Consider the following 45,534-nt stretch of genomic DNA (forward strand, 5'->3'; position numbering starts at 1 on the left):
AAGAAGATGGTGAAATCGCGCTTGGAGGTCATCCACAACTGGATGGTGCTCATACACTCGAAGGTTCCGCAGAGCTTGAAGAAGCCTGCGATGTAAGCGAGAATGCACATCACGGGCACAGAGTCGGTCCACATGATGAGGAAATTACAAGCTGCCACTACCAGGGCCGCATTCAGCAGGAGCTGGCGGTTGGTAAAGTGGAACTTCATCTTGAAGAGGAAGGGGAATGGCATCGCCACGCCCACCACGTTGAACATGATGATCATGAGTACGTCTTCTCTCATCAAACTGTATTCGCCCATCACCTGATTCATGGCTCCTCCATAGATTCCGCCCGACATCAGGAAGATGAAGGCGAAGAGGAGATAAATCCATGGCTGTAACCGGCGAGGAATATATCCATTGAACGATGGAACCCTAAAGGGTCCCTGAAGCATTGGAGGTCCTGGCATTTTTTATAATTAATAATTTATAGTTTATAGTTTATAGAACATTCTTGATAGTTTATAATTTATAGTTTATAGAACATTCTATTTAATGTGAACCTTGGTTTCTACGTTTAGTCCGGCACGGAGCAAGGCTATCTGTTTCGGGTCATTGTCCTTAGTGAGGGCGATGCGAACAGGCACACGCTGTTCTACCTTTACAAAGTTGCCGGTGGCATTATCCACGGGAATCATGGAATAGGCATTGCCGGCTGCGGCAGAAAGGGCTTCTACCTTGCCATGGAATACTACACCCGGGATGGCATCTGCCGTGAAATCTACAGTATTTCCGACGGTAATACCGTCCATCTGAGTCTCACGATAGTTGGCTACCACCCATACATCGTTGTCATCCACGATGCGGGCGAGCATCTGACCAGGCTGTACCAGCTGGCCCTCGTGAATATCCTTTCTTCCCATCACGCCATCGCAGGTTGCCACGATTACGGTATAGGAAAGGTTGAGGCGAGCCAGATTGAGCTGTGCCTCAGCCACGCTCTCTCCGGCACGTGAACCACCGAGCTGCTGGGTCTGAACATTACGAACCGATGCTGCGCTAGCCTTTCTGCTGCTTGCCTGCTCATAGCGTGCCTTGGCTCCCAGATAGCGGGCATAAGCGTTGTCATACTGTTGACGGGTAACTGCATCCTTCTTCATCAGAGCAGCAAAGCGGTCGAAGTCCTGCTTGGCATTCATCATATCCACACGAGCCTCCTCAATACCGGCTGCTGCTGTCTGTACATTGGTATTGGTGGTGCCCATGCTGGCGGTAACAACCGAAGAACTTGACTTGGAGCCACGCAAGCCAGCTTCAGCCTGAGCCACATGCAGACGGAACTCAGCATCCTCGATGATGAAGAGAGTATCGCCCTTCTTTACGTGCTGATAGTCGTTGAAACGAATCTCCTTGATGAATCCCGGCACGCGGGTGTTGATAGGAGTGATATGACGGTTCACCTGTGCATCATCGGTATAAGCCACATCGCTGCCATGATAGAAATGGCTGAAGCACCAGCCGATAGCTCCCAGGAAAAGGAGGATAATCACTACATTATATATTCTCTTGATAATCTTTTTGCTCATAATTTTGCTAGTTTATTTTATAGTTTTTGAAGAGCAAATGAATTGGCTTTCCCTTCGGACGCCGAACGTTGTTTCTTCACTCTTCGTTCTTCACTCTTCACTTTCTAAATCTCTCCTGCCACGTACTTCATGCGATAGTAGGCATAGACGATGTTGATGCGGGCATCCACCTCGCTGAGCTCGGCATTGAGCTTGAGGTTGGAGGCATCCACCATATCCGTAACCAGGGCGAGCTGACTGAGATAGCGGGCATTCATCACGTCGTAGTTCTGCTGTGCCAGCTCTACACTCTTCCGCTGCGTTTCCAGTTCCACGTAGGTTTGCTGATACTGCACGTAGGCAGCCTGCACATTATTGTTGAGCTGCTCTGCCTGAACGGCATGTGCCTCTTTAGCCTGTCGGGTTTCCACGGCTGCCTGCTTGATTCGCTTGTTGCTCTTGAAGAGAGAGCTGAGGCTGTATTTCACGCCTACGCCCACATACCAGACGTTGAGGTTCTTATCAACAGGTGGCAATTCGAAGAGGATAGGTCCATCGAAGTTATCTGCGGCAACGAAAGCTACTTTTGGCAGAAGGTCGCTCTTGGCAATCTTTTCTTTCTGTTCGGCGATGCGGATGGCATTGCTGCTCTGCTCCAGGAGTGGTGAGTTTAGAGTACCTGCCGTCTGCCAGTAAGCCTCGCCTTCCTTGCCGTAGGTCTTGTCGGCAATGGTGGCATCGGGGATAATCTGAATCTCCTGATTTCCCTGGTTCATTTGGCTATCCTGGTTCATTCCGAGGGTATTGCAAAGCTGATGGTTCAGGATGCTTCGGTTGTTTCGGAGCGCCGTAAGACCGAGCTTGAGGCTTTCCATCTGGAGTTCGTATCGGGTGATGTCGTTCTTCAGCGCCATGCCGTGCGTCTGTTTCTCCTTGATGTCGTCGATGAGCTGGCGAGTCAGTTCGATGTTCTTCTCATAAACCTTGATACGGTTGTCTATCTTGTAAAGGTCGAGATATTGACCGAAGGCGATGAAGCGAATCTGCTGTCGGGTAAGTTTCACGCCTACTTCTGCCTGCTGCTTACCGAGTTCGGCGAGCTTGATGCCTGCGTTGATGGCTCCACCGGCGTAAACCACCTGCTGTGCCTGGAAGGCGAAGTTGTTGCCGAAATGTGGGGATTTCAAACCATGAACGTTGCTGAAGTCGCGGTCGGTAATCAGCGCATTGCCGATGTAGCTGAAAGAGAGGGAAGCATCAAGGTCGGGCAGTTTCTTGCTTTTAGCCGATTCGATGCCGAGATGTGCAGTTTCTACTCCTGATAATGAAGTGCGAAGGCTTTTGCTGTTATCCTCAACCTTCTGGAAGAGTTGGCTGATGGTCATGTTTTCTTTCTTGCAGACAGGCAAGGATGTTGCCGCCCCTTCTGTGGTTTGTGATTGAGCCGGAGCCCAAAGAGTTCCTCCTGCAAGCAGAAGGCTTACCAATAAGATGTTCTTAATCATTGATTCTTGCTTTTTGAAATTCGGGTGCAAAGGTACGGAGTTTTGGGCGAACAATCACTTTAAATTTTTCGCGGCGGATGGACGATTTGGGAATAATAGTTCTTTTATGTCACATATTTTGTGTAATTTTGCAACCGAAATAGGAATAAAGAGACATAATAACTCTATATATAATAAGCTGGAGATGGAATTATCAGAATTAAGTAGTTATCAGGAAGCAAGCCTTTCCTGCTCTGGTTTGGAGGAATGGCAGGAGGGTCCGCAAGTATTGACTTACGGAGCAATATTGATTTGCCGGAAAGGAAAGGCGAGGCTACAGGTGAATTATAAGGATTGGCAACTTTATGAGGGGGCGGTGATTACGCTGTTCCCGAATGATGTGGTGGAACTGAAGGTTGAAGGGGATTGCAAATCCCCAGAAACTGAAAACGGGGATTGCAAATCCCCTCAAACTGCGAACAGCTTCCAAGTGGAAATGCTGAAATATAATCCTTCCTTGCTTCGTGAAGCAAGTCTGCAGCTGGAGCAGACGGTGTATTCTTCCTTGCGGGAAGACCGCTGCAGGCAGGATACCCCTGTGGTGACAAACATCATCAATGGTATGTTTGCCCTATTAAAAGTTTATTTCGACCAATCGGAGTGTACTTGTATCTCCCAATTGGTATTGTGTCAGTTGAAGGCGTTCTTCATCGGTTTTCATGAGTATCTTCAGCGCAATCCGCAATACCGACCAGATGAAGTAAAGTCGTATCGTGTAAGAGAACTGTTCAATCATTTTATGATGCTGCTGGAGAGGGATTACAAGATTTCAAGGGATGTGAACTATTATGCAGTCCAGATGAATATCTCCTCGAAATATCTGACCAACATCGTGAACCAGGTGACGGGGCACACTCCCAAAACCATCATTGACCAATACGTGATTCTGCAGCTCAAGATGCATCTTAAGCGAACCACGCAAAGTATCAAGGAGATGGCTTGGGAGTTTCATTTTGCCGATGTCAGTTTTTTCTGTCGTTATTTCAAGAAGCATACAGGGCTGACGCCGCAGCAAATCAGGGAATAAAAGGGAAGGCGCGTGCTAGAAACTCTGTTCCAGCACGTGCTGCAAGCAATCTGTAACAACCTTCAATTTCTTCCTAATCTCTTCTTCTCCATTCTCTTGAATATGTTCAGGCGATAGTGCCTTCAGTTCTTCCAGACAACTCATCTGCATCATACTGGCAATCGGCAGAAGTTTGTGAGCAGCTTTTCCTATTTTATCTATAGATAAGGACTCCTCCTCCATGGCTTCTTTCAAATTCTTAAGATGTTCTGCCAGTTCCTGCTTCACGGTGTTGAGTATCTCTTTTGCTGCCTCTTCATCGCCCTCTGCAAAAGCCAGAAGAGCGTCAAAGTGGGATTGAGGTTCAGAATCTATTCCCAGGATAGCTGATAACTTTTCTATACTGAATGGCTTGAAAAGACAGTCGTCGAAGCCAGCTTTTATAAGTTGTTCCCGGATACTCGTATCATGCGCTGTCATTGCAATGACAGTCATATTGGTATGGTTGATGTGGGTAATCATCTCTGTACCATTCATTTCTGGCATTTCTATGTCCATCAGCATGAGGGCTGGCTGCTCATTGTGCAGGATGGTGAGTGCATCAATCACATGATTGCAGGCGAATACTTGCCAGGAATCGCCTGCTATGCGTCGCAGCATTTCCTGGAGAAGTTGAAGCTGAAGCTTGTCGTCATCGAGAATCAGAACCTTATGGTTGGCAAACTCTTGTTGAGCCTTCTTTTTGTTGTCTGAGTCCTTGGCTTCCTGATGATCAGATGTTTGTTTGATATCCTCCTGCGAATCATCTTTTGGGGCAGGTTCTATAGGTAGCGTAACGATGAAATTGGAACCTTTTCCCAAGGTAGAACGAAGTAGAATTTCTCCACCGAGAAGCGATACCAGTTCTTGAGTGATGGACAAGCCCAGGCCTGTTCCCTCGATGCCTTGTGCACTCTTTAATCTGGTGAATGCCTGGAATACTTTCCGCTTTTCCTCATCGTTCATTCCCTTACCCGTATCTTTCACGCTCATGGTGAGTGTCAGCTTACCCATGATTTTTGAAACTCGTGCCTCAATGTTGACACTTCCGTGATCGGTATATTTGATGGCATTGCTCACCAGATTATCCAGAATCTGACGAATACGGAAAGCATCGGCTAGGAATAATTCCTTGTCAGTTTCATTCTCCTGATTTGCTTCCTTTTTCATTCCCATCGTCATCTCATACGAAATGGCTAAGCCTTTCTCTTCGGCTCGCAATCGCATTCCCTCTACTGATTCCTTTACCAGTTGAGTAGGAGAGAAAGAGACAGGCTGAACCTTCATCAGTCCATTTTCCAACTGATGATAATCGAGAAGAGAGGCTACTAGTCGGGAAAGATGAGCAGCAGAGTTCTTGATATTTTGAAGACACTCCATACCTTGTGCTTCGGTGACGTATTCTTTCATCAGGTCGATGAAGCCGGAAATGGAGGCTGCTGGAGCCTTGATATCGTGTGTAATGGTGAGGAGAAGTCGCTCACGTTGGTTCATGATACGTTGGATTTCTTCGTTGGCTGCCTCCAGGTTCTCACGGTAGATGCGTTCTTTTCTTGCATCGCGCCAGATGAACCAAATCATGACGATAATCGCAAGGAAGGTTACTAGTGTAAGCAAACCTATTTGCCACAATAGCTGTTTACGGGCAGCCATCGCTTTGTTGATGGCTTTTTGCATAGAGTCACGTTCCCTTTGGTGCACATCACTCAGTTGCTTGGCAGAACGTAAGGCAAGTTTTGTACTGACTATTTTCAAGTCTTCCATCTCTTTGTTGATACTTTCCTTATGATCTTGCGTAGCAACCTTCTCCTTCTTGTCTATCTGGTCCAGAATGTTGGCTACATTTTCTGCCACATTCACAGGAGTTGTGATAGAATCAATGATGGCTCTGTTGCTGTCTTGCTTGATGCTTAGCGTTTCTGCGTGCTCTTTCTTGAAAGCATCGGCCAGTCGGCGGAAGAATCCTCGGCGGGTCTTCATCACTTCCACCGTAGTTTTCTTTGCCTCATGGGTTTGTGGGGCTTTGGAATGAACAACGATAGAATCCTTGCCGGTATTCAGACTTTTAACCTTATCTTGCAGATAATTGGACGTAGATTTCCCTGCCATTGCATCAGAGAGTTGCTTCAGGTTCTTCTGCTCTTCTTTGAGCAGAGAAGTCATGGTACTGTCGGCTGCATCCTTTTTCTTGATGTACTCACGGGATGCTTCGTTGATGGCGATGATGCTCTTGGTGTTGCTATATACGAGACTGATTGCCAGAATCATGATAATGGCAATAATGCAATAGCCGAGGGCTACCTTGAGTGGAATATTGTTTTTGTGCATGTGAAATCTACTTACTTAATTATCTTTTGCAAAGATAGTGCAAACGAGCGCAATGAAAGCTTGCTTTCAGATTGCCGAGTGCAGCTTATCTTCTGCAAAGATAATGCAAAAAACTGATTTAAAGAAAAGAAAGGGCTAAAAACAAGTCAGGAGACCAATGAATTTTATCATTAGTCTCCTGCCTAATTGAAAGCGAAGCGTAATTACTGATATTTAATGTCTTTCTATTTCTTCTGTTTATTACTGTTTTTTGAAGGTGATATTACTTAGCTACAGTTGTATCTGTTGTTGCTGTTGTAGAATCAGCTGGAGTTTCTGCTGGAGTTGTCTTCTCTACTGTTGTGTCTGCTGGTTCTGCAGGAGCAACTGTGTCTACTGGAGCTACTGATGAAACACTTGCCATCTTGTTGTTGGCGAATACATTACTAACTGATACCATTACCATGGCAGCGATAGCTGCGAATACTAACTTTTTCATAATCTTTTTATTTTTTATTGTGAATATTATTTTTACTTTAATGAACCGTCTTACTTACATTGTTGCTTGTTTGCGAGTTCACAATCTAATATCACAATCTGCGTGCCAAAAGATTCCTTCTTTTAGTAAATGGTTGATAATCAGTTAATATGCATTTTTGTGCCAAATTTTAACTTTGTGGAAGTTGTGGAACAAGTGTGGAATTTTTCCCCAAAATATTGGGGAAAGTTCCTCAGATGCCGTACTTCTTCATCTTGTTATACAGCGTCTTTCTATCCACAGCAAGCAATTGTGCAGCTTTACTCTTGTTACCTCCTGCCGCTTTTAGTGCTGCTTCTATACGCTGCAGTTCTGTTTCCTGATCATGCAGGGTGGTAGGAGCTTGTGGCTGAATATGAGCCATACTCTGTTCCAGTTCTGTTACTCCAATATATCTGCCTGTGGCAAGAAGAGTGGCACGTTTCATCACATTGTTCAATTCGCGTAGGTTTCCTGGCCAGTTATAAGAGGCGATTTTCTCCTTCGCCTTACCATCGAGTCCTTCCACGTTTCTATTGAGTTCTTTGTTGGCATGTTTGATAAAGAGATCAGCAAAGAGGAAGAGATCGGCACCACGGTCTTTCAACTCCGGCATGTAGATGGTAAACTCGTTGATGCGGTGGTATAGGTCTTCGCGGAAGTTTCCCTCTGCTACACGCTGTGCCAGATTTTCGTTGGTGGCGCAAACCAGTCGGATGTCGATGTCGATTTCCTTGTTGCTGCCCAATGGACGAATTTTTCGCTCCTGAAGGGCACGAAGCAGTTGCACTTGCACTTCATAGTTCAGGTTCCCCATTTCGTCCAGGAAGAGTGTACCGCCATTTGCTATTTCAAAGGCTCCCTTCTTGTCTTGGTCTGCTCCCGTAAAGGCTCCCTTGCTGTGACCGAAGAATTCTGATGCTGCCACATCCTTAGGAATGGCTCCACAGTCGAGTGCAAAGAAAGGTTTCCCTGCCCGCTGGCTTAATTCATGAATGCGACGAGCCACATATTCCTTACCTGTTCCGCTTGCACCTAGAATGAGAACCGACATAGGAGTAGGAGCAACCAGAGATACGAAACTATAGAGTTTTCTTGAAGCCTCACTTTCACCTTCAAGATATTTAGGAACATCTACATTTCCTTTAGATTCCGTATTTCCTGATACTTTTTTATTATCTATTGGCTCCTGATTTCCTGTTGCCTCCCTCTGCTCTATATTTTTCTCTGATAGAGAGCTTGTATTGTGATTTTTTATGGCTTCCTTAATCTTTTCCAGGAGAATATCCGGATGAAAAGGTTTGGCTACGTAATCTGTTGCACCCGATTTCATGGCGAGTACTACGTTCTGAATCTCCGCATAGCTGGTCATGACGATGAAAGGTACTTGCACGCCGTGCTTTCTCATCCATTGCAATAAGAAAATACCATCATGGTCTGGAAGACGAAGGTCGGATAGCACCAGATCAAATCCACTTTCCAACTTCTCCCAAGCCTGTATAGCTGCTTTCACCGAAGTCGTTTTTTCAACTTCGAATCCTTTCTTCCTGAGCCATGTCTGAATCATGGTTCCAAATGCGATGTCGTCTTCAACTATTAGTATTTTTTCCATATCATTACAATCTTTCTGTCTCTTTGTCTTCTCAAGATAAAACAATTTCGTGCGCAAAGTTAGCATTATTATTTGGAATCAGCAAAGAAAAAGTCTTTAATTGTCAGTTTTTACAAAAGATTATAATAATAATGAAGGTCTCTACCCAAACATGAAGGATAGAGAACTTATATTATCAATTGATTTTTGATAGCTTTTTACTCTGGGAAATTGATGTTGTGACAATCTGGTAGCCTCTATCTTAACATTTGTTATTGAATTATGGGGCAAAGATATAAAATCTTTGTGAAACAAAAGTAAAGAAAAAGAAAAAGTTTTGTTTATCTCGTTAATTATTATTATCTTTGCATTCGTAATTGTAAAAACTAAACGAAAATGAAGATACATATAGAACAAGCAACCCCAGATAAAGCTTCGCATATAGCATCGCTCATTATGGAAGCGATGAATACGGAATGTTGTCAGAATTTTGCCGGACCTCGTCATACATTGGCTGATTTTCATCAGTTGATGGAACGTCTGGTAAAGATGGAGGATAGCCAGTATAGTTACCGAAATGTGTTGATGGCAATGACTACTGATGGTGTGGTTGCTGGCATCTTGGTAGCTTATGATGGAGCTCAACTTAAGACTTTGCGCAAAAGATTTTTAGATGAGACTCTTGCTACCTTTGGAATTGATTATTCGGGTATGGATGCTGAGACTCAAGAAGGTGAATACTATCTCGACAGTTTGGCTGTTTCCAGTAGCTATAGAGGTAAGGGGATTGCAAAGCTTTTGTTGAATGCTGCCATACAACGTGGTAAGGAACTTGGTATTCCGAAGGTTGGATTATTGGTTGATAAAGGCAATCCAAGAGCTGAAAGCCTTTATACTCGTATGGGATTCCAATTCGTCAATTATACAACGTGGGGTGGACACGGAATGAAGCATTTGCAGATAAATGCTGAATAAGAAGTGAAAATTCTTGTTGATGATTACAGAATATAAGTGAATAGAGCATATAAAACAAAAAGCCCAGGATAGCATCACTGCTGCCTGGGCATTTTTTTAATCAACAAAAACTAATAAAATCTCTTTTAACCTATATTTTCTATAAAGTTACCTTTTCTGCTGCAAAGGTACAAAAGAAAATGGTAGGATGAATCAAAAATATATAGTTTTCTGCTATTTCTTCAGGACAATCGTTTGCACGATTATTTGTCTTCTACTTCCTGTAATTCGCTTTCCTCCATATCCTGATCTAGACGGTCGCGCCAAAGATACTTTCTTGTTTCATGCACAATAATTCCACTAAGACATAGTAAAGAGACGAGATTTGGAATAGCCATAAGAGCATTCATGCAATCAGCTATGTTCCATACCAGACCGAGACTGATGACACTTCCTGCAAATATACTGACAATGTAGAGAATGCGATAGCAAAGCATCCATTTCTTTCCCTTCAGGTATTCTACGCAACGTTCGCCATAATAACTCCAACCTAGTGTAGTACTAAAAGCAAAGGTGGTCAGACCAAATGTTAGTAATGGAGCTCCAATATATGGTATTTTACTAAAAGCTGCTTTGGTAAGTGCTGCCCCATCATGATAGTCTATATCTGGATAGGCTATGATACTGCTGGTGATTACCAGTCCTGTTAGAGCGCAGATGATGACTGTATCCCAGAATGTTCCTGTTGATGAAACTAATGCCTGTCGAACGGGATTGCGGGTTTGAGCAGCTGCGGCAACAATTGGCGCAGAACCAAGTCCACTCTCATTAGAGAAAAGACCACGGGCAATACCATAACGGGCTGCAAGCATCAGTGTACTACCTGCAAAACCACCACCAGCAGCTTTTGTTGTAAAAGCTGATTCGCAGATAATCTGTAGGGCAGGGAGAATGTAGGCATGATTTACAATGAGAATATAAATACAGCCCAATACATAGAATAGGGCCATGAAAGGTACAAGCATTCCACAAACCTTAGAGATTGTCTTTACACCACCAATGATTACGGCTGCTCCTAAAATGGTAACTATCGAACCTGTAATGAAAGGAGAAATGCCATATTGATTTTCCACAAGGGTTGATATGGCATTAGCTTGGACTGTGCTGCCAATACCAAAAGAAGCAAGGGCGGCAAAGGTTGCGAAGAGGATGGCAAGCCATTTCCAGCCCAATCCCTTTTCTAGAGCATACATCGGACCTCCCAGCATCTTTCCTCGTGTTGTCTTAACTCGATATTTTACGGCAAGAAGTCCCTCTGCATACTTGGTAGAAATACCGAAAACACCGGTGAGCCAGCACCAAAGGACTGCACCTGGTCCGCCTAAAGCTATTGCTGTAGCCACACCGATGATGTTACCCGTACCGATGGTGGCTGCCAAGGCAGTGGCTAGTGCTCCGAATTGAGAAACATCCCCCGTTGCCTTCTTGTCTTTCTTGACAGACAATTTGATAGCCTGGAATATCTTGCGCTGTGGAAAGCGCAGGCGGATGGTTAGAAAAATATGAGTTCCCAACAATAAAATAATCATAGGCCATCCCCAAAGGAATGAACTAAAGGCTGTGAAAAAATCATTGATAGCATCCATCTCTCTTATGTTTTAATTTAAAAATGATAATTAATAATTAGGCTTGCGCCCTGATAACTCTCTTGTCTTTTTATGAACGGAATATGTTTAGTTACTTCCGTTTTGGGAGACTGAAGGTAATTCTACCCTCAGTCATCGAATTCTATTCTAACGTTAGTGAATCCCATTGTCTTGAACATGTCTTTGAATTGCTGCTTGGCATTTCTTCTTGCCGTCTGATAATTCACAGGTGTCAAGCAACGCTTTTTCATCATAACGTAAGCTCTGTCGTACATAGCCTGTCGGTCAGCGCCAGTCCATTTTCCTTCTTCAAAGAAACTTTTAGTCTTTGCCTCGTCTATGAAATTGTTGTCGAGGAGTCGGATTGGGGGAAGGGTGCAGACTATGGAATCTTTCTTTTCATCCGTCTGTATCCATCCTTCCTTTACGTCTTTCATGTCAATACCGAGACGGAGAGTGCCATAATAGATACGTACCAATTGATCGTCACCAAAGAAACCATGTCGGGTTGTATCAACGAGTTCCTCATCGTTGATGGCAAGAAATTCCCATTGCCCGATAGCCTCAATACTTTCTACTTGGGTTGGTGAAAGGGTGGTCTTTTCTTCCGTTGCCACGTTCATTGTATTGTCTTTATTAAGCCAATAGAGTGCTCCACCTATTATTATAATAAGGAATAAAATGATTATGATTCCATATTTCTTCATATCTTAGTCCTCTTTATTTGATGCCTGGCTAGAGGCTGTTCTCTTTTCTATTGTTTTATTGTCATTCAATCCATTTGAAATGAATTCCTTCAAGTCTTGGATTGTGAATTTCTTACGGAAGCTAATCTTGATGTTTTCTTCCTTGAATCCCATGTTCTTGAGCATCGGAATCAGAGTATTTGCGGCACTGAGCCGAGCTTGTTCCATGAGGTCAAGATTCGGAATATCATTGATGATGCTTTGTCTGCCTTGCTGCTCTAGTTGGGTGAGTTCTGCATCACTGAAATTGCTGCGGGCAATGGATACATATTGTTTTACCGCATTGTGGTCTATCTTACTGCTCGTGAGTGTCAGCTTTGGGTCTGGCAGAATGATTTCTATCTTGTCACCTTTGCGTAACACATTTTGATTGGAAAACCCTTGGAAGTCTACGGAAGCCTTGATGGTTGCATTCATAGGGATTGCAACTTTCCTGTTTGAACCAGGTACATGAATGTTGAAGTTCTTTCTGAAAAAAGAACCTTTCAGATTCAGTTGATCATCGTGGGTGATAATTTTGTGAACATGGGCTTCTGCCGTATATAGTCGGTTGCATTTTTGTATTTGCATTACCATCATTGGAATAGTGTCGATGACTTGCTCCTTTTCTTGCGTTTGCTCTTTCTGAAAGCAAGAAGAAAAGGTGAAAATGCTGGCAGTTATTATGAATAATAGAATCTTTTTCATGCAAAATGTTTCTTTTTGTCTGCAAAGATACGACAAAATGTTTAATTCTCAAAATAAAAAGGGTAAATTTGCTTTAAAAAGAAGAAAAGAAGCATTTTTAAGAGAGAAAAAACATTTAATGAAGAAAAAATGCATTTTTTTTTAGACTTGCATTAAACCTTTTCTTCGTGATGACGTCAAACTACTGATTAGAATTCATAAACTGAACTTTTATTATATCGTGTAAGATTCAATAGGAAATTTATTAGTTAGTATTTAGGTAGATTCGGAGCATCGGCTTGTGAAAGTCGATGCTTTTTTTGTTTTTTAACGGGTAACCCGTGTTTATTTCATTTTTTTTTACTACTTTTGTAGCATTAAAATAAAAAAGCAATGAAACGAATCAATTACGTATTTTTCATGGCTCTGGCTATAGGCATAATGGTATCGTGTGCTGAGAAAAAGAAAAGCAACATCATTATAGCTCCTAAACCTGTTGTCAAAGTTAAAAAGCAAACACTCAAGATGAGTGAGTATGAGCAGTCTAGAAGCATTGAATGGTTGGGCGCTACATATAAAGTGGTGGTAAAACGAGAAGCCGATGACAGTTTGCCGCTCGTTAAGGTAGATGAAAATACTAAGTATCACGATAATAAGATTACTGTTCGGATTATTAGAAGCGACGGTTCTGAATTCTTCAAACGTAGTTTTACCAAAGCTGCCTTTGAAAAATACTTGGATTCTCATACCAAGGCCTCTGGTGGATTACTGGGTATTGTCTATGTAAAAACTGAAGGTAACAATCTTTGTTTTGCAGCCAGTGTTGGTTCACCTGATGTGATGAGTGATGAATATTTGCCTTTGGTGGTAAAAATCTCTAAGATGGGGGAGGTGAGTATCAGTAAAGATCAATTACTGGATACTGAAGGAAATGACAGTTCTCCATCGGGCAATTCTTCTGTTGATGAAGACGATGATGAGGGTGTATAAATAAAGGAAGAACCTCTTGAAATACTCAGATTTCAAGAGGTTCTTTTTTGTAAATCCTATGATTATTTGAAGAGTTTCTTATAATCTTTTTCGAAACTTTGAGGATGACGACCTATGAAGAGGATATTAAGCAGACAATTGGCTACCATTTCCACATCGTTGAGGTCTGCGCCTTTTCCTTTCTTTATTTCTTTTCCGAGACATACATCCCAAGTTGTTTGAAAACAGCTGTCGTTGGCTCCAACAAACATATCGCTAGAGTTTGGATCCTCCATCAGTTCGAAACGAATTACTTTCTTGGAACTGATAGGTTGAATGTCGCAAAGCATGTTGAATGCTTTTTCAAAGACGTCTCTATGCAACTGTGCGTTGGGAAACATCACGTTGACTGTTGGGAAAATCTCCTCAAATTCGTATGACTGTAATAATTGGTAGAGCTTCATTTTATTTACCTTATTATATAGTAATTGTTTTGAAAGACTCAATGTCTGTGCTTTTAGAATTTAGCCATTTTGATGGCATCAATAGCACATTCATCGCCCTTGTTGCCCAATTTGCCACCGCTACGGTCCTTTGCCTGTTGCAGGTCGTTTGTAGTCAAGAGTCCGTAAATGACAGGAATCTCTTGTGTGGCATTGAGACGGGCAATACCATAGGTTACTCCCTCGCAGATATAATCGAAGTGAGGAGTTTCACCACGAATTACGCTTCCCAAGATAATAACAGCGTCATAGCCGCCATTAAGTACCATCTGATGTGCGCCATAGATGAGTTCGAAACTGCCAGGAACAGTCTTAACATGTATGTTCTCTGTTAAGGCTCCATGTTTTTCGAGCGTCTTGACAGCACCGTCCAGCAGGGCACCTGTTATTTCTGGGTTCCATTCAGCTACAACGATACCAAAGCACATGTTGCTGGCATCAGGTACTTTGCTAAGGTCATATTCTGATAAATTATGAAGAGCTGTTGCCATAATTATCTATTAAACTTGTTCTAAGATGTTACTCGTAAGATGTTATTAATTGGATGCGCGCTCAATGTACTTGTCAATCTCACCGCTCTGAACAAGCATAGAGGTAACATACTTCTTCTTGATATCCTGATAGATATTCAATGCATCCTGCTTCTTGTTCTGGCTCTCGAGAACTTCACCAGCCTTAATCAGGAATGCAGGAGAGAGACTGTTGTTAGCGTCATCTTCTGCTTTGCTGTCAGCCATAGAAGCAGCCTTCTTGAATGCCTCGACAGCCTTGTCCAACTGGTTCAAGTGAGCGTAAACATCACCGAGCGCAGCTTCTGCTGCTGGGCTGATCATCTGGTCATCCTTTGAAGAGAATGCATCCAAACTCTTTTCTGCTTCTGCCCATTTGCCAAGGTTAGCATAGCAAAGACCTGCATAGAGGTTTGCCAAGTTACCAGCGTCAGTGCTGCTATATTCGTCTGCAATTTTCTTGAAGCCAACGTAACCAGCACCGTCTCCGTTAAGTGCTTGTTCGAACATCTCGTTGTTGAAGTAAGTCTGACCCTTGCCAAGCATTGTGCTAGCCTTGTCCTCACGTGGACCAGAGATCTGAGATACATAACCGAATACACCAGCAATGATAACTACAATAGCTACCACAGCGATAATAATAGCCTTCTTGTTCTTCATGAAGAAGGCCTCACGAATGTTGAGGCTCTCTATTTCCTGAGCCTGTACTTTGTTGTTTGCCATTTTGTATTTTTGTTTTTTATTATTCTAATATTGCTAAACTTCTGCAAAAATACGGAATTTTATTCAGATATTGAAATTTCTAGCCTACTTTTTTCGTTTTTTGGGCTTTTTCTGTTAACTTTGCACTCAATAATCAGTAAAGAGTCTATGATTTTAAAGAATATTTCCATTATTAACTATAAAAATATCAAGAGCGCCAATATTGAATTGTCGCCCAAAATTAACTGTCTTATCGGTCATAACGGCATGGGTAAGACCAACTTTTTGGATGCAATTTATTACCTCTCGTTTTGCAGAAGTGCCAATAATCCGATTGATTCCCAAATCATTTTGCACGATGAGGCCTTTTTTATGTTGGAAGGTAATTATGAGAATGATAATGGGGATTTGGAGAACATTTATTGCGGGATGAAGCGTGGAACCAAAAAACATTTTAAGCGAAATAAGAAAGAATATAAGCGCTTGTCTCAACATATTGGACTCATTCCGCTTGTCTTTGTTTCTCCTTCTGATGTTTCCCTCATTGAGGGTGGAAGTGATGAGCGTAGAAAACTGATGGATGTTGTTATCTCTCAGTATGATAATACATATATCGAGGCTCTTTCTAACTACAACAAAGCCTTGCAACAGCGAAATGCTCTCTTGAAGATGGAGGCGGAACCGGATGTAACTCTTATGGAGCTTTGGGAACAGCAGATGGCTATGAATGGAGAACTGCTCTTTGCTAAGCGCCAGGCTTTTGTAAACGAATTAATACCTTTGTTTCAGCAGATTTATCAGCATATTTCCGGTGATAAGGAACGGGTAGGCTTGCATTATATTTCGCACTGTCAAAGAGGACCGTTATTGGAGGTTATCCAGCGTGATAGATTCAAGGATCGTGCCGTTGGTTATTCGCTTCATGGAGTTCATCGTGACGACTTGGAGTTTACGATTGGTGACTATCAGATGAAGCGTGAGGGAAGTCAGGGACAGAACAAGAGTTATGTCATTGCCTTGAAGTTGGCGCAGTTTAGTTTTTTGAAGCGAACCTGCTCTAATACCACTCCTTTGCTCTTGTTGGATGATATTTTTGATAAGCTTGATGCTCAGCGTGTTGAAGCGATAGTTCAGTTAGTCTCAAATGATAATTTTGGACAGATTTTTATAACGGATACCAATCGTGATCATCTTGACCAAATCCTTCATCGTTTACGTGGCGACTATAAGATTTTCTCTGTCGAAAATGGAGAACTGCATGTAAGAGATTAGATACTGAATGTCAGGGGTGGAAAATCAAGTCTGACGATTTGTAGTACATTATTTATTGGGTATAATTATGTTTAGAAAAAAGGTTCGTTCTATAGCAGAACTTTTGCCGGAGTTTTTGAGAAACGAGGGATTGGAGACGCCTTTGCAGCAAAAGCGTCTCTTGGATAGTTGGGACACCGTTGTAGGTGCCTCTATTTCTGTTTATTGTGCTGATAAATTTATCAAGAATCAAACCCTTTATGTTAAGATTCTAAATCCTGCTCTCAGGGCAGATCTTACCATGCATCGTTCAATCTTGGTAAGAAGATTGAACGAGCAGGTAGGGGCATTGGTGATTTCAGATATCCGTTTCTATTGATAGAATTTGCCTCTATTTCCAGAACTCTTTATATGATGCAATCCATTCTGATATCCGTTTCTTCTGTTGGGATGGTATCTGTCTTTTGAAAGTCGAAACAGATGCCTATCTTGAACAGGGTTGGTACTTTTTTCAGAAATCTGTCATAATATCCTTTTCCTCGTCCCAGACGGTTGCCTTTTTCATCAAAACTCATACCAGGAATGACACCGACTTCTATTTCCCTATATCTTTCTGGTGGAAAGAGATTGCCGGTTGGCTCCATAATATGAAAGGAACCTTCTGTGAGATCTTTTCTGCCAGAGTATTCTCTGATTTCCATATTTTCTGAATCCTTTACTACTGGTAAAAGAACAGTTTTCCCTAAAGCTGTCATCTCATCAATAAAGGTATGAGTGTTGACTTCATCAGGGAGAGAATAATACATTAAAATGATTTTAGCCTTGCGGAAAGATTCTTGATCTGCAAGTCGGGATAAGACAGAAAGCGACAGTTCCTCAAGTTGGCTTGAGGAATACTGTCGCTTTCTGTCTTTTATGATTTTTCTAAGTTCTTTCTTATTCATCTTATGCGTTTGCCATCATCATATTTCTGCAATGTAGTGAACTGTAATTGTATGGTATGTCAGCCATTGCTACTTTCTGCTTCTTGCTTTTGAATTTGGCTGTTGGCTCAGGTTTCTTTGGGAACGCCTCGTGCTTTTCGAAGACTTCGAGGGTCTGCTTAATCACTGGGTCGTCCTGGTTGATATACTGAGTCCAGGCTTGTTCATCAAGCATGTTATAGATGATACGGCTGTCGATGACTCTATCCAGCAACTTATGTGACTTCTTGATAAGAAGGTTACGGCGCTTCAATCCATGCTTGTCTGCATAGTTGGCAAACTGTTCCACCATGTTCTGACTGTCAAGATAATCGGCAAGTTCCATCATCTCCTTGAAGTTATTCAACTTAGGACGATTATCATCAGTATAGGTAAATGCAAACTGTAGAATCAAGCCGCTCAAACTAGCCTCTTTGAAGTAGGAAGTCATACCGAGCGTATCTTCTGGAACAAAGATGTCTGGCGTGATACCACCTCCACCATAAACTACACGTCCAATGCCTGTGTGGTATGCAGGACCCGTATGCTTGATACTGTCTTGTGAGAAAAATTCTCCATGCTGGTAGCGATCCAGAAGATCCTGTTCATAATCCTTGTCATCACCCATCGTATAAGGTTTTTGGATACATCTTCCAGAAGGAGTATAGTATCTGGCAATGGTGAGACGGATAAGGCTATGGTCTGGGAATTCTATTTGCTGTTGTACCAATCCCTTTCCGAATGAACGGCGACCGATGATGGTTGCACGGTCATTATCCTGCATGGCACCTGCAAAGATTTCAGCAGAAGAAGCCGAACCCTCATTGATGAGTACAACCATAGGTATCTTTTGATAAGAACCCTTGCCGTCGCTCAAATAATCTTGGCGAGGAGACTTTCGTCCTTGTGTATAGAGAATCAGTTTCTTTTCTGGTAAGAACTCGTTTGCCATATTTACTGCAGCTGTGAGATAGCCTCCAGAGTTGTCGCGTAAGTCAATGCAGAGATTAGAGAATCCCTGTTGAGACAGTTTGGCTAAGGCGATAAGCATCTCTGGATAAGTGTTCTCACCGAAGTTCTTGATGCGGATGTAGCCTGTATTGTCATTGAGCATGTAGGCTGCAGTTACACTCTTGGTAGGGATTTCTCCTCGTGTTACCGTGAAGCTCTGTACCTTGTTGCTGCCATAGCGGATTACGCCGATTTTTACTTTCGTGTCTTTAGGACCCTTTAAGCGGTGCATGGCTTCCTGATTAGTCACGATTTTGCCCACGAAAGGTTTGCCATCCACAGCAACAATCTTATCTCCTGCTAGAAGACCTGCTTTTTCGGCAGGACCGTTTTGGATTACATTTTGCACATGAATGGTGTCCTGGCGGATCACGAACTCAATACCTACACCCGAGAATGAACCTTTGAGGTCGTCATTAGCCTGCGCTGCATCTTTGGCACTGATGTAGACCGAGTGGGGATCCAGTTCCGCAAGAATTTGTGGAATGGCTTTATCTACTAGCGAATCTATGTTGACAGAATCCACATATTGGTCATCAATGAGATGGAGCAAGTTGTTTAAACGGTTGCTTCCACTATTGATGACGTTGAGTCGGTTGCCGGCAAAATGATTCGAAAAGAATGTGCCGATGACAATGCCTAGCACTACGCAGAGTGCCATGATGAACGGCATAAACCTGTTGGTCTTATTCTTGTTCTTATTCATAACTTACTAATTTACATTATACTAACGTTATTCTAAACTGATATTTTCATCAGGATTCATATATTCTACTTTTACTCCGGCTCTTTCCAATAGTTCCACACCATCAGTAAGTCTGTATTTCTCGGCATATACAACTCGTTTGATGCCTGCTTGAATGATGAGCTTGGAGCATTCGATGCAAGGAGAAGCAGTGACATAAAGTGTGCTTCCCTCGCTGTTGTTGCTGCTGCGGGCCAACTTGGTTATGGCGTTGGCTTCTGCATGGAGGACATAGGGCTTGGTTACATTGTTATCCTCGCAGATATTTTCAAATCCGCTTGGTGTACCATTGTAACCATCGCTGATAATCATCTTGTCTTTTACTACTAAAGCACCTACCTGTCGGCGTTTGCAATAGCTGTTTTCTGCCCAGATGCGAGCCATGCGAAGGTATCGCAAATCAAGCTTTTTCTGTTTTAAAAGGTTGTCCCCCATTGATCTGTTATTTATATTGTGTCATTTATAATTACTTGCCTAAACTGTTAACTCTTCTTGATTTCGTTGCGTTCCAGTAGGGCGTCTATGGTTGGCTCTTGTCCACGGAATCGTTTATAGAGTGTCATCGGATGTTCTGTGCCTCCCTTTGAGAGTATGTTGTCACGGAAGCTTTGGGCGGTAGTTCGGTCGAAAATACCGTTTTTCTTGAACACGCTGAATGCATCAGCGTCCAGAACTTCAGCCCATTTGTAACTGTAGTAGCCGGCTGCGTAACCTCCTGCCATAATGTGCGAGAACTGTACGGTCATGCAAGTGTCAGGCAACTGTGGCAGAATCATGGCTTCTTTCCATGCTTCTTTCTCAAATGGGATGATGTCAGCATTAAAGGCATCCTTCTTGGTGTAATATGCCATATCCAGAAGTCCGAAACTTACTTGGCGCAGGCAGGCGTATGCTGCCATGAAGTTGCGGCTTTTTACGATACGTTCGATGAGCTCGTCCGGCAATGGTTCACCTGTTTCATAATGGAAAGCAAAGGTGCGCAGGAATTCCTTTTCTATGGCATAGTTCTCCATAAATTGAGATGGCAACTCTACGAAATCCCACCATACATTGGTACCCGAAAGACTTTCGAACCGGGTGTTGGCGAACATTCCGTGAAGGCTGTGACCAAACTCATGCAGGAAGGTCTCTACCTCTCCCAAGGTCAGGAGGGCAGGTTTTTCTTCTGTAGGCTTGGTGAAGTTCATCACTACGCTCACGTGTGGACGAATGTTGTTGCCTTTATGGTCTATCCATTGTCCTTGGAATTCTGTCATCCAGGCACCTCCCTGTTTGCCCTTGCGTGGGAAGAAGTCTGCATAGAACACAGCCAGATAACTGCCGTCTTTATCGAATACTTCGTATGCCTTCACGTCAGGATGGTATACTGGAATCTCTTTGTTTTCCTTGAAGGTAATACCATACAGTTTGTTGGCTAATCCGAAGACGCCCTTTATCACCTTGTCAAGTTGGAAGTATGGACGGAGCATCTCTGCATCCAGATTGTATTTTTCCATCTGGAGCTTGTGGGAATAGAATCCGAAGTCCCATGGTTCCATTTTGAAGTCTTCGCCTTCCAGTTTCTTGGCTAGGGCTTCTACTTCTTTCACTTCTTTTTCTGCTGTTGGCTTATAAGCCTCAATCAGATCATGGAGAAGTTTATAGACATTCTCTACATTACTTGCCATTCGATGACGTAATACATAGTTTGCATAGGTCTCGAAGCCAAGAAGTTGAGCGAGTTCTCTACGTAAATTGACCAATCGCTTGCAGATTTCAATGTTGTTCTGCTCGTTCTCATGGGTACAGACCGTATTGCGTGCCATATACATCTGTTTGCGGAGTTCACGCTGAGTAGAGTAGGTCATGAATGGAGAGTAACTTGGATAGTCGAGTGTGAAAATCCAGCCTTCTTCATTCTTCTCTTTGGCAGTATGAGCTGCTGCAGCCTTTGCTGTTTCTGGAAGTCCGTCAAGTTGAGCCTCGTCTGTGATATGGAGGGTAAATGCCTTGTTTTCCTTCAGGAGATTCTGTGAGAACTGGAGGGTGAGAATACTTGCTTCCTCTGTAAGTTTGCGAAGCTTGTCTTTTCCTTCCTCATCAAGAAGAGCACCACTACGTACAAAACCATCATAACTGGTTTCCAAAAGCATCTGTTCTTCTGGGGTTAACTCTCTGTTAGGGTGGTCATGAACATATTTAATACGCTCAAAGAGTTTCTTGTTGAGTGTAATGTCGTTGGCATGTTTGGTGAGGATAGGACTCATCTTTTGTGCCAGTTCCTCCATCTCGTCGCATGTCTCTGCACTCATCATGCATGAGAATACATTGGAAACACGACTTAAAAGGTCGTAATAATGTTCGCCTTTTTCTGTATCCACACGGGCGATAGTATTCTCGAATGTAGGCTCAGCCGGGTCGTTGATGACCTTGTCTGTCGCTTCTTTGTCACGGCGAATACCCTCCATGAAGGCAGGCTCGTAGTCTTCCAGCAGGATACGGTTGAAAGGCACAGTATCGTGCGGTGTATGATAGGGAACAAAGAATGGATTCTCTCGATTCTCTGTATTTCTGATATGATTCTGATCTTTTATATCTTGCATGATAGTGATTTTTTATTTGTTTGCTTTACTCTATGACAGTTCTCTTTTTATTTATTCACAATCAGCTTTTCTAATTGTGGAATATAGATTCTTCCTCTTTCCAGATGCATGAGCTTTTGCTTCTGCAGTTCATTCAGCACGTTGGAGACATAGATTCTCTTGACATTCATTTCTGCGGCAAGTCTTTCCATCTTGATGTGAAATAATTTTTCGCCGGCAGGTTTGAGACATCGGCTTTCAAAGAACTGGATGATACGTTCTGAGAGTGTTTTGGGAGGAACCCGATACAAGCGCCGGTTGTTCTTTTGGGTTTGAGTAGAAATGAGATTGAACATGTTGATTCTGAAAATCTCGTATCTATCAGATAGTTTCTGCATCTCCTGCTTGCTGATACTCATCACGCTACATTCTTTCTTTGCGATATAGGTGTGAGTGAAGTATTGGTTATATCCGTAGATGCATTCCATTTGAAACGCTTCTGGGGCTTTGATGCCTTCTTCGATGCGGTAGCCATGATCGTCAGCCTCTGTGACAACGTTGAGTTCGCCGGTAAGAAGAAAGTACAGACGTTTGCAGGGCTCTCCTTCCTTGACGATGGTGAGTCCCTTATCTGCCTTTTGGAAATCGAACTTTGTATGACCGGCTACTTCCAGCAAATCGTTACGGCTCATTCCCAGGAATAGAGGCAGATTTAAAAGATTGTCATATACTCTGTCTTCTTGCATTCTATTTTAATATTTTCTTCTTGAGCTCTGGCGAATACCATATCCTGTTATTTCCCTTTTCATCGGAATAGATGAGATAGGCGTCAAGTTCAGGATGTTTTTCCAATACTTTCCTTGCTCCATCCAGTCCCATTACCATGAAGGATGTGGCATAGGCATCGGCTGTGGCACAATTCTTGGCTAGAACGGTGGCTGACAGAATATTGTGCTGCACGGGATAGCCTGTCTTCGGGTCTATTGTGTGAGCATATTTCTTGCCGTTCTTATAGTAGAAATTCCGATAGTTTCCACTTGTTGCCATTGCTATGTCTGTCACATTGATTACGTCTTGTAATTCTTGACTCGTATTGAGAGAATCGTCTGTTGGCTTGTTGATGCCTACCCGCCAAGGCACTTGCTTGTCGCTGTTTCCATTCACCACAATTTCGCCACCAATCTCTACCATAAAGTTTTGGATGCCTTTTTTCTTTAGAAACCTTGCCACGATATCGCTTCCGTATCCTTTGGCTATGGCTGAGCAGTCAAGCATGATATGAGGATTCTGTTTCTTGACGTGCTCTTCCTTTAATGTTACTTTCTGGAATCCGACGATAGCGCGAATACTGTCTACTGTTTGTTGGGTAGGAGGGTTCCCGGTCTTGAATCCGAATCCCCAGGCATTTACCATAGGGGCTACAGTGATGTCAAATGCTCCGTCTGTTTCTTTGGATATTTTTTCTGCGAGTTGGAAAACCTCAGCAAACATGTTGTCTACCTTCACGTCTTCATTACGGTTGATACGCGAAATGATGGATGTCTTGTTGAATGGAGAAAGAGAATTGTCTACTTTCTGCAGTTCAGCCTCGATTTCTTTTTGGTAATTGACGTCACTTTGGTAAGTGATGTGATAGATAGTACCAAAGATGAAACCTTCATCCCTCTGGTAAGGTGTATTTTGCTGTTGGCGAATGACATAAATACTGCCAAAAATCAAGAGAAGCAGAAACGGTATCTGCCAAATGAGTCTTTTATTCTTCATTGTTTATATTTCAAATGTTACATTGAACGTACCGCCAAGTCGGGAACCACCTTGCTTGCCGAAGCCTGGTACATAATAGGTGTTGCCCATGTCGCCATCATTATGGGCAACACGACGCTTGTATCTGAAACTCCATCCCATGCGGATTGGTCCCCATATCTTTGCATCTATTCCTATTACACCTTCCAGCCAGTGATAGTTAGCGGATACGCCTTCTGCTCCGTAAGGTGCATCACCTCCCCAGACTGGATCTTTGATGGGTGGTGAAGAGATGTCGTATTTATAGTAGGTGAAACCGTAACGGAATCCACCAAACAGGCGGTAGTCATCGTGCTTGTTTTTGAGCAGGTTCCAGTCTACACCCAGACGGGCGTATGGTGCACTTGTCTTATAAGTGATCTGGGTACTCTCATCGAAGGCATCTGCTTTGCCGTAACCCAATTCAAAGATAGGGTAATACTTGTCTTTTAAGTTCACTCGCAGAGAAGCTTCATATTGTCCGTAATCACTTACCATCAATTGGGCTGGTCCTATTAAATCCACACTCACCGCCATTCCGTTAAACCATGGAATCGTATCTTTTTCTACCGTTGCTACCTTTTTAAGACGGTTTTGTGCGTTCGCCCATCCTCCACCTAAGAGTAGGAGAAGACTCAGGACGGTTACCGCTTTTTTAGTAACGGTTACCGAAATATATGTAGAAATGCGCTTTAGATGCATCATAATTAACCTCTTTATTGTTGATAACTATTGAGTCGATATAGTTGTGGGTTGTCTTCACTTCTGTTATTTTGTGGAAGTAGGCTGCACCGCAATCTACAGACTCGAAATGTGGATAGTCCTCTTTCTTGACGGTTACTGTATCTTTCCATACCTGATTGTCTGCATTCTGAATTTCAAAAAAGAACACATCCTCAGGCTGGTGGTAACTCATCGGAAGGATGAAGCTATCCACGTTCTCATCCTTATTGATAAGTACGCTGTCTTCTCCTTCCTGTTTGGTGGTCGAGATGGTTAAGGTGGCGTTGAGTGTCTTTACGTCGCCCATCAACTTATACTTGGTGTAAGTGGTGTTGTTGAGCGGGCAGTTGAGACTAGTGCAACTAGCCACCATGAGTACCAGCATCATGAAAACCAATGGTATTATTTTTTGCATCTTATTTCCTTTTCTATTTGATAATCGTTACGATTAGGGTTCTGACGACTGATAAGGTCACCCAGAAATCCGGCTAGGAAGAACTGACTGCCCAATACCATCGCAATGAGAGCGATGAAGAAGTATGGGGAATCGGTGATGAGGTGTCCGTAGATGCCACGATGTAAGTCTATGGCTTTATCGATGCCAAGTCCGATAAGCGAGAGAAAGGCAATGAAGAACACCACACTTCCTAAGAATCCAAAAACATGCATTGGCTTCTTGCCGAAGTTGCTCAGGAACCAGAGTGTCATCAGGTCCAGATAGCCGTTCACGAAACGGTTCCAGCCCATGAACTTGGAAGTACCAAACTTTCTTGCCTGATGGTGAACAGGTTTTTCGCCAATCTTTGCGAAGCCTGCATTCTTGGCAAGGTATGGAATGTAGCGATGCATCTCACCGTATACTTCGATGTTCTTCACTACGTCGCGGCGGTAAGCCTTGAGTCCGCAGTTAAAGTCATGCAGATTGTGGATGCCGCTCACCTTGCGGGCTGTGGCATTGAAAAGTTTGGTTGGAATCGTTTTGCTCAGAGGATCTCCCTGCTTGCGGTTCTGCTTATAACCCGATACAAGATCGAAACCATCTTTCTTTATCATTTCGTAGAGACCTGGTATCTCGTCTGGTGAATCCTGCAAGTCGGCATCCATAGTGATGACTACATCACCTTGTGCCTCTTTGAATCCACAGTAGAGGGCAGGACTCTTTCCGTAGTTGCGGCGGAATTTGATTCCTTTTACCTGCTCGTTTTTCTCGGCAAGTTCTTCTATGACGTTCCATGAACGGTCGGTAGAACCGTCGTTCACAAAGATAACTTCGTAAGTGAAATCGTTGGCATCCATCACCCGTTTGATCCAGGCGAAGAGTTCTGGCAACGACTCTTCCTCATTGAACAGAGGAACGATAACTGAAATATCCATTTTATCTGATGTTTTGAGAATTTATTTTTTTATCTGAAACCTAATTGGCTATTTTCTTTTTGGCGAATATGGCAGCAAGTATCGGACTGAGTATTGCTCCAGCAACCAGGTCGGTAATCATAAACATGGATGCCCATGCTATTGGTTTCATCATAGAGATGGCATCGAAGAGAGCTTTTGTTTCCTGTGCTGTCAACTGATAAGCCTGTGCTATCATCTGGTAGTTGGTTTGAAGCTGAGTCATAAACATGCCTGTATCCATGAATCGGAACCAGAGATACTGCACGATGGTGAGCAGTAGGGTAGCATAGAAGAATGTCTGGATGCAATAGTATAATCCGTGTCTGAAAGAAATATGTCCCTCTCTTACGAAGTCACGGAAATACTTCAATCTCTTTGCTACCACGAATGGGGTAGAGATAATCAGAATGTTGGATAGTAACCCCAGCATCTGGTACTTTGGTTCTACTGCCATCATGGTGCAGACGAAGCTGGCTATCCATACGATGCCAAGAATTGCTCCATCTTGACGGGCAAACGCTTTGGTTTGTTTGATCTTACCCGTATCGATGACGTAGATCTTAACCTTTTGCGTCTGTTCGTCTGTCTTCTTCTCTTCTTGATTTTCGTTATTTTCTGTATTCATTGTTATAATGTATTTCTGCGAATGTAATATATCAATTTGCAAAAATACAACTTTTTTATTATATAAGGTGTAAAGGGTGAAAATATTTATATATAATTAAAGATAGAACGCCTTGAAAGATAGAAAAATATATGTTTCTGTTTGTTTTGTACACTTCAATGCGTCGGGAAACTTTTGTTTCGGTTGTGCCAAACTTAGATAAAATAAAAAAAGGAACCTTCTGAAAGAAGATTCCTTTTTGAGCCTCTTGTCGGATTCGAACCAACGACCCCGAGATTACAAATCACGTGCTCTGGCCAACTGAGCTAAAGAGGCGGGTGGACAAGCGATTCATATCGCACCGCTACAACCAAGTACCCTTGCTATGTTCCCATCCTGGGGGATTCCGAGGGAGCTGGTCGTATGAGACTTGTCCGTCTCATAAACTTGAAAGCGGCTATTGCTTTTAAGCGAGTGCAAAGGTACTGCTTTTTTCTTATCCTGCCAAATGTTTTGCAGAAAAAGTTTTGTTTGTTAACGTTTATTTAGAAAAAGGAGGCAGGATTTGCCTCCTTTTCCATACTTCACCTTATTATATTTAAGAGGAAGAAGCAATTGAATTCTTCACTCTTCACTCTTCACTTAAAAGTCTACCACCGTGATTCCTGCACCGCCAAACTGTACATGCTCATCTGCATAATGGGTCACATTAGGGACGCTACTCAAATATTGGCGGATGAGTTGTCTGAGGATACCGTTGCCCTTTCCATGAAGGATGCGGACACGTGGCATACCTACCAGGATGGCATCATCTATAAAATACTGTACAGCATTCAATGCTTCATCACCACGCATGCCTCTTACATCCAAATCCTGATGGAAGTTGGTCTTGTGGGCATCAATGGTTTTTCTGGTTTCCTTGCTGATACCGTAAGAGGCAAGGTTTTCTTTGCGTTCCTCGGTCTTGTCCACATTCTCTACTGTAGCCGTAGCATGCTCCAGTCTGTTCAGACGCATTTTGGTTCTCATACCTCCGAATACGGCAGTAGCGGTATCACCGTTGATGCTTTCCACTTTTCCGATAGTTGTCAATCCTTTGATACGAACCGTATCACCGGCTTCTATCTCCCGTTTGCTTTCAGCCTGCACCTTGTTCTGTGCATTACGCAGGGCTGCCGCAGCCTTCTCCTGGGTCTCCTTCTTTTCAGCCTGTCGCTTGGCATGCCGCTCCTTGCGCTGCTGAATCTGGGCTATCTTGCGGGCTATCTTGTCATCCGATTCCTTGGTGTCAATCTCCTGAACCTCCTGTTTGAAGGCATCGAGTTCCTGACGGATGCGGCGGGTTTCCTCCTTCTCTGCCTGACTCTCTCGAATCTCTCTGATGGCATTCTCAATCTTCTTGTTACTTTCCTTCAGGAGTTCTGCAGCTTCTTCCTTGGCTTTCTTGAGAATGGCTTTTCTGCTTCGTTCGATATCCTCAATATCACTTTCATACTTGGAGATGGTTTTTTCCATATCCTTCTCTCGTTGGTGGATATTCTGGCGTTTGTTCTCCCAGTATCGCTTGTCACGGACAATGTCCTGGAGGTACTTGTCGCTCTGGATATATTCTGAACCTACGATGTCTGAAGCTTCTTTGATAACCTCTTCTGGCAATCCGATCTTTCTTGCTATTTCGATGGCAAAAGAAGAGCCCGGACGGCCAATGGCTAACTGGAAGAGTGCTTTCATCTCATGACGGTCGTAGAGCATGGCACCATTAACCACACCTTCATGACTGTCTGCAAAATGTTTCAGGTTCTGATAGTGGGTCGTGATGACTCCATAAGCCTGTTGCTTGCAGAATTTATCGAGTACTGCCTCTGCGATGGCTCCTCCGATACCCGGTTCTGTACCGGTACCAAACTCATCTATCAATATGATGGTGTCGCTATTGGCGGCTTTCATCATATTTTTCATGTTCAGGAGGTGGGATGAATACGTACTGAGGTCGTTCTCCAGGCTCTGTTCGTCACCAATATCAATCATGATGTTTTTGAATACACCTGTCTTTGATCTCTCACTTACGGGGATACTCAGTCCGCATTGCAGCATATATTGGAGCAGTCCCACTGTCTTTAAGCATACGGATTTACCTCCGGCATTCGGACCGGAAATGATCAGGATACGCTTTTCCTTGGTCAGTGTGATGTCTAAAGGTACTACCTTTTCATTTTTCTTCTGTAATGACTGCTGGAGCAGAGGGTGGATAGCTCGGATCCAGTCTACGTGCGGATGGTCTTCTACCTCAGGCTCGATAGCTTTGAAGGTATCTGCCAGCTTTTGTTTCGCCTGAATCAGGTCGATGATGGCAAGGAAGCGGTAACTGTCAAGAATCTCCTTTGAGAAAGGACGAACCTTGTTGGTGAAATCGGTAAGGATGCGGATAATCTCCTTTCTTTCTTCACCTTCCAGTTCACGCACACGGTTGTTGGCTTCTACCACTTCGGTCGGTTCGATGAAGACGGTTTTACCCGTAGCACTCTCGTCGTGTACGATACCTTTGATCTTTCTTTTCAAGGTAGGGATAACCGGTATTACCAGTCTGCCGTCACGGAGGGTAGGAGTCACGTCTTTCTCAACAACACCTTCACTTTGGGCAGTTCGTAATATACTATATAATGTACGGGAGATACTGCCTTCAGTCTTTGCCAGTTCTCTTCTGATCTGGAGGAGTTCCGGGGTCGCATTATCTCGTATCTTTCCAAATTTGTCAAGGATTTGGTCTATTCTCTGAATCAGCTGCGGAAAGGTCATCACGTTTTGTGACAGTCGGTGTAGGGCAGGGTAAGGGTATTTCTTTTCTCTGCGCCAGCCGTCTTCCGGTTCTGCGTGCCCGTCGTCTTCATCACTATGATTCAGAATCTTTACCATGCCTGCGATGGTTGCAAGCGAACGTCTCAAATCGAAAAGCTCGTCTTCTTCCAAGTGGGTGTTTTCTACTCGGATGCGGAGGATACTTTCTCTGACGTCATAGAAATACTGCAGGGGAAAGTCTTCTACTTCCTCCATCAGTCTGCGGAACTCACGCACCTGCATGAGCCATTCGTTTACTTCTTCAGCTTCATCGCTGAATGCCATCTTGTCCACTTGTTCTTTACCAAGTGGAGAGAGGCATCTTTCGCGTAACATCTTGCGGATTTCGTTGAATCCTATCTTGTTTTCAAAATTATCTGGATAAATCATGGGTGCAAAAGTACAATTATTTTGGCTAACTACCAAATATTTGAACCATTAAGTGTGTTCTTTGCCTTTGAAGGTGTAAGCCTTTTCTTGATGTCGTTCAGATAATCGGGCCAATCGTATTTGTGCCGCTCGTTCCATACTGCCCCCAGGAATGCCGCACCACCAAAGTTCCAGGCTCTCAATTGCGGGATAAACTGGGGGATGACTCCTCCTAAAGCTACAACTTTTTCGTTGATGATGCCATTGTAGGCTGCGTCTTCCAGATCCTTGTTGGTAAAGGTGTGGTGGTAGCCTTTCTTCGAGATGCTGTCAAAGATTGGACTTAGGAACACATAGTCGTAGATAGACTTGGATGCAGGAGCGTTTTCTTCGGGATTTTCCTTGTTGGGTATGTTTAGTGCAGCCGTTACTTCCTGGAAGTTATGGCATGAACGGGAAATGTGTCCTTTATAATCTTTGGGAATCCCGGAATTGCGCTTGTTGAGATGAATTCCATGAAGATGATATTTCTCGCAGAGTTCAAAATGTTCATGTATGACTATCTGCGGATACCATTTGGCATCGATCTTCTGTATTAGATTCTCATAATCCTCCAGGCTGGCTTCGGGTTTACGGAGATGTAGAAGATCGATACCGCTTTCAAATAACTGTTCTATGTAGCCTGCTTCGTTTCTGATGAATTCAGGCAAGGTGATAACTATCCATTTCATGTCATTTGCTTTTTATCTATTTGGTAGAAAGTGTCTTGGGTTCGTAGAAATGGTTTACCGGACCGTGTCCATCTCCTATTTTTACGTCTTTTCCGGCGAGAATGGCTCCAGACAGGTAAGTCTTAGCCATGGCAATGGCGGTATTCATGTCCATTTCCTTTGCCAGATAAGATGTGATGGCAGATGACAGGGTGCAGCCGGTACCGTGGGTATTGCGGGTGTTGATGCTGAGACCCCGATAGCTGGTGATGAGTTTTCCTTCTTCGAAGAGATAGTCTATCTTTTCTTTTCCGTCGAAGTGACCACCTTTGATAAGTACGAATTTGCATCCCAGTTTGCTGATGGCTGAGGCTGCGGTCTTGATGTCTTCTGCATTCTGGATTTTCATTTCTGCCAGAATCTCTGCTTCGGGAATGTTGGGTGTCAGTAATGTGGCAAGAGGCAGAAGCTCTGAGATGAAGATATCCAGGGCATCCTCCTGCATGAGTCGGCATCCGCTGGTAGATACCATTACCGGGTCAATAACGAGATGCTGGTATTTTCCCTGATACTTCTTGAGGGTATTGGCAATGGCTTTGATGGTGTCACGGTCATTGACCATTCCTATCTTGATGGCATCCGGTTGGATGTCGTCCATCACGGCTTCTATCTGTCCTTTCACGATTTCCGGCTCTACGTTCTGTATGCCATATACCCCCTTGGTGTTCTGTACGGTGATGGCTGTAATGGCAGAAGCTGCGTATACGCCTAAGGCTGACATGGTCTTGATGTCTGCCTGGATACCAGCTCCTCCACAACTGTCAGAACCGGCTATTGTTAATGCTGTGTAGTATTTCATTTCTTACTCCTGTTGGTTAAATATAAAAAAACTTGGTACACTCTTGCTTGACAGGAGTGTACCAAGTGGCTAATTATTGTATTTTGTCAATGCTTCCTTTACCATTTTGCCCCATGGCTTGATAAGGTCTGGAGTCCAGTTGCCTGTAGCCTTGGCACGAGGTAGGAGCATGGAGCAGGTTTCGTCTTTGTCGCTTACCGACCAGTTTACCCAGCTCACCTTGTTCTTCTCCATGACATCGAGCCATTTCTGGTATTCCTCTGGAGCCAGAGGACCGTTGCCGGATGCTTCCATGCCGGCGCATTCTGATACGAATACAGGAAGTCCGCTCTTTACGGCTGCTTCTAGCTTGTCGCGCAGATAGTCCTTGTGTGTTGCTGCATAGAAATGCAGGGTATACATCACATTGCTTACACCGTCGATAGGACTTTTAGCAACAAGATCGATGTCCTGATCCCAATGTGGGCAACCCATCAGTATGATGTTGTCTGGATCATATTTCCTGATTTCGGTAATGATGGTCTTGGCGTAGACCTTCAGGTCTTCCCATTTGTCCTCTACGGGTTCGTTGTAGAGTTCATAGAGTACGTTTGGATACTTACCGTATTTCTGTGCCATCTTGCCGAAGAAGGCTTTGGCTTCCTCTGTGTGCATTTTGTGTGCGTGCCAGTCGATGATTACGTATGTGCCGTTCTTGATGGCGGCATCTACTACCTGCGTGATGCATTTCATGGCAAAGTCAGGGTTCTCCAGATAGTTGTCTTCTATCTGAATGCCCATCGCTGCACGGATGATGTTGGCATGCCAGTCAGTGGCGAGCCATTTTACGGCTTGCTTGTTGTAGAATCGGGGCCAGATGTTGTGCCATCCCAGGCTCACGCCTCTCAATACTACAGGGTTTCCACTCTGGTCGCATAGTTGCGCTCCCTTTACCTGCAGTTGTCCCCATTGTTTTACTGGACTGACTGCATACAATTGTGCCATACAGAAGATGGCAACAATAATGGTCATTAGTTTTTTCATTATGTTCTATTATTGTTAAAAATATACTGTCGTTTCTTGCGACATAAAATCGTTGCAAATGTACGATTTATATTTGAAATAACCAAATATTTTTGCGATAAAGTTTCATGTCAGCTTCTTGCCTTGCCTCGAAAACTGTTTTTTACCAATGCCGACTCGCAGTTTTCGCAGAGGGCTTCGGTTGCCGTATGGTGCTTGAACCCCTCTATCATAGCTTGGGCTCTTTCTGAAGAAAGAATCTCTTCCAGGGATTGATGCAGGAGATTTCCCAGTGCAATATCTCCGTTATGGTCCAGACAGCAAGGCACCAGGGTGCCGTCTGCAAGTACGCCAATCTGTTTGATTAAAGCCTTGCAGAAAACTTCCCGTTTCTTTTCTTCTTCGTTCTTGCTGTTCCTGATATCGTTTTCGAAGTTGGGCCATTCGAATTTTCTGTCGAATTCCAGATAAAGGTTGTCGCAGAGGCGGTAACCGTCTGGGCGTTCCTTCCAGGGTTTAGGAGCATATTTTTCGATGAGTCTCATTACTTCTTCGTTTTCCTTGTCTCTTCCGCCCTGGTTCCAAAGTCTTAGTACGATGCAGGTTCCCTTTGCAGCAGCTTGTGTAGAGAAGGTCATCACCTCGTCCATATAGCTGGGCAGTTCCCCCTTGGCATTGCTTTCGTGCGAATGTAGCGAGAGTTGTATTTTGTGGGGAAGTGTATCGAGAAGTTCCATGGCACGATGCAGCAGGGTTCCGTTCGATGTCAGTACAGTCTTGAATCCCTTTTCTCTTGCCGTCGTGATAAACTGTGGCAGGAGAGGGTGGAGCAGTGGTTCTCCCATCAGGTGAAAATAAAGGAAGCATACCTTGCCTTTGAGCTTGTCTGTGAGCTGGTTGAATTCCTCTGCGGTCAACTGTCTCTTTTCCCTGGTATGTTTAGGGCAGAAGTGGCAGTTGAGATTGCATGTATTGGTTATTTCTATGTAACAGCGATCTATCATCATTTCTTTTTATATGGTATTATATATTGTATAGCTAAATACTAAAAAAGCCTTCTGAAATTTCTTTCAGAAGGCTCTTGCGGAGAGAGAGGGATTCGAACCCCCGGTACCTCTCGGTACGACGGTTTTCAAGACCGTTGTAATCGACCACTCTACCATCTCTCCAAATTCGGTCGGATGACTATAGCTTGGTTTTCTTAAGCGGGTGCAAAGGTACGATATTTTTTTGAATCCACCAAATATTTCGGCAACTTTTTTTGATTCTTACTGCTAAAAGTGAAAAGTAGGGGGAGAATGATAAGGGGGTATAGAAATGAAAAAGCCTTCTGAAATTTCTTTCAGAAGGCTCTTGCGGAGAGAGAGGGATTCGAACCCCCGGTACCTCTCGGTACGACGGTTTTCAAGACCGTTGTAATCGACCACTCTACCATCTCTCCAAATTCGGTCGGATGACTATAGCTTGGTTTTCTTAAGCGGGTGCAAAGGTACAATGTTTTTTTGATTCCACCAAATTTTTTGGAAACTTTTTGAGAAAAAACATCAAAAAACTTAAAATGATACCTCTAAACCTATACTGTATCTACCTTTCAGATACGAAAAAGGGCTACCGCTGTAGCCCCAACCTTGATAACCTTAAATCTAATACTATGAAAAACACGTTGCAAATATAGTAAATTATTCTATTCGTTATGTACGAAAAATAGAAAATCTACTTCTTTGCCGTGCTTTTTTGTGTTTTTTAACCAAACTTTCGTATAAGGGGAAGTTCTTTATTTCAGATATCCCTTCTTCTTGAATTCCTCCATCAGTGGCAAGGCGAGAACCTTGGCATCTGGGTGAGGAGCACCTGTTGTGCCTAGGGCACGAAGGTCGAAGAAATGCTTCCAGTCGCTGATGAAAGCGGTGTGAACCAACTCGGTGTTGCAATCCAATGGTAAGATGGCACGTGCCTCTTGTGGCTTGCAACCGGCCTTTATCAGTTGCATGTAGGCAAACTCGGCTGCTTCATTGGCAAAAATCCATGTGGTCAGCTTGTTCCATTCTGCTGAACGGTTTTCTGCAATGTCCAGACAGAGGTCGGACAACTGGTAGTCACTGGGATCTTCTGAGCCGTCGAAACCTTCTGCCGCTACCCATGTAGGGAGGTTGATGGTTATTTCGTTGTCGAATTTGTTCTTCGAATAGTTGCAGTATCTCGTGCTCTGCTCTGCCATGGAGTTGGCACGGTGACGGTTGTATTCACGGGTAATACTGATCTGGGTAGTGAAATGAACCGTGATGCGCAACTCGTGTTTGCCTTCCTCATAGTCGGTGAGGTATTTCAAGTCGTCCATCGCCTTGTTTTCTGCCAACACTCTCAGGTTGGTGGTGATGTAGTCCTTGCCATCGATGGTGTTGCAGCGGGAGAACTTGTTGTTGAGATAAAGTGGAAGCTCCCCGTGGTTGCACACAAGATAGATGGTGCCATGTTCCAGCATGGCATAATGTTCACTCTCTATCATGCGACCGACAAAAGGCTTTGCCGAATCATCGGTTGTGTTGTTCTCACTTTTGTAGCAAACTCTTCCTGCGCGTTCTATCTGTTGATAGACGCCGAGCTCTCCTGGTTTCTGCAACCAGATTTCATACGATGGTCTTTGTATTTTCATTGTTTCTGTTATTTGTTCTGATTGCAAAGGTACATTTTTTTATGCATACTGCAAAATAAATATCTCCTTTTTTCGTACTTAATATTATAATGTATAATAATGAGAAGATATGGAGATAAAACCGATAGCACATTTTCGCTCACCGTTCAGCAGTAAGTTTGGTATTCCTAAGCAGGCTGGACTGGTGGCTGAACTCGAAGGTCAGATAGTTTTTGAACCGGAGTATCGCAATCCTGATGCCCTTCGTGGCATGGAGGGTTTCGACTACCTTTGGCTGATTTGGGAATTTTCTGCCAATAAGCACAAAGCCAATAGTCCGGTGGTTCGTCCTCCGGTATTGGGGGGCAATGAGAAGGTGGGAGTCTTTGCTACCCGCAGTCCCTTTCGTCCCAATAATATAGGATTGTCGTCTGTCAGAATTTCGGGAATTGAGTGGGAGACCAGTAAAGGACCTGTTATTCATGTAAAAGGGGCCGACCTCATGGACATGACTCCGATATATGATATCAAGCCTTATGTGGTATATGCCGATTGTCATCCGGATGCCCGAAGCGGGTTTGTTGATGAACGCAGGTGGGATAAGTTGCAGGTAGAAATATCTGATACGGTAAAAAACTTTCTGCTGTCTCAGGGCATGACGGAAGAAAAGATCGGGATTCTGAAAGAGGTACTGGCGCAAGATCCTCGTCCGCATTATCAAAAAGACCCTCATAAGGTATATGGAATGCCTTATGAGGGTATGGATATTCACTTCACGGTCTGCAATCAGATACTTACCGTAGTGAAGTAGTCGTTTGCTTTACTTTGCGAAAGTAGCAAAGTGTACGTTGTCGAGCTTGATCTTGCAGGCATCGTCAATATCCTGTGCCTGGTTGTTGTAGAAGATGTATGCGTTCTTGACAGTGATGTCGTGAACCATACCTTCTGCTCCGTGGGCAACGATACCGTTCTTGCAGCCACGCACATAGATGTCGCTCATGTGGATGTCCTGGAAGTTTGGCAGGTACTCCTGTTTTACTGGGGCTGCCTGCTTCTTTGCTCCCACGTGGTTGTCCCAGTAGGTGGTCTCGAAGGTGATGGCATCTCCTGTAATATCGGTCATATAGATATGGTCGATGAAGATGTTCTCTGATGTACCGCCCCTCTTCACGGAACTCTTGAAACGCAGGCCGGCGTCGGTTCCCTGGAAGGTGTTGTTGCGTACTACGATGTTCTTCATGCCGCCACTGAACTCACTGCCGATGACAAAACCGCCATGGGCATGATAAACGGTGTTGTCCTGGATGTTGATGTTTTCACAAGGACCGGCAGCAACACCGGCAGCACCTGCGCCACCCTTCATGCAGATACCGTCATCACCTGCATCTACCATGTTGTTGACGATGAGTACGTCCTTGCAGCTTGAGATGTCGATGGCATCACCATTCTGTGCATTCCAAGGACATTTTACGGTAATACCGTCGATAATCACGTTCTTGCATCGGGTAGGGATGAGGTGGAAGCGGGGACTGTTCAGGAGCGTGACGCCCTGGACCAGCACGTTTTCGCAACTGGTGAATCGGATCATGTGGTTGCGTACCTTTTCCTGGTCATCAATGTTGTCAACAACATTTGGAGTATGTTTCAGATGGAGCGGATACCAGATGTCGCCTTTCTCGTTGAGGGTACCACCCATCTGCTTGAACTGGTTCCATTCCACATCGCTCACCTTGCTTCTCTTCACCGGTCTCCACCATTCACCGTTTCCGTCGATGGTTCCTTCACCGGTGATGGAAATGTTCTTGCGCTTGCTGGCATTGATGGCAGGTGTGGCGCGGTTCTCCTTCTTTCCGGTTTCTTCGTCTATCTTGATGAGGTCGTTCTTGTCTTCAGAGAATACGATGATGGCATTCTTCTCCAGATGCAGGTCGATGTTGTCTTTCAGAGAGATGAGTCCTGTGAGATAGATACCTGCAGGCACGTTCAGATGACCACCGCCCATTTTGCTCAGTTTGCTGATAGCCTTGGCAAAGGCTTGGGTGTTCATCGCCTGTCCGTCTCCATTGCCGCCACATTCCAGAATACTTACGTGGTTGTCAGGAATAGAAGGAAGAGTAGGCTGTTGCATTTGTACTGGCAAGTTTTGATAATACTTGCTGTAGTCTTTGGCTTCGATGGCAGATACCGTAGTTGCCATTCCGAAGATTGCCAATAAAGAAATCAAAATCTTCTTCATAAGTCTTTAAGTATTGCTTATATTGTTTGTAATATCTGTTTCGTTAGTTCCTTTATGCGAAAAAGGCGGCTCTAACCGAAGTTAGAAACCGCCTAAATGAAAGGAGGAGTGGTACCACCAGGAATCGAACCGGGGACACAAGGATTTTCAGTCCTTTGCTCTACCAACTGAGCTATGGCACCATTTCTTTTGCGGTTGCAAAGGTACAATAAAAATTTAAATTGAGCAAGAGAAAACGAAATATTTTCTCTTGCTTAATGTTTATTAACTAAATCTAGTCTTTCAAAGGATTCCAACCCTGAGCTTTGAGCTCGAATTCCTGACCATCTCGTGTGATGAGGAATTTGCCCAGGCTCTCCTTGGTGATGTAGCCTATCTGCTTCACGCCTTCCATCTCCTCGATTTTGGCATGGTCACCAATAGGTACTGTGAAGAGAAGTTCATAGTCTTCGCCACCGTTCATGGCACAGGTGGTGAGGTTCATGTTGAATTCCTCTGCCTGTACGGCTGTCTGGTAGTCGATAGGGATGTTCTTCTCGTACACTCTGCATCCGCAATGACTCTGTTCGCAGATATGCATCAGTTCACTGCTCAGTCCGTCGCTGATGTCCATCATGGCTGTAGGACGGATTCCTGCTTCTCTCAGTTGGGCAATGATGTCGCCACGTCCTTCCGGTTGAAGCTGTCTTTGCAGTAAGTATTCCTTGCCGGCAAAGTCGGGCTGGAAGTTGCGCATCTCTGCCAGGTCTCGGTTGAGGGCAGCCAGCTTTTGGTCGTCTCCCTTTGCCTTGGCTTCTGCCATCTTCTTGCGGATGTCTTCCACCTGTCCGTAGTATACTGCTTTTTCCCGCTCCAGCAACTGAAGTCCCATATAGGCTGCACCTAAGTCGCCCGAAACGCAGATGAGGTCGGTCTCCTTCGCACCACTGCGGTAAACGATGTCTTCTTTGTTGGCCTCACCGATGCAGGTAATGCTGATGGCAAGACCTGTAAGCGAAGAGGTGGTATCTCCACCCACGATGTCAATGCCCCATTTGTCGCAAGCCATGCGCAGACCTTTGTAGAAATCATCCAGGTCTTCAACTTTGAAGCGCTTGCTCAATGCGATGCTTACTACCATCTGTCTGGGGGTTCCGTTCATGGCGAAGATGTCACTGATGTTCACCATCGCACTCTTGTAACCCAGGTGCTGCATGTCGATATAGGTGAGGTCGAAATGTACTCCCTCCATCAGCATGTCTGTAGTAATGAGCACTTCCTTGTCCGGATAGTGCATCACGGCACAGTCATCGCCTACACCGTAGACGGTAGAAGCGTTTTTGTTTTCATATCCTTTGGTGAGATGGTCGATGAGACCAAATTCACCCAACTTTGCTATATCCAATTTTTTACTTTGAACTTTGAATGTTTAACTTTGAACTTTATGATTAGCATCGGAAGCAGGAAAAAGCTGGAGTCCAGCTTTTAGCTTCTGCGAATCATTTCTCGCATAATCTCAGTCATCTTTGGCTGGGCGGCATTGGCTGCAATCTGTACCTCCTCATGGCTCACCTCTACAGGAACGTCGAAGCCACCGAGGTCGGTGATGATACTGATGCCGAACACCTTAATGCCGCTATGGCGAGCCACGATAACCTCTGGTACGGTACTCATACCTACTGCGTCACCGCCTAAGATGCGATACATGCGATACTCTGCAGGAGTCTCAAAGGTAGGACCCTGAACACCTACATATACACCATGCTTGATGTGGATGTCTTTCTCCTTGGCAATCTCGTCAGCCAAATCACGCAACTGCTTGTCGTAAGCCTCGTGCATGTCAGGGAATCGGGGACCGGTAGGGAAGTTCTTGCCCCGCAGCGGATGCTCTGGGAAGAAGTTGATATGGTCGTCGATAATCATCAGGTCACCGATTTCGAAGTCAGGATTCATACCTCCAGACGCATTGCTTACGAAGAGGGTCTCGATGCCCAGTTCATGCATCACGCGCTCAGGGAAGGTAACCTCCTTCATGTTATATCCTTCATAGTAATGGAATCTGCCTTCCATTGCCATGATGTCCTTGCCGCCCAGCTTACCGAAGATGAGCTTGCCGGCATGGCCTTCTACGGTAGAAACCGGGAAGTTGGGTATCTCGCTGTATGGAAATTCATAACTATCAGTTATTTCTGAAGCTAATTGTCCTAGACCGGTTCCCAGAATGATTGCCGTTTTCGGACTTGTTGTCATCCTTTCTTTTAGCCAGGATGCTGTTTCTTGAATTTTTTCGTACATAGCTAATGATTTTTTCGTTAAAATTATCTTGTTGCTCCAGCATGAAGCTTACCTTGATAGGCAGTTCATACATGCTTTCTTTTACAGTTTCGTAGAGTCCCTCTGTATCTCTCAGTCTCACGGCGTCTTTTTCTGTCGTAATGATGATACGAGGTTCCGGCATGGCTTCGAAGGTGCTGTTGATGCGGTCGATATCCTTGCGCTTAAACTGATGGTGGTCACCGAAGGAGAGGGTCTGTACTCCCTTTGCCATTGGCTTGATGTCGTGTTCCATCTGTTTGGGTGATGCAATACCCGTCAGGAGCAGCACATGATAGTCGGTCATTCCCGTCAGGGCAGGGTCTTTCACTTCTTCCTCTTCATCGCTCTTGATTTCCTTTGGCTTCAGTTCCTTGCTGTTGAATACGCCCTTTGGGGTATCATAGTCAATGCAGGTGAAGTAGAGCTTCTGGAAAGGGTAGAGGTTCATCGCCTTGGTCAGCACTCTGAACTCCATCGGTTTCAGGTCCTTCGGACATTTGGTGATGATCACGATGTCGGCACGGTTCTTTCCGCTCAGGGGTTCGCGGAGCCTTCCTGCCGGCATCATCTTGTCATAGATGATGAGACGGTGATAATCTACCAGCAGGATGTTGATGCCTGGCTTGACATAGCGATGTTGGAAGGCATCGTCCAGCAATACCACATCCACGTTCTTGGTTTCCCCGTCGTTCTGCAGATGGTCAATACCTCTTACTCTTTTGGCATCTACTGCAACATAGATGTCCTTGAATTTCTGGTGCATCTGGAAGGGTTCATCGCCAATCTCTGTCATCTCGGTATTTTCATCGGCTAGCACATAGCCGTGACTCTTTCGTTTGTAGCCACGAGATAGTACGGCAATTTTCACTTTGTCGTGAAGTAATCGGATAAGATATTCCACATGGGGAGTCTTTCCCGAACCACCCACGGTAATATTGCCCACAGAGATAACCGGTATCGAGAATGCTCTGCTCTTCTTCAGTCCGATGTCGAAGAGCCAGTTGCGGAATCTCACGATGGAACCGTATATCCAACTCAGTGGTAATAACCAATCATTGACCTTGATAAGATCACCTTCTGTTCTCATGTCTCTCTCCTTTGTTTTTTACACCTTATTATATATTAATGTATATTGAGCACGAATGGCATGGCTGCCTGCACTGGCTCCTTCTCCTTGATGCTGCGAATCAGCATGAATGGTTTGTATAGGTCGCCTAATGTCAACTGCAGCTGTTCGTCGAGATAGCTGCCGCCATTGCCCGACAGTTCGCCCATCAGCTGGGTGAGCCAGTCGGCTGCCATAGGATACTCGGTAGTACCATAGTCTGAAATCTTTGCCAGTTGGGCTGCCTTGGCAACAGCATCGTCCAGACTGCCGAAACCGTCTATCAGCTTGATGTTCTTGGCGTCTGTTCCCAACCATACTCTTCCCTGTGCGATATTCTCTACCTGGTTCACGCTCATCTTTCTGCCGTCAGCTACACGCTTACGGAAGAGGGCATAACCGCGGTTCACGTATCCTTGCATGCAGGCAATCTCGTCGGCTGTCCATGGACGGCTGCTTCCTCCGGCTCCATAGCTGCTGTTCTTGTTGGTCTTCACCTCGTCATACTTGAATCCCAACTTCTTGGTCATCAGCTCGCTGAAGTCTGGCAGGGCACCGAAGATGCCGATACTGCCGGTCAGGGTAGTAGGCTGTGCCATGACATATCTGGCTCCCATACTCATATAGTATGCACCTGATGCTGCCATTCCTCCCATGGAAACCACCACAGGCTTCTTCTTGTTCAACTCACTGACGGCACGCCAGATCTGCTCTGAAGCGTAGGCGTCGCCACCGCCCGAATTGATGCGGAGTACAACAGCCTTGATGCTCTCGTCATCACCCAGGGCCTGCAAGTCTTTGATGACCGTGGTGCTGACAATCTGCTCTTCATTCCCGTAGAGGCTAGGAGTAGCTGTGCTGACAATGCTTCCGGAACAGTAATATACGGCAATCTGGTCGGCAAGGATATTGCTGTCGTCAATAGCAGCATTCACGTCAGCCATTGATACTTGCTTGATCTTGTCGTCAGTATTCAGTCCGAGCTGCTTCTTGACCACGTCCCTGATTTCATCGTAATAGCAGAATCCGTCTACCATCTTGCGGGACTTCAGGAGCTTGCTGTCTTCAAATACCATCAGACCGTCGGCATAATGGTTCAGCGAATCCTTGTTGATGCCGCGGCTCTTGCTGACGTCGGTAAGCACCTTCTGCCAGAGTCCGGTTACGTATCGGGTAACCTGCTCGCGGTTGGCATCGCTCATCTTGTCCTCGGTATACATTTCTGTGAAGCTCTTGTACTTGCCCACCTTTACGATATTGAAATGAACGCCAAACTTAGCTGCCACATCTTTTATATATTGTGTCTGCGAGGCAATACCATGCCAGTCTACCATACCTTCCGGGTTGATGTAGACCTTGTTGGCAACAGATGCCAGGTAATAGCCTCCTTGAGTATATTGGTCACCGTATGCGATGATCCACTTGCCGCTCTTCTTGAAGTCAGCCAGTGCATCACGAATTTCCTGAAGTGTCGCATAGTCAGAAGTCAGGACACCGGTTTCCAGATAGATTCCCTTCACCTTGTCTTCATTCTTGGCCTTCTTGATGGCAGAGAGAATGTTGTTCATGCCAAGGTTGTTGAACTTGTCTCCTGTCAGTTCACCCAGCCAGTTGTCCTCAACTCTGTCGCTGATCTGCCCCTGCAACTTGAGCACCATCACCGAATTGTCTTTCAGTGAAGGTTTGCTGCTGCTTGCTGCTACCATACCAATGAGGCAGATGAATCCGAGTATCGCCATGATGATACTGAATCCGAAGATACCAACGATGGTGGCTGCTACATTCTTGAAAAATTGTTTCATAATAATGCCAATATTTAAATTATAGCTGCAAATATAATAAAAAAGCGACAAACGACAAAGAGATTTGGACAAAATAACCGAAAATTGTTGAAAATATAACATAGTATTAACAAAAAAATGCGTATCTTTGCCGGAGATTTAAGAAACTAATAAGATAAGACAATGAAAAAGATGGTTATTTCTTCTGTGCTGATGTTATGTGCTTTGTCTGCATTGGCACAATCTACAGCCCGCAAATTCGTACTGAAAAACAGTGCTGACGGTCAGAGCGAGCTGACTTGTTATTTACCTCAGAACCCTTCAGGTCGTGCTGTGGTTGATTGTCCTGGTGGTGGCTATTCTCATCTGGCAATGGATCATGAGGGTCATCAGTGGGCTGAATATTTCAACAGGCAGGGTATTGCTTTCTTTGTGTTGAAGTATCGTATGCCTAAGGGCGACCGTAACATTCCTTTGAGTGATGCCTATCAGGCTATGCGCACGGTTCGTGACAGTGCTGCTGTCTGGCATATCAATAAGGAGGATGTGGGAATCATGGGCTTCTCGGCTGGTGGTCATCTGGCTTCTTCTGTCAGTACGCATGCTGAATATGATGCCCGTCCTAATTTCTCCATTCTCTTCTATCCGGTCATTTCCATGGATGAGCGCATCACCCATAAGGGTTCCTGTGTCAATTTCCTGGGCGAGGAGCGTAAGACCAATCCTCAGCTGGTGAAGGAATGGTCTAATGATAAGGCAGTTCGCCGCCATCTTACTCCCCGTGCCATTATCCTGATGTCGAGTGATGATGAGGTGGTTCCGCCGGTTACCAATGGTGTGGCTTATTATTCTGCCATGCGGAATGAGGGTAATGAATGTACGATGCATGTTTATCCTACCTGCGGTCATGGCTGGGGCTTCCGTGATGCAGCTCACGGTTTCCCTTATCACGAGCAGATGTTAAACGACCTTACTTCCTGGCTGAATCATTTCCAGGGTCCAAAGGAGGATGCGGTCCGTGTGGCTTGTATCGGTAATTCCATCACCGATGGCTTTGGAATAGGAATGGCACCTGTCAAGGGATATCCTGCCGTTTTGCAGAAGAAGTTGGGGGATGGTTATCAGGTGAAGAACTTTGGTGTTTCTGCCCGTACCATGATGAATAAGGGTGACTTGCCTTACATGAACGAACTGGCGTGGAGAGATGCGCAGGCTTTCAATCCTAACATTGTGATTATCAAGTTGGGAACCAACGATAGCAAGACTCATAATTGGGTGCACGGAGCAGATGAATATCGCCAGAGCATGCAGGCGATGATAGATACCTTGAAGGCATTGCCTAGTAAGCCGAAAATCTATCTCTGTTCACCGATACCTGCCTTTAAGGACACTTGGACTATCAACGATAGCGTGATTGTGAATGGCGAAATGCCAATCATCAAGAAACTCGCCAAAAAGAATAAGTGTCAGTTCATCGATCTCCATACTTCATATACCTATGGTGATATGATGCTGAATGATGGTATTCATCCGAATGCCAAGGGAGCAGCGAAGATGGCAGATATCATCTTTGATGCGATAGAGAAAAAATAAAAAGGTATATGAGCTGCTGACTCTGATACCTTGATAAATAGGGGCATCTTTGTTTCTTTGAAAGAGACAGAGGTGTCCCTATTATTTTTATGAGCCACAAAAAAAGGATAAAAAGAGGGATTTCGTAAAATGAACCAAAATGAACCAATTTTTCTGAATCTCTACATAAAAGATACAGAAATTCAGAAAACCTTTTATCTATCAACGACTTAGAAGATTGTATATGAAAAGAATAGTAAAAAAATGTTGATTTTCGTAGAACGATATTAATTTTTTAACACGCATAATTTGCTAGTTTCCAACATTTTTCGTATTTTTGCAAGGAGATTCTATATCTCTTATGTAGAGATTCTTAAGAACGAAGATAATAATAATATAAGTGTGGCTTTCATATAAGCGAAGCGTATGATACACAATTTGCTAAACACGGGCTTACCTGCATCATGTATGCAGAAGGCTGAAAGACATAAAAGTATTGAAGATTAGTGGAAGTTAGTCTATTGATTTTTCAATGCTGTGATACATATCACAACCCTAATAATCCGGGGAGAGAAATCTTTTCAGGAGAAACCGAGGTATATTCAGCAGCCAACTAAAGATAACATTCACCTACTCTTCATTCTTCCTTCTTCGCTCTTCATTCTTCGCTCTTCATTCATCACTCTTCACTCAAATTATGTGGTTTATAGTCAATACAGACAAATTTCAAGAACAAAAAACGAAAGAGTTTCTTGAAAAAACATATCCAGGCATAGTGAAGTTTGTCTATCTGCCCAAATGCCGAACGAAGTATGTCAATGCCCAGGGAGAAGAACGCTTCCGTTTTCGCCCGTTGATATATGGTTTGCTGTTTATCAAGGCAGACAGCATCAAGGTTTTGAAGAAAATACTGACACCTTGGGGGTATTTCGTCTACGAAGATATCATCCGTAGTCTGGAAACAGGCGAACAACAGAAAGAAAAGCTAGTCTCAAGAGCACATCTTCTTTGTAAGGATGTCAAGAACTTATCCACGGATGACATTGTCAAAACTGCCACTATTCCAGATGAAGACATGGAGCATTTTATTTATTTCAGTGATAAAGTGGCAGATGGCATAGAGGGACTGAGTATAGTAGATAAGCGATATGATGACCTCATTCAGGAGAATGATACCGTCCGCATATTCAGTGGACCTTTGGCTGGTTGGGTTGGCGTGGTCAAGCAAATCAAGAACAAGGGCAAGAAAGACCGCCATCTTTTTGTGCGATTTGGTAATAATCTCTGTCTCAGTTTTTCCAACGTTCGTCAATACGATATGCAGGTAGAGCATGAGGCAACAAAGGGACCGAAAGCAGAGGCTGTGGGCGTGTGGCGTGCCATCGACCAGATGGTTGGTTATCTTCAGGCAAAACAGCCTTCCGAGAATGCATGTCAAACATTGCGCACTCTTTTTTTGGATTATCAAAAGAGATTGCCTGTCTATCGCAATCAGGGTATGTCGGATTTGGCATACGAAAACAAGAAAGAAAAGAACACGGTTGCCCAGCAGCAAAAGGTTTTGGATCAGATAGACAAAAGAATGCGAAATAACTTCCGTGTTCTTTCCAATTACTTGAAGGCAGGTGAAATCACCCTGGAAAAGTGGTTGAAAGACCTGATTCCTGATGCCCCATTACGTCCATTTCTTACACCTACTTCTGGAGCAATCATCCCGGAAGGACATGATTATACGGTGTTGCATCATCATGGAATCACGGAGTTAATCCTCCGCTGTAATCTTCGGGATGTCTTCCAGGATAAGGGGGAGACCGTCCGAAAACTTAATTAGGGAAGCAAACAACTGAATTGAGCATTT

41 protein-coding genes and 4 tRNA genes (1 of these 45 cut by a window edge) are annotated in these 45,534 nt (G+C 44.2%); 8 read left to right on the forward strand and 37 right to left on the reverse strand.

All coding sequences use genetic code 11. The annotated features are described in order from the left end of the window. From F7D73_RS04875 to F7D73_RS04885, 3 genes are all read right to left on the reverse strand, one after another. Nucleotides 1-452, reverse strand: partial view of a hypothetical protein gene (locus F7D73_RS04875; RefSeq protein WP_153122622.1) — the 5' portion only. It extends 1,081 nt beyond the left edge of the window; 452 of the gene's 1,533 nt are visible here — the first part of the coding sequence; it begins with the start codon at nucleotides 450-452; the stop codon falls past the left edge of the window. A 78-nt stretch (nucleotides 453-530) separates the two neighbouring features. After that, the gene (locus tag F7D73_RS04880) at nucleotides 531-1,571 is read right to left on the reverse strand and encodes an HlyD family secretion protein (RefSeq protein WP_367383700.1); all 1,041 of its coding nucleotides are present in this window, start codon (nucleotides 1,569-1,571) and stop codon (nucleotides 531-533) included. A 101-nt stretch (nucleotides 1,572-1,672) separates the two neighbouring features. Continuing rightward, nucleotides 1,673-3,052, reverse strand: coding sequence for a TolC family protein (locus F7D73_RS04885; RefSeq protein WP_228117633.1), 1,380 nt, complete (start codon nucleotides 3,050-3,052; stop codon nucleotides 1,673-1,675). Nucleotides 3,053-3,236: 184 nt separating this feature from the next. Between F7D73_RS04885 and F7D73_RS04890 the strand changes: the two genes are divergently transcribed. Further along, nucleotides 3,237-4,118: a helix-turn-helix domain-containing protein gene (locus F7D73_RS04890; protein ID WP_194256854.1), complete on the forward strand. Its 882-nt coding sequence runs from the start codon at nucleotides 3,237-3,239 to the stop codon at nucleotides 4,116-4,118. Nucleotides 4,119-4,133: 15 nt separating this feature from the next. Here the strand turns inward: F7D73_RS04890 and F7D73_RS04895 are convergent, their stop codons facing one another. From F7D73_RS04895 to F7D73_RS04905, 3 genes are all read right to left on the reverse strand, one after another. Next, the gene (locus F7D73_RS04895) at nucleotides 4,134-6,464 is read right to left on the reverse strand and encodes a hybrid sensor histidine kinase/response regulator (protein ID WP_153122628.1); all 2,331 of its coding nucleotides are present in this window, start codon (nucleotides 6,462-6,464) and stop codon (nucleotides 4,134-4,136) included. A gap of 262 nt (nucleotides 6,465-6,726) precedes the next feature. Then, nucleotides 6,727-6,942: a hypothetical protein gene (locus F7D73_RS04900; protein WP_153122630.1), complete on the reverse strand. Its 216-nt coding sequence runs from the start codon at nucleotides 6,940-6,942 to the stop codon at nucleotides 6,727-6,729. A 232-nt stretch (nucleotides 6,943-7,174) separates the two neighbouring features. Further along, nucleotides 7,175-8,572, reverse strand: a complete 1,398-nt coding sequence (locus F7D73_RS04905) for a sigma-54-dependent transcriptional regulator (RefSeq protein WP_153122632.1) — start codon at nucleotides 8,570-8,572, stop codon at nucleotides 7,175-7,177. 375 nt (nucleotides 8,573-8,947) lie between these two features. Here F7D73_RS04905 and F7D73_RS04910 point away from each other — a divergent pair, with 375 nt between their 5' ends. After that, entirely contained in the window at nucleotides 8,948-9,526 is a 579-nt protein-coding gene (locus F7D73_RS04910; RefSeq protein WP_153122635.1) for a GNAT family N-acetyltransferase, read from the forward strand. Between the two features lie 242 nt (nucleotides 9,527-9,768). Here F7D73_RS04910 and F7D73_RS04915 read toward each other — a convergent pair whose 3' ends face one another. From F7D73_RS04915 to F7D73_RS04925, 3 genes are all read right to left on the reverse strand, one after another. Then, nucleotides 9,769-11,151, reverse strand: a complete 1,383-nt coding sequence (locus tag F7D73_RS04915) for an alanine/glycine:cation symporter family protein (RefSeq protein ID WP_153122636.1) — start codon at nucleotides 11,149-11,151, stop codon at nucleotides 9,769-9,771. Nucleotides 11,152-11,279: 128 nt separating this feature from the next. Further along, nucleotides 11,280-11,774: a DUF4230 domain-containing protein gene (locus F7D73_RS04920; RefSeq protein WP_228117635.1), complete on the reverse strand. Its 495-nt coding sequence runs from the start codon at nucleotides 11,772-11,774 to the stop codon at nucleotides 11,280-11,282. 87 nt (nucleotides 11,775-11,861) lie between these two features. Beyond that, nucleotides 11,862-12,584 (reverse strand): DUF4230 domain-containing protein, encoded by a 723-nt coding sequence (locus F7D73_RS04925; RefSeq protein WP_153122640.1) that lies wholly within the window; start codon nucleotides 12,582-12,584, stop codon nucleotides 11,862-11,864. Between the two features lie 372 nt (nucleotides 12,585-12,956). Between F7D73_RS04925 and F7D73_RS04930 the strand changes: the two genes are divergently transcribed. After that, complete coding sequence (locus tag F7D73_RS04930; RefSeq protein ID WP_153122642.1) at nucleotides 12,957-13,553, forward strand: DUF4738 domain-containing protein; 597 nt, start codon at nucleotides 12,957-12,959, stop codon at nucleotides 13,551-13,553. Between the two features lie 62 nt (nucleotides 13,554-13,615). On the opposite strand, the gene F7D73_RS04935 is transcribed toward F7D73_RS04930, so the two are convergent. Genes F7D73_RS04935 through F7D73_RS04945 form a run of 3 tightly spaced genes read right to left on the reverse strand, consistent with a single transcriptional unit; the run spans nucleotide 13,616 to nucleotide 15,267 of the window. Next, on the reverse strand, nucleotides 13,616-13,996 hold the full coding sequence (locus F7D73_RS04935; protein WP_153122644.1) for a hypothetical protein: 381 nt from the start codon (nucleotides 13,994-13,996) through the stop codon (nucleotides 13,616-13,618). A gap of 53 nt (nucleotides 13,997-14,049) precedes the next feature. Further along, complete coding sequence (gene ribH, locus F7D73_RS04940; RefSeq protein ID WP_153122646.1) at nucleotides 14,050-14,526, reverse strand: 6,7-dimethyl-8-ribityllumazine synthase; 477 nt, start codon at nucleotides 14,524-14,526, stop codon at nucleotides 14,050-14,052. A 45-nt stretch (nucleotides 14,527-14,571) separates the two neighbouring features. Then, nucleotides 14,572-15,267 carry a tetratricopeptide repeat protein gene (locus F7D73_RS04945; protein ID WP_153122648.1) on the reverse strand — a complete coding sequence of 232 codons (696 nt, stop codon included), beginning with the start codon at nucleotides 15,265-15,267 and terminating at the stop codon, nucleotides 14,572-14,574. Nucleotides 15,268-15,414: 147 nt separating this feature from the next. On the opposite strand from F7D73_RS04945, the gene recF reads away from it, so the two are divergent. Continuing rightward, complete coding sequence (gene recF, locus F7D73_RS04950) at nucleotides 15,415-16,518, forward strand: DNA replication/repair protein RecF (protein ID WP_153122650.1); 1,104 nt, start codon at nucleotides 15,415-15,417, stop codon at nucleotides 16,516-16,518. A gap of 67 nt (nucleotides 16,519-16,585) precedes the next feature. Then, on the forward strand, nucleotides 16,586-16,876 hold the full coding sequence (locus F7D73_RS04955) for a DUF721 domain-containing protein (protein WP_153122652.1): 291 nt from the start codon (nucleotides 16,586-16,588) through the stop codon (nucleotides 16,874-16,876). A gap of 28 nt (nucleotides 16,877-16,904) precedes the next feature. On the opposite strand, the gene F7D73_RS04960 is transcribed toward F7D73_RS04955, so the two are convergent. From F7D73_RS04960 to F7D73_RS05050, 19 genes are all read right to left on the reverse strand, one after another. Continuing rightward, nucleotides 16,905-17,441 carry a 5-formyltetrahydrofolate cyclo-ligase gene (locus F7D73_RS04960; RefSeq protein ID WP_153122654.1) on the reverse strand — a complete coding sequence of 179 codons (537 nt, stop codon included), beginning with the start codon at nucleotides 17,439-17,441 and terminating at the stop codon, nucleotides 16,905-16,907. A gap of 1 nt (nucleotide 17,442) precedes the next feature. After that, nucleotides 17,443-19,176, reverse strand: a complete 1,734-nt coding sequence (locus F7D73_RS04965; protein WP_153122656.1) for a S41 family peptidase — start codon at nucleotides 19,174-19,176, stop codon at nucleotides 17,443-17,445. Between the two features lie 27 nt (nucleotides 19,177-19,203). Beyond that, nucleotides 19,204-19,650 carry a deoxycytidylate deaminase gene (locus tag F7D73_RS04970; RefSeq protein ID WP_153122659.1) on the reverse strand — a complete coding sequence of 149 codons (447 nt, stop codon included), beginning with the start codon at nucleotides 19,648-19,650 and terminating at the stop codon, nucleotides 19,204-19,206. Between the two features lie 47 nt (nucleotides 19,651-19,697). Beyond that, nucleotides 19,698-21,797, reverse strand: coding sequence for a M3 family metallopeptidase (locus tag F7D73_RS04975; RefSeq protein WP_153122661.1), 2,100 nt, complete (start codon nucleotides 21,795-21,797; stop codon nucleotides 19,698-19,700). A 47-nt stretch (nucleotides 21,798-21,844) separates the two neighbouring features. Continuing rightward, nucleotides 21,845-22,522 (reverse strand): Crp/Fnr family transcriptional regulator, encoded by a 678-nt coding sequence (locus F7D73_RS04980; RefSeq protein WP_153122663.1) that lies wholly within the window; start codon nucleotides 22,520-22,522, stop codon nucleotides 21,845-21,847. Between the two features lies 1 nt (nucleotide 22,523). Then, entirely contained in the window at nucleotides 22,524-23,540 is a 1,017-nt protein-coding gene (locus tag F7D73_RS04985) for an FAD:protein FMN transferase (protein WP_153122665.1), read from the reverse strand. Nucleotides 23,541-23,543: 3 nt separating this feature from the next. Beyond that, nucleotides 23,544-24,263 (reverse strand): DUF6048 family protein, encoded by a 720-nt coding sequence (locus tag F7D73_RS04990; RefSeq protein ID WP_228117637.1) that lies wholly within the window; start codon nucleotides 24,261-24,263, stop codon nucleotides 23,544-23,546. After that, complete coding sequence (locus tag F7D73_RS04995; RefSeq protein ID WP_153122667.1) at nucleotides 24,214-24,696, reverse strand: DUF6452 family protein; 483 nt, start codon at nucleotides 24,694-24,696, stop codon at nucleotides 24,214-24,216. Before F7D73_RS04995 ends, F7D73_RS04990 begins: the two co-directional genes overlap by 50 nt. Further along, a complete protein-coding gene (locus F7D73_RS05000; protein WP_153122669.1) occupies nucleotides 24,684-25,655 on the reverse strand; it encodes a glycosyltransferase in 972 nt (323 codons plus the stop codon). Before F7D73_RS05000 ends, F7D73_RS04995 begins: the two co-directional genes overlap by 13 nt. A 40-nt stretch (nucleotides 25,656-25,695) precedes the next feature. Then, on the reverse strand, nucleotides 25,696-26,301 hold the full coding sequence (locus F7D73_RS05005) for a DUF4199 domain-containing protein (RefSeq protein ID WP_153122671.1): 606 nt from the start codon (nucleotides 26,299-26,301) through the stop codon (nucleotides 25,696-25,698). 241 nt (nucleotides 26,302-26,542) lie between these two features. Then, nucleotides 26,543-26,616, reverse strand: a tRNA-Thr gene (locus F7D73_RS05010). 306 nt (nucleotides 26,617-26,922) lie between these two features. Next, on the reverse strand, nucleotides 26,923-29,505 hold the full coding sequence (locus F7D73_RS05015; protein WP_153122673.1) for an endonuclease MutS2: 2,583 nt from the start codon (nucleotides 29,503-29,505) through the stop codon (nucleotides 26,923-26,925). 29 nt (nucleotides 29,506-29,534) lie between these two features. Beyond that, nucleotides 29,535-30,215 carry a thiamine phosphate synthase gene (locus F7D73_RS05020; RefSeq protein WP_153122675.1) on the reverse strand — a complete coding sequence of 227 codons (681 nt, stop codon included), beginning with the start codon at nucleotides 30,213-30,215 and terminating at the stop codon, nucleotides 29,535-29,537. A gap of 16 nt (nucleotides 30,216-30,231) precedes the next feature. Then, a complete protein-coding gene (gene thiD / locus F7D73_RS05025) occupies nucleotides 30,232-31,053 on the reverse strand; it encodes a bifunctional hydroxymethylpyrimidine kinase/phosphomethylpyrimidine kinase (RefSeq protein WP_153122677.1) in 822 nt (273 codons plus the stop codon). Nucleotides 31,054-31,122: 69 nt separating this feature from the next. Continuing rightward, nucleotides 31,123-32,076, reverse strand: coding sequence for a glycoside hydrolase family 5 protein (locus F7D73_RS05030; RefSeq protein ID WP_153122679.1), 954 nt, complete (start codon nucleotides 32,074-32,076; stop codon nucleotides 31,123-31,125). Between the two features lie 110 nt (nucleotides 32,077-32,186). Next, on the reverse strand, nucleotides 32,187-33,062 hold the full coding sequence (locus F7D73_RS05035) for a radical SAM/SPASM domain-containing protein (RefSeq protein ID WP_153122681.1): 876 nt from the start codon (nucleotides 33,060-33,062) through the stop codon (nucleotides 32,187-32,189). Between the two features lie 77 nt (nucleotides 33,063-33,139). Continuing rightward, a tRNA-Ser gene (locus tag F7D73_RS05040) sits at nucleotides 33,140-33,224 on the reverse strand. Between the two features lie 187 nt (nucleotides 33,225-33,411). Continuing rightward, nucleotides 33,412-33,496, reverse strand: a tRNA-Ser gene (locus F7D73_RS05045). Nucleotides 33,497-33,829: 333 nt separating this feature from the next. After that, nucleotides 33,830-34,708, reverse strand: a complete 879-nt coding sequence (locus tag F7D73_RS05050; protein WP_153122683.1) for an FAD-dependent thymidylate synthase — start codon at nucleotides 34,706-34,708, stop codon at nucleotides 33,830-33,832. 109 nt (nucleotides 34,709-34,817) lie between these two features. On the opposite strand from F7D73_RS05050, the gene tsaA reads away from it, so the two are divergent. Further along, nucleotides 34,818-35,498: a tRNA (N6-threonylcarbamoyladenosine(37)-N6)-methyltransferase TrmO gene (tsaA, locus tag F7D73_RS05055; protein ID WP_153122685.1), complete on the forward strand. Its 681-nt coding sequence runs from the start codon at nucleotides 34,818-34,820 to the stop codon at nucleotides 35,496-35,498. Between the two features lie 9 nt (nucleotides 35,499-35,507). Here the strand turns inward: tsaA and F7D73_RS05060 are convergent, their stop codons facing one another. The 6 genes from F7D73_RS05060 to sppA all read right to left on the reverse strand — a co-directional run bounded on the left by F7D73_RS05060 (nucleotide 35,508) and on the right by sppA (nucleotide 42,125). Further along, nucleotides 35,508-36,923 (reverse strand): glycoside hydrolase family 28 protein, encoded by a 1,416-nt coding sequence (locus F7D73_RS05060; RefSeq protein WP_153122687.1) that lies wholly within the window; start codon nucleotides 36,921-36,923, stop codon nucleotides 35,508-35,510. Nucleotides 36,924-37,032: 109 nt separating this feature from the next. After that, nucleotides 37,033-37,105: transfer RNA gene (locus F7D73_RS05065), tRNA-Phe, on the reverse strand. A 92-nt stretch (nucleotides 37,106-37,197) separates the two neighbouring features. After that, complete coding sequence (thiL, locus tag F7D73_RS05070; RefSeq protein WP_153122689.1) at nucleotides 37,198-38,307, reverse strand: thiamine-phosphate kinase; 1,110 nt, start codon at nucleotides 38,305-38,307, stop codon at nucleotides 37,198-37,200. An 80-nt stretch (nucleotides 38,308-38,387) separates the two neighbouring features. Further along, nucleotides 38,388-39,197 (reverse strand): purine-nucleoside phosphorylase, encoded by an 810-nt coding sequence (locus tag F7D73_RS05075; protein ID WP_153122691.1) that lies wholly within the window; start codon nucleotides 39,195-39,197, stop codon nucleotides 38,388-38,390. After that, nucleotides 39,082-40,305 carry a tetraacyldisaccharide 4'-kinase gene (lpxK, locus tag F7D73_RS05080; protein ID WP_153122693.1) on the reverse strand — a complete coding sequence of 408 codons (1,224 nt, stop codon included), beginning with the start codon at nucleotides 40,303-40,305 and terminating at the stop codon, nucleotides 39,082-39,084. Before lpxK ends, F7D73_RS05075 begins: the two co-directional genes overlap by 116 nt. 35 nt (nucleotides 40,306-40,340) lie before the next feature. Beyond that, nucleotides 40,341-42,125: a signal peptide peptidase SppA gene (sppA, locus tag F7D73_RS05085; protein ID WP_153122695.1), complete on the reverse strand. Its 1,785-nt coding sequence runs from the start codon at nucleotides 42,123-42,125 to the stop codon at nucleotides 40,341-40,343. Nucleotides 42,126-42,287: 162 nt separating this feature from the next. Here sppA and axeA1 point away from each other — a divergent pair, with 162 nt between their 5' ends. Beyond that, the gene (gene axeA1, locus F7D73_RS05090; protein ID WP_153122697.1) at nucleotides 42,288-43,697 is read left to right on the forward strand and encodes an acetylxylan esterase AxeA1; all 1,410 of its coding nucleotides are present in this window, start codon (nucleotides 42,288-42,290) and stop codon (nucleotides 43,695-43,697) included. A gap of 754 nt (nucleotides 43,698-44,451) precedes the next feature. After that, entirely contained in the window at nucleotides 44,452-45,507 is a 1,056-nt protein-coding gene (locus F7D73_RS05095; protein WP_153122711.1) for a hypothetical protein, read from the forward strand. The last annotated feature ends 27 nt before the right edge of the window (nucleotides 45,508-45,534 follow it).

This window comes from Segatella copri (assembly GCF_009494395.1).
Classification (GTDB): domain Bacteria; phylum Bacteroidota; class Bacteroidia; order Bacteroidales; family Bacteroidaceae; genus Prevotella.

What these genes read in the sequence shown, in the direction of transcription:
- F7D73_RS04915 (WP_153122636.1), bottom strand. Translation starts at nt 11,151, where the DNA reads ATGGATGCTATCAATGATTTTTTCACAGCCTTTAGTTCATTCCTTTGG.
- F7D73_RS05030 (WP_153122679.1), bottom strand. Translation starts at nt 32,076, where the DNA reads ATGAAAAAACTAATGACCATTATTGTTGCCATCTTCTGTATGGCACAA.
- F7D73_RS05060 (WP_153122687.1), bottom strand. Translation starts at nt 36,923, where the DNA reads ATGAAGAAGATTTTGATTTCTTTATTGGCAATCTTCGGAATGGCAACT.
- F7D73_RS04885 (WP_228117633.1), bottom strand. Translation starts at nt 3,052, where the DNA reads ATGATTAAGAACATCTTATTGGTAAGCCTTCTGCTTGCAGGAGGAACT.
- axeA1 (WP_153122697.1), top strand. Translation starts at nt 42,288, where the DNA reads ATGAAAAAGATGGTTATTTCTTCTGTGCTGATGTTATGTGCTTTGTCT.
- F7D73_RS04895 (WP_153122628.1), bottom strand. Translation starts at nt 6,464, where the DNA reads ATGCACAAAAACAATATTCCACTCAAGGTAGCCCTCGGCTATTGCATT.
- F7D73_RS05000 (WP_153122669.1), bottom strand. Translation starts at nt 25,655, where the DNA reads ATGGATATTTCAGTTATCGTTCCTCTGTTCAATGAGGAAGAGTCGTTG.
- F7D73_RS04945 (WP_153122648.1), bottom strand. Translation starts at nt 15,267, where the DNA reads ATGGCAAACAACAAAGTACAGGCTCAGGAAATAGAGAGCCTCAACATT.
- F7D73_RS04910 (WP_153122635.1), top strand. Translation starts at nt 8,948, where the DNA reads ATGAAGATACATATAGAACAAGCAACCCCAGATAAAGCTTCGCATATA.
- F7D73_RS04980 (WP_153122663.1), bottom strand. Translation starts at nt 22,522, where the DNA reads ATGCAAGAAGACAGAGTATATGACAATCTTTTAAATCTGCCTCTATTC.
- recF (WP_153122650.1), top strand. Translation starts at nt 15,415, where the DNA reads ATGATTTTAAAGAATATTTCCATTATTAACTATAAAAATATCAAGAGC.
- F7D73_RS05075 (WP_153122691.1), bottom strand. Translation starts at nt 39,197, where the DNA reads ATGTACGAAAAAATTCAAGAAACAGCATCCTGGCTAAAAGAAAGGATG.
- ribH (WP_153122646.1), bottom strand. Translation starts at nt 14,526, where the DNA reads ATGGCAACAGCTCTTCATAATTTATCAGAATATGACCTTAGCAAAGTA.
- tsaA (WP_153122685.1), top strand. Translation starts at nt 34,818, where the DNA reads ATGGAGATAAAACCGATAGCACATTTTCGCTCACCGTTCAGCAGTAAG.
- F7D73_RS05050 (WP_153122683.1), bottom strand. Translation starts at nt 34,708, where the DNA reads ATGAAAATACAAAGACCATCGTATGAAATCTGGTTGCAGAAACCAGGA.
- F7D73_RS04905 (WP_153122632.1), bottom strand. Translation starts at nt 8,572, where the DNA reads ATGGAAAAAATACTAATAGTTGAAGACGACATCGCATTTGGAACCATG.
- F7D73_RS04965 (WP_153122656.1), bottom strand. Translation starts at nt 19,176, where the DNA reads ATGAATAAGAACAAGAATAAGACCAACAGGTTTATGCCGTTCATCATG.
- F7D73_RS04935 (WP_153122644.1), bottom strand. Translation starts at nt 13,996, where the DNA reads ATGAAGCTCTACCAATTATTACAGTCATACGAATTTGAGGAGATTTTC.
- F7D73_RS04955 (WP_153122652.1), top strand. Translation starts at nt 16,586, where the DNA reads ATGTTTAGAAAAAAGGTTCGTTCTATAGCAGAACTTTTGCCGGAGTTT.
- lpxK (WP_153122693.1), bottom strand. Translation starts at nt 40,305, where the DNA reads ATGAGAACAGAAGGTGATCTTATCAAGGTCAATGATTGGTTATTACCA.
- F7D73_RS05005 (WP_153122671.1), bottom strand. Translation starts at nt 26,301, where the DNA reads ATGAATACAGAAAATAACGAAAATCAAGAAGAGAAGAAGACAGACGAA.
- F7D73_RS04960 (WP_153122654.1), bottom strand. Translation starts at nt 17,441, where the DNA reads ATGAATAAGAAAGAACTTAGAAAAATCATAAAAGACAGAAAGCGACAG.
- F7D73_RS04925 (WP_153122640.1), bottom strand. Translation starts at nt 12,584, where the DNA reads ATGAAAAAGATTCTATTATTCATAATAACTGCCAGCATTTTCACCTTT.
- F7D73_RS05015 (WP_153122673.1), bottom strand. Translation starts at nt 29,505, where the DNA reads ATGATTTATCCAGATAATTTTGAAAACAAGATAGGATTCAACGAAATC.
- F7D73_RS04970 (WP_153122659.1), bottom strand. Translation starts at nt 19,650, where the DNA reads ATGGGGGACAACCTTTTAAAACAGAAAAAGCTTGATTTGCGATACCTT.
- F7D73_RS05035 (WP_153122681.1), bottom strand. Translation starts at nt 33,062, where the DNA reads ATGATGATAGATCGCTGTTACATAGAAATAACCAATACATGCAATCTC.
- F7D73_RS04900 (WP_153122630.1), bottom strand. Translation starts at nt 6,942, where the DNA reads ATGAAAAAGTTAGTATTCGCAGCTATCGCTGCCATGGTAATGGTATCA.
- F7D73_RS04920 (WP_228117635.1), bottom strand. Translation starts at nt 11,774, where the DNA reads ATGAACGTGGCAACGGAAGAAAAGACCACCCTTTCACCAACCCAAGTA.
- F7D73_RS04890 (WP_194256854.1), top strand. Translation starts at nt 3,237, where the DNA reads ATGGAATTATCAGAATTAAGTAGTTATCAGGAAGCAAGCCTTTCCTGC.
- sppA (WP_153122695.1), bottom strand. Translation starts at nt 42,125, where the DNA reads ATGAAACAATTTTTCAAGAATGTAGCAGCCACCATCGTTGGTATCTTC.
- F7D73_RS04995 (WP_153122667.1), bottom strand. Translation starts at nt 24,696, where the DNA reads ATGCAAAAAATAATACCATTGGTTTTCATGATGCTGGTACTCATGGTG.
- F7D73_RS04985 (WP_153122665.1), bottom strand. Translation starts at nt 23,540, where the DNA reads ATGAAGAATAAAAGACTCATTTGGCAGATACCGTTTCTGCTTCTCTTG.
- thiD (WP_153122677.1), bottom strand. Translation starts at nt 31,053, where the DNA reads ATGAAATACTACACAGCATTAACAATAGCCGGTTCTGACAGTTGTGGA.
- F7D73_RS04930 (WP_153122642.1), top strand. Translation starts at nt 12,957, where the DNA reads ATGAAACGAATCAATTACGTATTTTTCATGGCTCTGGCTATAGGCATA.
- F7D73_RS04975 (WP_153122661.1), bottom strand. Translation starts at nt 21,797, where the DNA reads ATGCAAGATATAAAAGATCAGAATCATATCAGAAATACAGAGAATCGA.
- F7D73_RS05020 (WP_153122675.1), bottom strand. Translation starts at nt 30,215, where the DNA reads ATGAAATGGATAGTTATCACCTTGCCTGAATTCATCAGAAACGAAGCA.
- F7D73_RS04990 (WP_228117637.1), bottom strand. Translation starts at nt 24,263, where the DNA reads ATGATGCATCTAAAGCGCATTTCTACATATATTTCGGTAACCGTTACT.